This is a genomic window from Pseudoalteromonas sp. BSi20652, from assembly GCF_000239855.1.
GTDB lineage: Bacteria > Pseudomonadota > Gammaproteobacteria > Enterobacterales > Alteromonadaceae > Pseudoalteromonas.
Genome location: NZ_BADT01000041.1, coordinates 57,672 through 115,342 on the forward strand (window position 1 = coordinate 57,672; position 57,671 = coordinate 115,342).

51 protein-coding genes and 3 pseudogenes are annotated in these 57,671 nt (G+C 39.5%); 21 read left to right on the forward strand and 33 right to left on the reverse strand.

Features of this window, described 5'->3' with window-relative positions; all coding sequences use genetic code 11:
* Positions 1–61 precede the first annotated feature (61 nt).
* Complete coding sequence (locus tag P20652_RS14525) at positions 62–2,236, forward strand: S9 family peptidase (protein ID WP_008166382.1); 2,175 nt, start codon at positions 62–64, stop codon at positions 2,234–2,236.
* Positions 2,237–2,279: 43 nt separating this feature from the next.
* On the opposite strand, the gene P20652_RS14520 is transcribed toward P20652_RS14525, so the two are convergent.
* The 4 genes from P20652_RS14520 to P20652_RS14505 form a co-directional block, all read right to left on the reverse strand.
* Positions 2,280–3,767: a cell wall metabolism sensor histidine kinase WalK gene (locus tag P20652_RS14520; protein WP_008166383.1), complete on the reverse strand. Its 1,488-nt coding sequence runs from the start codon at positions 3,765–3,767 to the stop codon at positions 2,280–2,282.
* 10 nt (positions 3,768–3,777) lie between these two features.
* The gene (locus P20652_RS14515) at positions 3,778–4,503 is read right to left on the reverse strand and encodes a response regulator transcription factor (protein ID WP_008166384.1); all 726 of its coding nucleotides are present in this window, start codon (positions 4,501–4,503) and stop codon (positions 3,778–3,780) included.
* Positions 4,504–4,588: 85 nt separating this feature from the next.
* Entirely contained in the window at positions 4,589–5,311 is a 723-nt protein-coding gene (locus P20652_RS14510) for a spondin domain-containing protein (protein ID WP_008166385.1), read from the reverse strand.
* Positions 5,312–5,321: 10 nt separating this feature from the next.
* Positions 5,322–6,023, reverse strand: coding sequence for a spondin domain-containing protein (locus tag P20652_RS14505; protein WP_008166386.1), 702 nt, complete (start codon positions 6,021–6,023; stop codon positions 5,322–5,324).
* Positions 6,024–6,205: 182 nt separating this feature from the next.
* Between P20652_RS14505 and P20652_RS14500 the strand changes: the two genes are divergently transcribed.
* Together P20652_RS14500 and P20652_RS14495 are read left to right on the forward strand one after the other, a co-directional pair.
* Positions 6,206–6,571 carry a DUF4870 domain-containing protein gene (locus P20652_RS14500; RefSeq protein WP_008166387.1) on the forward strand — a complete coding sequence of 122 codons (366 nt, stop codon included), beginning with the start codon at positions 6,206–6,208 and terminating at the stop codon, positions 6,569–6,571.
* Between the two features lie 65 nt (positions 6,572–6,636).
* Positions 6,637–7,071 (forward strand): YqaA family protein, encoded by a 435-nt coding sequence (locus P20652_RS14495; protein ID WP_008166388.1) that lies wholly within the window; start codon positions 6,637–6,639, stop codon positions 7,069–7,071.
* A 23-nt stretch (positions 7,072–7,094) separates the two neighbouring features.
* Here the strand turns inward: P20652_RS14495 and folX are convergent.
* The 7 genes and pseudogenes from folX to ycaO form a co-directional block, all read right to left on the reverse strand.
* Positions 7,095–7,450: pseudogene (gene folX, locus P20652_RS17485) on the reverse strand (dihydroneopterin triphosphate 2'-epimerase).
* Between the two features lie 3 nt (positions 7,451–7,453).
* Positions 7,454–8,008 (reverse strand): GTP cyclohydrolase I FolE, encoded by a 555-nt coding sequence (gene folE, locus P20652_RS14490; RefSeq protein ID WP_007377310.1) that lies wholly within the window; start codon positions 8,006–8,008, stop codon positions 7,454–7,456.
* A gap of 24 nt (positions 8,009–8,032) precedes the next feature.
* Positions 8,033–8,752 (reverse strand): dihydromonapterin reductase, encoded by a 720-nt coding sequence (gene folM, locus P20652_RS14485; protein WP_008166390.1) that lies wholly within the window; start codon positions 8,750–8,752, stop codon positions 8,033–8,035.
* Positions 8,753–8,885: 133 nt separating this feature from the next.
* Complete coding sequence (gene nadE, locus P20652_RS14480) at positions 8,886–9,716, reverse strand: ammonia-dependent NAD(+) synthetase (protein ID WP_008166391.1); 831 nt, start codon at positions 9,714–9,716, stop codon at positions 8,886–8,888.
* 68 nt (positions 9,717–9,784) lie between these two features.
* A complete protein-coding gene (locus P20652_RS14475) occupies positions 9,785–10,414 on the reverse strand; it encodes a YceH family protein (RefSeq protein WP_008166392.1) in 630 nt (209 codons plus the stop codon).
* Between the two features lie 43 nt (positions 10,415–10,457).
* Entirely contained in the window at positions 10,458–13,817 is a 3,360-nt protein-coding gene (locus tag P20652_RS14470) for an ATP-binding protein (RefSeq protein WP_033017105.1), read from the reverse strand.
* A gap of 115 nt (positions 13,818–13,932) precedes the next feature.
* Positions 13,933–15,693: a 30S ribosomal protein S12 methylthiotransferase accessory factor YcaO gene (gene ycaO / locus P20652_RS14465; protein ID WP_008166394.1), complete on the reverse strand. Its 1,761-nt coding sequence runs from the start codon at positions 15,691–15,693 to the stop codon at positions 13,933–13,935.
* A gap of 147 nt (positions 15,694–15,840) precedes the next feature.
* Here ycaO and P20652_RS14460 point away from each other — a divergent pair, with 147 nt between their 5' ends.
* The 4 genes from P20652_RS14460 (at position 15,841) to P20652_RS14445 (ending at position 21,004) form a co-directional block, all read left to right on the forward strand.
* The gene (locus P20652_RS14460; protein WP_008166395.1) at positions 15,841–18,126 is read left to right on the forward strand and encodes a penicillin acylase family protein; all 2,286 of its coding nucleotides are present in this window, start codon (positions 15,841–15,843) and stop codon (positions 18,124–18,126) included.
* Between the two features lie 79 nt (positions 18,127–18,205).
* Positions 18,206–19,054 carry an MBL fold metallo-hydrolase gene (locus P20652_RS14455; protein WP_008166396.1) on the forward strand — a complete coding sequence of 283 codons (849 nt, stop codon included), beginning with the start codon at positions 18,206–18,208 and terminating at the stop codon, positions 19,052–19,054.
* A 100-nt stretch (positions 19,055–19,154) separates the two neighbouring features.
* Positions 19,155–20,687, forward strand: a complete 1,533-nt coding sequence (locus P20652_RS14450; protein ID WP_008166397.1) for a bifunctional GNAT family N-acetyltransferase/carbon-nitrogen hydrolase family protein — start codon at positions 19,155–19,157, stop codon at positions 20,685–20,687.
* Positions 20,687–21,004: a multidrug efflux SMR transporter gene (locus P20652_RS14445; protein WP_008166398.1), complete on the forward strand. Its 318-nt coding sequence runs from the start codon at positions 20,687–20,689 to the stop codon at positions 21,002–21,004. Before P20652_RS14450 ends, P20652_RS14445 begins: the two co-directional genes overlap by 1 nt.
* Positions 21,005–21,071: 67 nt before the next feature.
* On the opposite strand, the gene P20652_RS14440 is transcribed toward P20652_RS14445, so the two are convergent.
* Positions 21,072–21,950, reverse strand: coding sequence for a DMT family transporter (locus P20652_RS14440; protein ID WP_193371782.1), 879 nt, complete (start codon positions 21,948–21,950; stop codon positions 21,072–21,074).
* A 239-nt stretch (positions 21,951–22,189) separates the two neighbouring features.
* Here P20652_RS14440 and P20652_RS14435 point away from each other — a divergent pair, with 239 nt between their 5' ends.
* On the forward strand, positions 22,190–22,573 hold the full coding sequence (locus P20652_RS14435; RefSeq protein ID WP_008166400.1) for an MAPEG family protein: 384 nt from the start codon (positions 22,190–22,192) through the stop codon (positions 22,571–22,573).
* 74 nt (positions 22,574–22,647) lie between these two features.
* Here P20652_RS14435 and P20652_RS14430 read toward each other — a convergent pair whose 3' ends face one another.
* From P20652_RS14430 to P20652_RS14420, 3 genes are all read right to left on the reverse strand, one after another.
* Entirely contained in the window at positions 22,648–23,856 is a 1,209-nt protein-coding gene (locus P20652_RS14430) for a TonB family protein (RefSeq protein ID WP_008166401.1), read from the reverse strand.
* A 9-nt stretch (positions 23,857–23,865) separates the two neighbouring features.
* A complete protein-coding gene (locus tag P20652_RS14425; RefSeq protein WP_008166402.1) occupies positions 23,866–24,240 on the reverse strand; it encodes a BlaI/MecI/CopY family transcriptional regulator in 375 nt (124 codons plus the stop codon).
* A gap of 108 nt (positions 24,241–24,348) precedes the next feature.
* Complete coding sequence (locus P20652_RS14420; RefSeq protein ID WP_008166403.1) at positions 24,349–25,047, reverse strand: pseudouridine synthase; 699 nt, start codon at positions 25,045–25,047, stop codon at positions 24,349–24,351.
* A gap of 92 nt (positions 25,048–25,139) precedes the next feature.
* Here P20652_RS14420 and P20652_RS14415 point away from each other — a divergent pair, with 92 nt between their 5' ends.
* Entirely contained in the window at positions 25,140–25,445 is a 306-nt protein-coding gene (locus P20652_RS14415; protein WP_008166404.1) for a DUF6482 family protein, read from the forward strand.
* A 41-nt stretch (positions 25,446–25,486) separates the two neighbouring features.
* Entirely contained in the window at positions 25,487–25,894 is a 408-nt protein-coding gene (locus P20652_RS14410; protein ID WP_008166405.1) for a GNAT family N-acetyltransferase, read from the forward strand.
* 10 nt (positions 25,895–25,904) lie between these two features.
* On the opposite strand, the gene P20652_RS14405 is transcribed toward P20652_RS14410, so the two are convergent.
* The 8 genes from P20652_RS14405 to P20652_RS14370 all read right to left on the reverse strand — a co-directional run bounded on the left by P20652_RS14405 (position 25,905) and on the right by P20652_RS14370 (position 32,027).
* On the reverse strand, positions 25,905–26,261 hold the full coding sequence (locus P20652_RS14405) for a HopJ type III effector protein (RefSeq protein WP_008166406.1): 357 nt from the start codon (positions 26,259–26,261) through the stop codon (positions 25,905–25,907).
* A 21-nt stretch (positions 26,262–26,282) separates the two neighbouring features.
* Positions 26,283–27,386: a retropepsin-like aspartic protease gene (locus P20652_RS14400; protein ID WP_008166407.1), complete on the reverse strand. Its 1,104-nt coding sequence runs from the start codon at positions 27,384–27,386 to the stop codon at positions 26,283–26,285.
* A gap of 28 nt (positions 27,387–27,414) precedes the next feature.
* Positions 27,415–28,122 (reverse strand): HAD-IA family hydrolase, encoded by a 708-nt coding sequence (locus tag P20652_RS14395; protein ID WP_008166408.1) that lies wholly within the window; start codon positions 28,120–28,122, stop codon positions 27,415–27,417.
* 10 nt (positions 28,123–28,132) lie between these two features.
* Complete coding sequence (locus P20652_RS14390) at positions 28,133–29,077, reverse strand: tyrosine recombinase XerC (protein ID WP_008166409.1); 945 nt, start codon at positions 29,075–29,077, stop codon at positions 28,133–28,135.
* A 1-nt stretch (position 29,078) separates the two neighbouring features.
* Positions 29,079–29,687 carry a DUF484 family protein gene (locus tag P20652_RS14385; RefSeq protein WP_008166411.1) on the reverse strand — a complete coding sequence of 203 codons (609 nt, stop codon included), beginning with the start codon at positions 29,685–29,687 and terminating at the stop codon, positions 29,079–29,081.
* A complete protein-coding gene (gene dapF, locus P20652_RS14380) occupies positions 29,684–30,514 on the reverse strand; it encodes a diaminopimelate epimerase (RefSeq protein ID WP_033017114.1) in 831 nt (276 codons plus the stop codon). Before dapF ends, P20652_RS14385 begins: the two co-directional genes overlap by 4 nt.
* A 64-nt stretch (positions 30,515–30,578) precedes the next feature.
* A complete protein-coding gene (lysA, locus tag P20652_RS14375) occupies positions 30,579–31,832 on the reverse strand; it encodes a diaminopimelate decarboxylase (RefSeq protein ID WP_008166413.1) in 1,254 nt (417 codons plus the stop codon).
* Entirely contained in the window at positions 31,833–32,027 is a 195-nt protein-coding gene (locus P20652_RS14370; protein ID WP_008166415.1) for a lipoprotein, read from the reverse strand.
* A gap of 157 nt (positions 32,028–32,184) precedes the next feature.
* Here P20652_RS14370 and cyaY point away from each other — a divergent pair, with 157 nt between their 5' ends.
* From cyaY to add, 7 genes are all read left to right on the forward strand, one after another.
* Positions 32,185–32,508 carry an iron donor protein CyaY gene (gene cyaY / locus P20652_RS14365; RefSeq protein WP_008166417.1) on the forward strand — a complete coding sequence of 108 codons (324 nt, stop codon included), beginning with the start codon at positions 32,185–32,187 and terminating at the stop codon, positions 32,506–32,508.
* The gene (locus P20652_RS14360) at positions 32,505–33,161 is read left to right on the forward strand and encodes an alpha/beta hydrolase (RefSeq protein ID WP_008166419.1); all 657 of its coding nucleotides are present in this window, start codon (positions 32,505–32,507) and stop codon (positions 33,159–33,161) included. The genes cyaY and P20652_RS14360 overlap by 4 nt, the downstream gene beginning before the upstream one ends.
* 22 nt (positions 33,162–33,183) lie before the next feature.
* On the forward strand, positions 33,184–34,161 hold the full coding sequence (locus P20652_RS14355; protein WP_008166420.1) for a DUF2914 domain-containing protein: 978 nt from the start codon (positions 33,184–33,186) through the stop codon (positions 34,159–34,161).
* A gap of 35 nt (positions 34,162–34,196) precedes the next feature.
* A complete protein-coding gene (hemC, locus tag P20652_RS14350; protein ID WP_008166421.1) occupies positions 34,197–35,135 on the forward strand; it encodes a hydroxymethylbilane synthase in 939 nt (312 codons plus the stop codon).
* On the forward strand, positions 35,136–36,977 hold the full coding sequence (locus P20652_RS14345; RefSeq protein ID WP_008166422.1) for a uroporphyrinogen-III synthase: 1,842 nt from the start codon (positions 35,136–35,138) through the stop codon (positions 36,975–36,977).
* Positions 36,974–38,083 carry a heme biosynthesis HemY N-terminal domain-containing protein gene (locus P20652_RS14340; protein WP_008166423.1) on the forward strand — a complete coding sequence of 370 codons (1,110 nt, stop codon included), beginning with the start codon at positions 36,974–36,976 and terminating at the stop codon, positions 38,081–38,083. Before P20652_RS14345 ends, P20652_RS14340 begins: the two co-directional genes overlap by 4 nt.
* Positions 38,084–39,201: 1,118 nt before the next feature.
* Positions 39,202–40,203: an adenosine deaminase gene (add, locus tag P20652_RS14335; RefSeq protein WP_008166426.1), complete on the forward strand. Its 1,002-nt coding sequence runs from the start codon at positions 39,202–39,204 to the stop codon at positions 40,201–40,203.
* Between the two features lie 60 nt (positions 40,204–40,263).
* Here add and P20652_RS14330 read toward each other — a convergent pair whose 3' ends face one another.
* The 5 genes and pseudogenes from P20652_RS14330 to P20652_RS14310 all read right to left on the reverse strand — a co-directional run bounded on the left by P20652_RS14330 (position 40,264) and on the right by P20652_RS14310 (position 45,580).
* Positions 40,264–40,674, reverse strand: coding sequence for a CBS domain-containing protein (locus P20652_RS14330; RefSeq protein WP_008166427.1), 411 nt, complete (start codon positions 40,672–40,674; stop codon positions 40,264–40,266).
* A 167-nt stretch (positions 40,675–40,841) separates the two neighbouring features.
* Positions 40,842–41,555: an NAD(P)H-flavin reductase gene (gene fre / locus P20652_RS14325; RefSeq protein WP_008166428.1), complete on the reverse strand. Its 714-nt coding sequence runs from the start codon at positions 41,553–41,555 to the stop codon at positions 40,842–40,844.
* Between the two features lie 109 nt (positions 41,556–41,664).
* Positions 41,665–43,130: pseudogene (ubiD, locus tag P20652_RS14320) on the reverse strand (4-hydroxy-3-polyprenylbenzoate decarboxylase).
* Between the two features lie 71 nt (positions 43,131–43,201).
* Positions 43,202–45,232, reverse strand: a complete 2,031-nt coding sequence (locus P20652_RS14315) for a methyl-accepting chemotaxis protein (RefSeq protein WP_008166430.1) — start codon at positions 45,230–45,232, stop codon at positions 43,202–43,204.
* Between the two features lie 66 nt (positions 45,233–45,298).
* Positions 45,299–45,580 (reverse strand): MliC family protein, encoded by a 282-nt coding sequence (locus P20652_RS14310; protein ID WP_008166431.1) that lies wholly within the window; start codon positions 45,578–45,580, stop codon positions 45,299–45,301.
* A gap of 145 nt (positions 45,581–45,725) precedes the next feature.
* Here P20652_RS14310 and P20652_RS14305 point away from each other — a divergent pair, with 145 nt between their 5' ends.
* Positions 45,726–46,631 (forward strand): DUF808 domain-containing protein, encoded by a 906-nt coding sequence (locus P20652_RS14305; RefSeq protein ID WP_033017123.1) that lies wholly within the window; start codon positions 45,726–45,728, stop codon positions 46,629–46,631.
* Between the two features lie 44 nt (positions 46,632–46,675).
* Here P20652_RS14305 and P20652_RS14300 read toward each other — a convergent pair.
* Both P20652_RS14300 and P20652_RS14295 read right to left on the reverse strand, forming a co-directional pair.
* Positions 46,676–47,618: pseudogene (locus P20652_RS14300) on the reverse strand (tetratricopeptide repeat protein).
* A gap of 87 nt (positions 47,619–47,705) precedes the next feature.
* On the reverse strand, positions 47,706–49,106 hold the full coding sequence (locus P20652_RS14295) for a M20/M25/M40 family metallo-hydrolase (protein ID WP_008166434.1): 1,401 nt from the start codon (positions 49,104–49,106) through the stop codon (positions 47,706–47,708).
* A 478-nt stretch (positions 49,107–49,584) separates the two neighbouring features.
* Between P20652_RS14295 and dbpA the strand changes: the two genes are divergently transcribed.
* Positions 49,585–50,973 carry an ATP-dependent RNA helicase DbpA gene (dbpA, locus tag P20652_RS14290; RefSeq protein WP_007580581.1) on the forward strand — a complete coding sequence of 463 codons (1,389 nt, stop codon included), beginning with the start codon at positions 49,585–49,587 and terminating at the stop codon, positions 50,971–50,973.
* 22 nt (positions 50,974–50,995) lie between these two features.
* Here dbpA and P20652_RS14285 read toward each other — a convergent pair whose 3' ends face one another.
* Positions 50,996–51,568, reverse strand: coding sequence for a DNA-J related domain-containing protein (locus tag P20652_RS14285; protein WP_008166437.1), 573 nt, complete (start codon positions 51,566–51,568; stop codon positions 50,996–50,998).
* Between the two features lie 76 nt (positions 51,569–51,644).
* Between P20652_RS14285 and P20652_RS14280 the strand changes: the two genes are divergently transcribed.
* Positions 51,645–54,464, forward strand: coding sequence for an ATP-binding protein (locus P20652_RS14280; protein ID WP_033017118.1), 2,820 nt, complete (start codon positions 51,645–51,647; stop codon positions 54,462–54,464).
* Between the two features lie 63 nt (positions 54,465–54,527).
* On the opposite strand, the gene rho is transcribed toward P20652_RS14280, so the two are convergent.
* The gene (rho, locus tag P20652_RS14275) at positions 54,528–55,787 is read right to left on the reverse strand and encodes a transcription termination factor Rho (RefSeq protein ID WP_008166441.1); all 1,260 of its coding nucleotides are present in this window, start codon (positions 55,785–55,787) and stop codon (positions 54,528–54,530) included.
* A gap of 187 nt (positions 55,788–55,974) precedes the next feature.
* Positions 55,975–56,301, reverse strand: coding sequence for a thioredoxin TrxA (gene trxA / locus P20652_RS14270; protein WP_002960942.1), 327 nt, complete (start codon positions 56,299–56,301; stop codon positions 55,975–55,977).
* A gap of 91 nt (positions 56,302–56,392) precedes the next feature.
* On the opposite strand from trxA, the gene rhlB reads away from it, so the two are divergent.
* The gene (gene rhlB / locus P20652_RS14265; protein WP_008166443.1) at positions 56,393–57,670 is read left to right on the forward strand and encodes an ATP-dependent RNA helicase RhlB; all 1,278 of its coding nucleotides are present in this window, start codon (positions 56,393–56,395) and stop codon (positions 57,668–57,670) included.
* Position 57,671: the final 1 nt, after the last annotated feature.

The following is a 57,671-nucleotide window of genomic DNA, read 5'->3' on the forward strand; positions in this document are numbered from 1 at the left end:
CATCTCTCGTTAATTTTAGGTATATTTAACTAACAAACAAAAATAATAAGGATTTTGCCTGATGACACGTACTCCCTTTGCACTCGCTGCACTCTCGCTCGCTATTTTAAGTGGTTGTAATAAAGCCCCTGAAAATACTCAAAAAAACACTGTTCAAGTTGAGTCAGCTCAAGTAGTAACCGCGTTTGCACCTATTGCTAAAAAAGTACCCCATGAAATGACAATTCATGGCGATACACGTATCGATAATTACTATTGGCTACGTGATGACGAACGCAAAGCACCTGAGATCATTAACTACTTAGAAGCAGAAAATGCGTATTCTGAAGCTATGCTCGCACATACTAAAACACTGCAAAGTAGTTTGTTTGAAGAGCTTAAAGGGCGAATCCAAAAAGATGATGACTCTGTTCCAGTAAAAAACGGAGAGTACTATTACTCGTCGCAAACTCGCGGCGATAACGAGTACACTACTTACTTACGCAGTAGCGATTTTGCAGGCACTGATCAGGACGTTATTTTAGACGTAAATGAATTAGCTAAAGGTCATGATTATTATGCAGTGAGTGGCTTAGATGTAAGTCCAAATGGCAATTTAATGGCTTATGGCGAAGATACTGTTAGCCGTCGTATTTATAGTATAAAAATAAAAGATTTAACAACCGGTAAATTACTCGAAGACACACTTGAGGGCACTAACGGTGGCATTGTGTGGGCAAACGATAATAAAACGGTTTACTACATTAAAAAAGATTTACAAACTCTACTAGGTTATCAAGTGTATCGTCATACATTAGGTACATCGCAAGCTGATGATGAGCTAATTTACGAAGAAACTGATACCAGTTACTACATGGGTATGAGTAAAAGCAAAGATGAGTCAGAGATTTATATTTGGCACAGTAGCACGGCTGCATCAGGCGTATCTGTATTAAGTGCTGATGATACTAAGGCAATGCCTAAACGCTTAATTGAGCGCGAAGCAGGGCTTGAATATGATATTTCGAAGCTAGGGAATACTTACTATATTGTCACTAATTTAAATGCCGTAAACTTTCAGCTAATGAAAGTCGATATTGATAAAGCCGGTGATAAAGCAAATTGGCAAAGTGTGATCCCAGCGCGTGATGATATTAAACTCGAAGGCATTGATTTATTTAATGACTACTTAGTTTACCAAGAGCGTGAAATGGGCCAATCAAAATTGATTGCGCGCAATTTAAAAACAGGTAAAGAGCTACCACTTAGCTTTAACGATAGTGCGTATACAATTAACGCCTACGGTAATAACGAGCTCGATAGCAGCACGTTACGTGTTTACTACACAAGCATGACCACACCGGGTTCTTCGTACGATGTAGATTTAGCGACTGGCGATAAAACGCTTCTTAAGCAACAAGTTGTATTAGGTGATTTTGATGCTGACAATTACGCCTCAGAGCGTATTTTTGTAACCGCTCGCGACGGCGTAAAAGTACCGGTTAGTTTGGTTTATAGAAAAGAGCTATTTAAAAAAGATGGCACTAACCCGCTACTGCAATATGGTTATGGCTCGTATGGTGCAACCATGGATCCAACTTTCTCAAGCTCACGTTTGAGCTTGTTAGATCGTGGTTTTGTATTTGCAATTGCGCATGTACGTGGCTCGCAAATGCTAGGTCGTCCGTGGTACGAAGACGGCAAGCTACTCACTAAAAAGAATACGTTTAATGACTTTGTTGACGTAACTAAGTCATTGGTTTCTCAAAAGTATGGTGCAAAAGATGAAATATTTGCGTTAGGCGGCAGTGCTGGTGGCTTATTAATGGGCGCAGTAGCAAACCAAGCGCCCGAGCTTTATAAAGGCATGGTTGCTGCGGTACCGTTTGTAGATGTAGTAACAACGATGCTTGATGCGAGCATTCCGCTTACAACAAATGAATACGGCGAATGGGGTAATCCAAACGAAAAAGCGTATTACGATTACATGTTGTCTTACTCGCCATACGACCAAGTATCTAAGCAAGCATATCCTAATATGCTAGTTACGACTGGTTTGCACGATTCACAAGTTCAATACTTTGAACCGGCAAAATGGGTTGCTAAGCTACGAGACTATAAAACTGATAACAATAAGTTACTGTTTAAAATAGATATGGAAGCAGGGCACGGCGGCGCATCGGGTCGCTTTAAACGCTTAGAAGATACCGCGCTAAACTATGCATTTATGCTTGATTTAGCGGGTATTAAAAAGTAATTAATTTATATATTTAAAATAAACAAAAAATGTAAGGTGCTTTTTAAGAAAGCACCTTTTTTTGTGGCAAATTAAAGCTAAACATAGTGCCTTTACCAATTTCACTTTGTACGTGAATTTCGCTATCCATCAGTTTTAATAACCCTCTGCAAATAGCCAATCCTAAACCACCTTGCTGGCGCCCCTCTTTATTAGAATTACTTGCTTGGTAATGTGGGTCAAAAATAGCATTCAGCTCATCTTCTTTTATACCTACACCAGTGTCTGATACGTGCACAAATAGTTGATTATCGTTACTGCGTTTTACATGTACTGCAATGCTGCCGCCGCGAGGCGTATGCCTAATTGCATTATCAATTAAGTTACTTAACACGCGCTCTAATTTGGCTATATCGGCAACCACAGGAAAATCACAAATCGCGGGTTCGACCGACAAACTAATACCTTTTTTATCAACGGCTAAACTAAACTTTGCCATGCAATCGTAAATGAGCTCACCTAAATTAAAGGTTTCTTTATTTATACTTATTTCGCCATTTTCTAAGTGAGCAAGCTCAAATATTTGCTCTATGAGTAGCTTTAATTGCCCGCAATTATTAAGCGATACCTGTAAGTATTCTTGCTGCTCTTGTTTACTTAGTTGCTCGCCCGACTGGTTTAATACTTCTAAAAATCCTTGCAAGGAAGCAAGGGGTGTACGAAGGTCGTGCGATAGATGAGTCAGTAACTCTTTACGTTGTTTATCGCCTTGCTCAAGCTCTTTAAATTGCTCATTAATACGGGTAAGCATGGCTTGAATACTTCGCCCTAAACTATGCACTTCGTTACTTTTTTGTGTTGAGTAGTTACTTAGCTTGGTGTCGGTAAGGCTGTAGTTAGCGGCTTCAATATTACTAACATCGCGTGCTAAACGCTGAATTGGATTGGTAAAAAAGCGTAGCAAAATTAGCATCGCAATAAATAAAAATGAAAGTGCAGAGCCAAGCCATAAAGCGGCTAGCCATAACTTGTCATTATTTTTTACAGTGCTAAGTGAGGTGTCGTAAGCTTCGCCACCAATAATTACATATAAATAGCCTTGTAGCTTATCTTGATTAAATACTGGCGCGGCTGAAAATATTTTTTGTTGCTCTTTATTGCGAGGATTATCACCATAAATAGGTGCAGCGCTTGGGTCGTTAATCAGTCTTTTTAAAGGCGTTAAACTAATATGCGTGCGTTTAACTTTACCTGGCTTTGCTGAGTAAGTAAGAATTTTTCCGGTTTCGTCTACAAAATAAAATTCAAACGCCGGGCCTAATAACATTAAGGTATGAAAGAGGTTTTCAAGCGCTTTATAGTCATAAACTCCTTCTTTTATTAGTGGGTTATCTTGTACTAAATGTTCCGCTAACGCTAAGTGCAGATTTTGTTCAGCATGGTGTTTTGAAGTCAGTTCTAATTGCTTACTCCAGCCGTAAACAAGGGCGCAAATAAAACAAAAAATTACGACGAGCGATATAGCTAATTTTTGATACAAAGATAATTTCATAATAGGTGTCTTAATTTAGTTGGCTAGGGTTTAGTTTGTAACCAACCCCCCAAACGGTTTCGATAATAGGCGCTTGTTGGTGTTCTTCTAGCTTGGCACGTAAGCGGTTTATATGTGAATTAACCGTGTGCTCATAGCCGCTGTGTTGGTAACCCCATACTTTATCGAGTAACTGCTGACGACTAAAAACATGATTAGGATGGCGTGCAAAGTAAACGAGTAAATCAAATTCGGTGGCGGTAAGGTTAAGGGCTTGTTTGCCTAAATACACTTGGTGCGAACTAAATTCTATGTTTAGTGAGCCTACATTGAGTTTTTGTTCGCTATCAACGGGGGAGTTGTCATTGTTTTGACTAGCGAGTAGTTGTGCTCTGTGGCGTAATTGGGTTTTTACTCTGGCTTGCAATTCGCGTGCAAAAAAGGGTTTGCAAATATAATCATCAGCGCCCATTTCAAGACCAATTACTCTGTCCATATCGCTACTAAGCGCGGTGAGTAAAATTACGGAGGTAGTTGGGTAGTGTTCTTTTATTTTTCGGCATAAGCTCAAACCATCCATTAGGGGTAAGTTTATATCGAGTAGAATCAGCCCGTAGGAATGCTTAGCTATCTTTTTTAGTGCAAGTTCTGCACTTACTACATGATCAACATGTAAGTTAAGTGAAGTAAGTTGTGTGGTAATTAATTTACCTATTTCTCTGTCGTCTTCTACTACTAATATTTTTTCGTGACGCATGTATTACCTCGTAAAAAGGGGGGCATCCGTGCTCCCTTACTTCCCCATTACAAGCTGGTATATCAAGGTGATACTGATAAACGAATTACTGAGTACGGGTAATAACAACTTTTGCTAATGGGTTATCAAATTTATGCTCAGGGCTAAGCACTGAACTCGATAAGCCATCTTCATTTGTCACTACACCAGGGTGCCTTGCTACAAAATCAACATCATCACGAGTTTCATTAAAGCCTTCTCCGCCATCAGCAGGACCGGGTATCGTACCAGCTGCTTCTGTATTTGCTTCAGTACCTGCATCATAAGCAACGGTAGTGCGAGTTAAAGAGTCGCCTACAGCTAATGCAGATACATCTAAAGCACTAAGACCGGTAAATCCATCATTTGTATTCACCATCATTGTTGCCAATGATAGTTTAAGTTCAGCAAGTGAATCTGTTGTTAATGTAATTGTAGTGCTTGCACCTGGTCCAACAGGCCCTTCGCTTGATGCGTTGGCAATGGCGTTTTCTAATACAAGCAATTGGCTATTATCACCGCCTTCAGCCATTGTTTCTAATGCAACCGATGCCGCGCTACCTATTTGCCAAAGTGTGCCTTCGGTATGTGCAATAACGGCAACTGGCGATAATGGCTGACCAGCTGTTAAGTTACTCACGGTCACATCAAATGTATAACTTACAGGTGTTGGCGCAGGAGGTGTAACAACTTGTTCAGGTTCGTTACTATCGTTATCGCCACAGGCTGCAAGTGAGGCTGCAAGTGCTACAACCACGATACTTTTTTTAAGGTTATTTAAAGATGCCATGATAATGCTCCTACTTAACCGTAACGGTTAGCTTTGCTACAGGGTTTAACCATCTGTGAACTGTATTGCTTAAATCGCTATTACCTGCAGTTAAATCATCATCACCTAAATTGCCTGGGTGTATATGCACGTTAACATTGCTATCAGTGCTTGTTAAACCAGCACCACCAGTACCTGCATTACCACCAGGGGCTGCAGGAATGCCTGGTGTACCTGGTGCACCAGAACCTTCAACAACTAACTCATTATTTTGTTCTGTGCCTGCATCGTATGCATTTAAATAAACAGTGTAGGTACCCGCTTCGGTTGGTATTTTCCAGCTATCAAGGCCAACAAAGCCATCGTTAGTAGGAAGTAACATAGCGGTTACCGATAAGTAATCGTTACCATCGGTCGTCGTTAGTGTTGTCATGGTTGATGCCGATGGTGCTAATAAACCTTCAGCTGGGTTTGCAGCCATGTCGCTACCAGCTGCAGTTGCTTGCGCTACAAGTTCTGCAATATTGCCGCCTTCAGCCATTGTTTGTAATGCGGTAGAAGCTTCAGTTGCAACTTCAAAAAGCTTGTCTTCACTGTCGTGTGCTGTAACAAGTAATGGGGTGAAGTGAATACCTTGGGTTAGGTTGGTTATTGTTAGGTCTAACTCTGCAGCCATAGTTGATTGGCTAGCTGCCGCTAAAAGAGTTGCAAGTGTTAATGTTGAAGCTTTCATTTTTATTTCCTGTAAGTGATGATTCGTGGTAAGTATTGAATAATCGTCTCCAGAAACTCTCACAAACTTATCACTTTTTTATCACAGAAATTTAGGCTGTGATTTTTGTGAATAAATACGTCAGTAAATTTGTATATCTGTGTATAATTAAACCACATAATAAAAAATTAAAGGAATGTGTAATGGAAGAAAATCAACAGGTTAAAGTAGTAAATAAAGATGAACGTACGTGGGCGATGTTATGTCATTTAAGCGCATTTGCTGGATTTTTAGTGCCGTTTGGGTCAGTACTTGGGCCATTAATTATTTGGTTGATTAAAAAAGATGAAATGCAAATGGTTAATGAGCACGGTAAAAAAGCGCTGAACTTTCAAATAACCATGGCCATTGCTTACATTATTTGTTTTGTGTTGATGTTTGTTGTGATCGGTGTGATTTTATTTCCTATTGTGGCTATTTTTGCTTTTGTGATGGTGGTTTTAGCGAGTATAAAAGCGAATGAAGGCAAAGAGTTTAATTACCCACTGAGTTTAAATTTGATAAAATAAACGCCCCGTTTGTTTATAACAACCCAGCTTAATGCTGGGTTTTTACCTTTTCCTGCAAGGTTATTATGCTTTATTTCACGCTATTTGTTAGCGCATTTATATCTGCCACATTATTGCCCAGCTCATCTGAAGTGATTATGGTGGGGATGATTTCTCAAAATACAGTAAACCTTTGGCTTTTATGGTGTGTTGCAACGCTTGGTAATGTTTTAGGCAGTTGTGTTAACTATTGGTTGGGTACGCAAGTATTACGCTTTAAAGATAAAAAATGGTTTCCGGTATCACAAAGTGGGCTTGATAGCGCCCAAAAGCAATTTAATAAATACGGCGTGTTTAGTTTGTTGTTTGCTTGGTTACCTATTGTAGGCGATCCGCTAACGGTGATTGGGGGGATATTTAAGGTACGATTTAGCTTATTTTTATTATTAGTAACACTTGGCAAGGGCGCACGCTATTTAGCGGTAATTGCCCTTGCCGTGGGAATAGAAACCTTTATTTAGGCGTAACTAAAACACAATGCAGATTACTTAGTCCAATCAAGCGTTAACGATACCGAGTCGGCAAAGCGAAGTGCATGCGGTTTATCTACACGCGCTTTTGCGTAATGTACACTTGGGTGTGAATGACAAACCGCAAGAATTTCAGCTACTAACTTTTCAAGTAATAAAAAATGCCCTTGCTCAACTAAGCTAATGACTTCTTTGGTAATTACTTTGTAATTGAGTGCTTGGTCTACTTCATCGGTTTTGCATGCGTTGTCAGCGGGGTAGTGAATCTCTAAGTTAATCACTACATCCTGTTTTTTTCCCGTTCTTCAGGGTTAAAACCAATAAACGTACGCAGGCGTAAGTTAGTGACATTAATAATTGCGTTGGCCATAGGTTACCCTTTTATAAGCTGCAAAAATTCGTTACGCGTTTTAGGATCGCTTCTAAAGTTACCTAACATAACTGATGTACGCATACTTGAATTTTGTTTTTCTACACCACGCATCATCATACACATGTGTTTTGCTTCAACAATAACGCCTACGCCCTTAGCGCCAGTAACTTCTTCAACTGCTTTGGCGATTTGATGCGTTAGCTGTTCTTGAATTTGAAAACGGCGTGAAAACATGTCAACAATACGTGCAAATTTAGACAGACCTAATACTTTACCGTTTGGAATATAAGCAATATGGCAACGGCCAATAAAAGGCAGTAAATGGTGTTCACACATAGAGTAAAGTTCTATATCTTGCACTAAAACCATGTCGTCAGCGTCAGACGTAAATACCGCTTTATTCGTTATCTCGTCAAGGGTTTGACGATACCCTTGTGTTAAATATTCCATTGCTTTTGCTGCGCGTTTTGGCGTATCAAGTAAACCTTCACGATTAGCGTCTTCGCCTACAGCGGTGATGATTTTTTGGTAACTTTCTTTTAATTCATTATGCATAAATATCTCAGTTTATTAGCTTATTTACTTTAAATGACGACCGCCATCAACAGGTAAAGAACGCCCTGTGATGTAGTGGCTCTGTAGTAGTAAATCAATGCTATTGATAATTTCTTGGCATCCGGGTTCAATGCCCATTAATGATTTTTTAAGGGTTTTAGCGCGGTATTGCTCATCGTCATGTTCATTAAAAATAATGAGTGATGGAGCAACCGAGTTTACTTTTATGTTTGGCGCATATTTAGCGCTAAACGATTTAGTTAGGTTATCAAGTGCTGCTTTACTTGCTGCATAAGCTAAGTGCTTAGGGCTGCCTGTTTCAACTACATAATCAGTCAGATGAATAATATCGGCAGGTACTTTGGCACTTTGCTGATAGTTTAAAAGCAGCTCAGCGCACATTAGATTAATTAAATACGGTGTTTTGGCATGTATACGCATCATGTTATCGAACAGTGTTGCAAAGTCAGGGTTGTTAGCTTCGCAGTCCCAACTTGATGCATTGTGAACAACAGCCCGCAGCGATGTTGTGTGCTCTTTAAGCGTATTTATAAATGCACTTATACCGTCATCGGTACTAAAATCGGCATAAATACATACCGCGCCTTGTTGCTCTAATTTATCAACAGCGTTATGGCGAGTACGATAGGTAATGATAACAGCCTGCCCCTGGGCTATATAGTGCTGAGCAAGCGCTAAACCAATTCGTTGGCCTGCACCAGTAATTAAAATAGGCGATGTCATAAAATGCAGTAATCTCTTTGGCAGGTTGTTGATGGATATTAGTATGTTAATTGAAATATACGTAGTATCTTAATTGGTCGATCAAAAAAGCAATTAATCAAAATGGTGTTAATTGCTTTTTATCTACTTAATATTAATCGTAAATTGTTGGTATTGGTTGGCGCTTATGTTGCGTGCGCTGATATATAGCAATCAACGTTTGCTCAACCTCTTGCGAGACTGGTTTACCTTCTAAAAAGTCATCAATTTGCTCATAGCTTAAACCAAGAGCTTCTTCATCTGTTAAGCCTGGGCGGTCACTTTCTAAATCGGCTGTTGGTGCTTTTTCTACTAACAAAGCTGGCGCACCGAGTACAGTTGCAAGTGCACGAACTTGGCGTTTTGATAAACCAAATAAAGGCGCTAAATCGCACGCGCCGTCACCAAATTTGGTATAAAAACCAGTAATGTTTTCAGCACTATGATCGGTACCCACGACTAAGCCTTGGCAAAAACCTGCAATTTCGTACTGAGCAACCATACGTTGACGCGCTTTAACATTACCTTTAATAAAATCTATTTGAGCTTGTTCAGGTAATACTTCACCACAGCCAACTACTGCAGCTATCGCTTGCTCATGGAGTGCATCAACAGCAGGTTGCACGTTTACGGTCATACGTTTACTTGGCTGAATAAAATCAACCGCCATTTGCGCTTCATCTTCGTCGGCTTGTACACCATAAGGTAGGCGCACAGCAATAAACTGATATTTGTCAGTATCTTGCTCTTTGTTTAGCTCGTTTACGGCAAGTTGACATAAACGGCCGCAGGTTGATGAATCAACACCACCGCTAATACCCAGTACTAACGAGCGTGAATGAGCTGCTACCAAACGTGTTTTAATAAAATCAACTCGGCGAGTTATCTCAGCATTTACATCAATCGTTGGCTGAACCTTCATTTCAGCCATAATTTCGGTGCGCATTGCCAGCTCCTTATAAAATTTAATATGTGATACGCAATAAACTTATTATGTGATTTAGTTGTACTTAATTAAAGTTTTAAATGAGCTTTTATTTGGCGAAGCTCTGCTTTTAATTCTTCGACTTCTGCCAGTAAATCACTTAACTCTTTATCTTTAATTACTTCGCTTGGTAGAGCAACAAAGGTGTCGGCGGGACTATTTTGTTGTTCGCCAAATAAATGAATATATCGGCTGTCGCGCTTACCTGCTTCTCGCTCTAATTTTCTTACGTACTCGCCATCAATCAGTTTATTGAGCGCTGTTTCTACTTCATTTACGTTATTAAAATCAGCAAGCCTAGCGCTGCGGGTTTTTAATTCACCTGGGGTTTGGGCACCACGTAAAAGTAGTAGGCAAACAATGGCACGTTGTTGATCAGAAAACTGCAAATGACTAAATTGTGTGTTACAAAAACGATGGTCGTATTTATTTACGCGACCTGAAAGTCCTTCATCTATTGTGACCAAGCGCATTTCTATTAGTTCGTCGAGTGCGTTTTGCACATCAGTTTCACAAAGATCAAGTACAGGATCGCGACTAGATTTTTGGTTGCACGCATTCATTAGCCCGTTTAACGACAAAGGATAATGCTCTGGCGTTGTGCTTTGTTTTTCTAATAAGCAACCAAGAATACGTTGTTGATTTGCTGATAACTGCATAAATAATCTCAAACTAGTAAGCGTATTTTATTAGCTTACACCTTTATTGAGTGCCAAGCCATTGTTGAAGCTTTGGTTGTAATGCTGCTAAATCCAGTGGCTTACTTAAATAATCATTCATGCCGGATGCTAAACACTTCTCCTTATCGCCTTGCATGGCATTTGCAGTCAAAGCAATAATAGTAATATTTTGATTGTGATTACCTGCTTTACCTTCTCTAATTGCTTGTGTAGCCTGATAGCCATCCATTTCAGGCATTTGGCAATCCATTAAAATAAGTTGGTATGGCCTGCCTTTTTTTTCATTTAGCTTGTTAATTGCTTCAAGTCCATTTTCGGCTATATCAAAGATTATTCCTGCTTGTTTTAATAAAGCAGAGGCAACAATTTGGTTAATTTTATTATCCTCAACTAATAAAAGCGTTGGCTCAGTAGAGTCAGCGGTTACTGCTTTAGTTAGCTTGTTTTGTAGCTGCGCTTGATTTTGCTGTTGCTCAATGTATTTATCGTTAGTGAGTGAGTCAAATAAATCAGAAGGTGTAAGTGGTTTGAAAATCATGCAGTCGACCTCCATACCTATTTTAGACTCCTCTGGTGAATAACTCATTGGTGCCATAATCACTAATTTACAGGTGTGCATTTTTATAAAGTTTTTAAGAGTCGTTATATTTGCCAGAGGTGCTTTTTCAAAAAAGTAGTAATCAACTAAAATCGCCACAGGAGGGATAGTTACATCATTTAGGTAATGACTAACGTCAAGATAGTTATTTATACAATTAACCTCTGCGCCCCATACAGTGAGTTGCTTGTTAGCTATATTTGCATTTAATGAGCATTTATCAATAATCAAAATACGTTTGTTTTTAATTAAATGACTAGGTAAATCTTGTTCTTTACTGAGGCGTGGTTGTATTTGTATTGTGAATGAAAACGTACTTCCTTCTTCAGGCACGCTGTTTACACTTACTTCACCGTTCATAAGTTCACATAGCTGTTTAACTATCGCAAGACCCAACCCTGTGCCACCAAATTGACGGGTAGTTGATGTATCTGCTTGTGTGAATGAATCAAATAACAGCGCTTGTTTTTTTGAGTCAATGCCAATGCCTGTATCAATAACCGAACATTGTAAAAAAGAGCCATCCGTTGTTTCATCGATTCTTGCAGTAATAATAACTTCACCGTTAATAGTAAATTTAACAGCGTTACCAATTAAATTACTTAAAATTTGGCGTAGTCTATTAGGATCGCTAATTATCTCACTAATTGTAATTTGAGTGGCGTCTAAAATAAGCTTGGTATTATTTTGTTCTACTGTTAAAGCAAATGATTCAACGACTTCCCCTAATAATCTTGGGAGGTTAAATTGTACTTTTTCAATGTCGAGTTTACCCGCTTCAATTTTTGAAAAATCTAAAATATCGTTAATAATATTAAGCAGTGATTGGGCAGATGATTGGGCCAATTCTATATGGTGTTCTTGTTGTTTATCGAGTTTAGTTTGTTTTAAAATGCTAAGCATGCCGAGTACACCATTCATTGGTGTTCTAATTTCATGACTCATACTTGCCAAAAATTCACTTTTAGCTTCAACTGCTTGCTCTGCTACATTTTTAGCGGTAACGAGTTGTTGTTCTGTTTCAATGCGTTTTTGGCTTGAGTGTAAACTACCAATAAGTGCAGCGACGGCAATTAAAAAGCTTTCTTCGTTACGCGACCAATGCTTAGGCGATTGGCTATGCTCGGCGCATACAATACCAAGCGCTCCGCTACCAGCAGGAATAACTACGCATAACATGGATCGAATATCTAAAGGTAGTAAGTAATACGCTTTTAGAGGAGTCAAAATAGGGTTTTCTAGTGTATCAGGGACATTAAGTACAGCTTGATGGTCAATGGTATCGAAAAACTCTTTAGTATTTTTTCTTAGCCAACTTAATTCTGTTTTATCGTTTAATAAGTGCTGATTGTGTACTGCAAATGGATTTAGCTGGCTCTTGTCTTCATTAAAAAACCGTATACTGGCTCGTTTAACATCAAATGCTTGGCAAATTGCTTGTGTGATTACGTCTTTAGATTGGCTTAGTTGCCCGTTTAATACGAGCTTATTAACCGTCAGCGATGCTAATATTTCATTATGTAGCGCTATTTTATTGTTTTCTAATTCAATTTTTTTACGAGTATCAATGTTTTGTAATGATCCAAAAATACGAATGCTACGCCCGTTTTTACGCTCTACTTCACCATGAGCAAGCACCCATATAGTTTCTTTTTTAGCGTTAATAACTTCAAGTTCAACTTCGTAACTTTCACCAAGCTTTATTGCTCGCTCAATCACACTAGCTATTTTTTGTCGACTTTCACCTTCTTTAAAATAGTTTAAATCACTAGGCCACTCAGGTTGTGTATCAAGTGAATATTTAAATATTTTTTTGGTCACGTCAGACCAATATACTTGTTTGGTTTCTAGGTTAAATGACCATGCGCCTATTTGAGCTAAGTCGCTCATTGCCTCAAGCATATTTTCGTTTCGTTGTTGTCGATTAAGCATTTTTAGAAAAAATAAAAATGCCCATATTAACAATCCACAAATAATGACTATTGCTAAGCGAAGAGGCAATATAGCTGAGTTTGGCGGGTTCCAACCTGCTTTAGGGACCACGTATAACTGCCAATTTCCGCCTTGAAAACTTAAACTGAACTCAAGAGGTGTTTGCTCTATTATATTTTGATTACCATAAAAAAACTCTCCTTTTTTGCCCAGGCCATTTCGCCCTTGTATAGCAACTAAATATTCTTTACTAAGGTCGTATATACCTGAATTTTTATAGATTTTTTCAATATCGAGGACAACTGACAATAAACCCCAAAACTCATGTTTAGGAGGGGTATATACAGGAACTCTTGCTATTAACGCTTCTCCACCCTGAACTAACGTTAGTGGTCCTGCCATAATAATCGAGTTTGTATCACGCGCTTTAAGCGCATCTGCGCGCTGATTTTTATTATTTAAAAAGTTAAGGCCAATTGCTTTTTCGTTTCCTTTTAAAGGATAAGTCATTTGAATGACCATATTAGGAGCGCCACCAATATTACGAAGCTCTTTTGAGGTATCAAACAGAGGGGCTGCAATGTGTGCAAAGCGCTCTTGTTTTAAATCAGGCTCTGCGGCTACGGCTACGCCTAAACCTCGAACTAACTGTATGTTAGAAACTAAAATGGATTCAAGTTGAGTACGATAAGTACTGACCTCAGATAGGATTTGGAGACGATGGGCGTCTTTAACACGGTTATAATTAATGCGCTCAAGCACTATTCCAACGAGCACTGTTAGTATAAACGACAACCAAAAGGTTCGCTTAAAATTATGAGCACTCGTTTTTTTATTATTAGATGGTGGCATTAGCTACAACGTGGCGTTAATTTAGGCAAAATTAACTATAACTAATTTATTACTCGAATGAAAACGGCGCTTATGCATAAGCGCCGTTTATTTTTACAATGAGTGATTAAAAAAATTATGAATCGCTAACTTCACGTGCCCAATGATTTTGTTTTGCCACATGTAGCTTACGGTAACCATCAAGAAGTGCTGCATGTTTTTTAAAGCCTTCAAGCGATAAACCTGGAAAAGTTAAGCCGTTAAATTGTTTTTCACTTTCGGCAATTTCTATAGCAAGCGTAACGTTATTAGCACCAAACATAAGGCCTAACGCATCTTGATAATCGGCATATTCGCGCTCGTCATCGTATTTTATTTCAAGAATCGCTTTTAGGCATCGGAAGTGGCGCATTGCATCTTCGTTTACTTGACCTGTATGAAGTATCCAATCAACCCAATCAATCGCTTCTTCGCTGCCTGCGGCTAAGCATAGGTGCGCTTTAAGCTCACCAATACGTAGCGTATGCCAAGGTGTATCAGCATCTGTTGCAAGGCCAATAAACTCTGCAGCGCGGATAATATCGCTGTGACCTGCTTCTTCTAAGCTGTCGTAAATGTCCATCCATTGCTCTGCATCGTACTGATCAAGGGATAAGAATGTTTCGCGGAACTTAGCGCCTTCGTTGTTGTTGCGCCAAATAAGCTCATCAACAGGGTAAATGTCTGACATACCCGGTACTAAAATACGACATGCGTATACGTTTAGGTGCGTGTAATCCATGATATAGATATCATGATCCATGCTGTGAATTAGGTCAGTACAGAAGTTATATTCTTGCTCTGTTGTGCCGCTAAAGTCCCAGTGTACAAAGTCAAAGTCAGGTTTTGCACGGAAAAAATCATGTGAAATCAAACCGCTTGAGTCAATAAAGTGCAGTTCAATGTTCTCCGGTGTTGCCACTTCATCGTTATCAAAAGTTGCAGGTTGGAATACATCTAGCTGATCAAGACGACGACCTTGTAGTAACTCAGTTACTGTACGTTCAAGCGCGACTTCAAATGATGGATGAGCACCAAAAGAAGCAAACACAGAGCCATCAGTTGGGTTAATAAGCGTTACGCTCATTACTGGATAAATCCCCCCAAGCGATGCATCGGCAATACGTAAATGAAAGCCATGGCTGCGAAGTTCTTCACACGCTTCATGAATTTTAGGGTATTGCTTTACAACATCTTCAGGCACGATTGGTAAGCAAATGCCTTCGGCGATGATGCGGTTTTTAATAGCGCGTTCAAATACTTCTGATAAACCTTGTACGCGAGCTTCAAACTTGGTGTTACCTGCGCTCATACCGTTAGATACAAAAATATTACCAATAACATTTACCGGAATGTACACATCTTGATTATCGCGTTGGCGAGTGTACGGCAGGGTACAAATACCACGATCAATATTGCCTGAGTTAAAATCAAAAAGGTGTGATGCGTTAAGTTCGCGCTCTGGATCAAAGTAATCCCATAAGCTTTCATCCATAATACCTTGTGGTACTTCGTCGCCCTCTACTTCAAACCATTTTTCACTTGGGTAATGCGTAAACTCGCCATTGGCAAATTCTTCACCTAGATAAAAGTCTGCAAAAAAGTAATTACAGCTTAAACGTTCAAAATATTCACCGAGTGCTGAGGCAATAGAGGCTTTGTCTGTTGCGCCTTTACCATTGGTAAACATAACACCGCAGTCACTGTCTTTTATATGAACCGAATAACAGTTAGCTACAGGGTTAAGCCAAAGCGCTTCTTCAACATTAATGTTTAGGGCTTCAAGCTTGTTTTGCATGGTAGAGATTGACGATTCTAGGTCGCGGTCTTTACCTTTGATAAATGTTTTTTCAGTCATATTGATCTCAACTAGTTCTGCACGATGTGTGGAGCTGACATTATCGTGGATTTTGATGTTTATTTCATCCTTTGCGAGCAAGATCATGATTATTTAATAAAACTGTGGTTATTATATAGGCAACGCAAAGGGTGAAAGGGCAACTCAATGTATAAACTAATCAAACGTTTGTTGTTATTAATTGTGATATTAGGGCTGGCAAGTACCGCCGTTGTTTATGGTGTACTTAGTTTAAGTTTACCTGCCCTTGATGGAAACGGACGTAGTAACGCGGTAGCAGAGCCTGTAAAAATTTCGCGCGATGCACTAGGGCAAGCCGTGATAAATGCTAATAGCCGAAACGACGCTGCCTATGGTTTAGGTTATGCGCATGGGCAAGACCGATTTTTTCAAATGGATTTACTAAGACGTAATGCCGCAGGCGAGCTAAGTGAGTTATTTGGAGAAGCCGCGCTGGGGCTCGATAAAAAAATGCGTTTTCATCAATTACGTAAACGCAGCCACGCTATTTTACAAACCTTACCTAAGACCGATAAGCAATTACTTAAGAGTTACGCTCAAGGTGTAAACGAAGGCTTAGCGCAAGTAGGGTATTCAAGCTTTGAATATTTACTAACAGGTGCAATACAAAAACCATGGCAAAGTGAAGATAGCCTACTTGTGATATTTAGCATGTATCTTGATTTACAAAGCGCTACATTTGAGCGTGACCAAGCACTTATTCAAATTGAGCAAGCGTACACAAAGCAAATGGTTGATTTTTTAACGCAACCAAGTAAGTACCAAGCCGCACTTGATGGCAGTAAACTAGCACCTTATAACGGCGGCATACCTACTTTGCCAATTCAAACACAACAGACAGTTAAAAGCATTGAAGCCAACCAAGAGCGCGGCAGTAACAACTGGGCAGTTACAGGAGCGTTGACTAAAACAGGCGCTGGTATGGTGTCGGATGATATGCATTTATCGATGGCAGTGCCTGTAATTTGGTACAGAGCACAATTAAATTACATGCACAGTGGTGAGCAGACTCAGGTGACCGGTGTATCGCTGCCCGGAGCGCCTGCCATTGTGGTTGGCACTAACAATAATGTTGCATGGGGGTTTACTAACGGTTATTTAGATACAGCCGATTGGATTGCATTAAACGATGATAGTAAAACATGGCAAGTTGATGAACCTATTGCATTACCCGATGGGGAGATCGAAAACTACTCATTAATACTCAGCGAATATGGCCCTGTAAAATACATTAACGAAAAACCTTATGCATTGAGCTGGGCTGCACATCAGCCTTACGCCGTTAATATGCAACTATTAAAGTTAGAGCAAGCCAAAACAGTTGATGATGCACTTACTGTAGCAAGCGATGTGGGAATACCTGTGCAAAACCTAATGGTGGTAGATAGCCAAGGTAGCGCAGCATGGAAAAATATGGGTGGTATACCGGCGCGTAAAACGCCAAGTGAGCTTGGCGTAAATGCCGATGACTACTCAGTGCTTTGGCAGCAAACCGAATTAGAACGCCCGTTTGTTAAAAACCCACAAAGCGGGCGATTATGGACTGGTAACTCTCGCGTGGTATCGGCTGAAGATAATACCCGTTTTGGTAATGGTGGTTATGCACTCGGCGCGCGTTCGAGTCAAATTCGCGACAGATTATTTGAAAAACAAACATTTGCAGAGAGCGACTTTTACGCACTACAGCTCGATAACCAAGCTCGCTTTTTAATGCCTTGGCATGCTTTGCTATTAAAGCAATTAAAAGCCAATACAGCTAAAAATCAGCAATATATAACAGCGCTTGAAAACTGGCAGCAATGTGCGTGTCCAACCTCTATAGGGTATACCTTAGTTAAGCGTTACCGCGATGAAGTGATTAATATTTTATTTAGTAATATTGAAAGCCAATTAAATAAACAACAAGGCACGCTTAAATATGTAAAGCGAGATTTAGAGCCCGCAGTGTGGCAGCTTATTAACAACAAACCCGACACATGGATAAACCCACAATTTAAAAATTGGGATGCACAATTACGTGGCGCATTTAACCAAACTATTACTAAGCTTACTGAGCAGTTTGGCAATAATGTGCAAGGCTGGCAGTGGGGTAAGGTCAACGAGTTAGTAATAGAGCATCCGTTTGCAAAGCAAATGCCGCTGCTTGCTAAATTGTTAAATATGCCAACAGCAGCGGGTTTTGGAGATAGCTTCATGCCAGCAGTACAAAGGCGTAGTTTTGGTGCATCACAGCGTTTTATTGCGCAACCAGGGCATTTAGAACATGCGATTTTAGCTATTCCGGGTGGTCAATCGGGTCACCCTTTATCTGAATTTTATAGGGCGGGTTTTGATGACTACGTAGAGGGTAATCATACGCCTTTATTGCCGCAAACGCTTATGCATCAAATAGTGATAAAACCTATTAAATAATGATTAAGTTATATAAGAGTGAGCTTAAATAGTGATAAAAACGTTCTATATTAATTACTTTATACAACAGAGAACTAAAATGAAAAAAATACTACCCGCATTAATAACAGGTTTATTACTGAGTACAGCAGCGCAAGCAGATGATGGTCCAGTAACAGCACAAAAATTAAGTGATCATGTATACGTACTATTTGGGCAAGGCGGTAATATTGCTGCAAGTGTAGGTGATGATGGCATTTATATTATTGATGATCAGTTTGCCAAACTATCAGATGATATTAAAAAAACGATTAGCGATTTAAAACCAGGCAGCGCAGAGTTTGTTATTAATACGCATCATCATGGCGATCATACCGGTGGCAACGAAAATTTTGCTAAAGCGGGGGCGCACGTTATAGCCCACGACAATGTACACAAACGTTTAGAAGAGCAGCACGGCGAGGGGTCAGACTTTTTACCGCGCATTAGTTTTGGTCACGATTTAAAACTACATTTTAATAACGAACACGCCCATGTAGTGCATTACGAACATGCGCACACCGATGGCGACTCGGTTATCTTTTTTAGTAACGACAACATAGTACACATGGGCGACATTTATTTTAACTTTGGCAGCTTACCGTTTGTTGATGTAGATAGTGGTGGTAGCGTTGATGGTATTTTAGCTGCAGTAGATGATGTGGTTAAACAAATTGACGATAAAACACAAGTAATACCAGGACATGGCAAGGTAAGCGACCGTTCAGGACTTATAGCGTATGGTAAGCTAGTGCAAAGCGCGAAAGATATCATGCTAAAAGCAATGCAAAATGATGCGAGCTTAGAGCAAGTGCTTAAGGCTGACCCATTGGCTGAGCTGAATCTTAAATACGCAGGCTGGTTGCCAAAAGAGAAAGTAACTACGCTTTTTTATCGCAGCTTAAAGTAGTACATCTAAAGTAAAAAACATGATACAAAGCTGAGTGTATTCTTGATTTAATCGAGCGTACATTCGGCTTTTATTTTTCTTATGCCCAAAGGAGTTGTGTATGTCGGCAGAAAAAACCCATCTTGAAATTTGTAACTTAACCAGAGAGCAATATCCGCAAATCAAAACCTTGATGGATCAAGCGTATCCCGATTTAGGCGGTGCGTGGCCAAGTCATACCATTTTTAGATTAATAGACCAATTTCCTGAAGGGCAAATAGGTATTGTAGATGATGGTGTGCTGGTGGGCTTAGCATTAAGCGTGCAAGTTGATTACACACGTTTTTCAAACCCGCATACATACGAAGACATCGCAGATGGTCATGACCGCGTATTTAGCGATACCGATGGGGACGCGCTATACGGCTTAGATGTTGCTATTAGTGAAAGTCACAGAGGCATGCGTTTAGGTCGTCGCCTTTATGATGCCCGTAAAGAACTGTGCCGCCAATATAACCTACGCGCTATTTTAGCGGGTGGGCGTATTCCGCGTTATTACAATCACAGCAGTGAAATGACGCCAATGGAGTACATTGCAAAAGTAGATCAGAGGGAGCTGTACGATCCTATTTTAAGCTTTCAGTTGTCTAATGATTTTCAGGTAAAGCGTTTACTTAAAAAGTATTTACCGGAGGATCAAGAGTCAGTAGGTTACGCCACTTTACTTGAGTGGAATAACATTATGTATGAACCAACCGACACGGTACTCGAGTCAACTAAATCAATTGTGCGCGTAGGTGCTGTGCAATGGCAAATGCGTTGTGTTGAATCGGTTGAAGAAATGCTAAAGCAGGTTGAATACTTTGTAGATACCGTATCTGACTACAAAAGTGATTTTATTCTATTCCCTGAATTTTTTAACGCGCCACTAATGGGATTAGGAAATCAAAGCAACCAAACCGAAGCGATTCGTTATTTAGCTGAATACACCGAAACGTTTAAGAATGCCATGTCGCGTATGGCAATAGAATACAACGCCAATATTATTACCGGCTCTATGCCGCTTGCCGAAGACGATAAAATTTATAACGTGAGTTATTTATGCCACCGCAGCGGTAAAATAGACGAGCAACGTAAAATACATATTACTCCGCATGAACAAAACGATTGGGTTATTCAAGGCGGCGACAAAATTGCTGTATTTGATACTGATGCAGGGCGTGTAGGTATTCAAATTTGTTATGACGTAGAGTTTCCGGAGCTTTCACGCATATTGGCCAAACAAGGGCTAGATATTTTGTTCGTCCCATTTTGGACCGACACTAAAAACAGCTACTTACGTGTTCGCCATTGTGCACAAGCGCGTGCAATAGAAAACGAATGTTATGTGGTTATTGCAGGTTCAGTGGGTAATTTACCACAAGTAGAAAGCCTTGATGTGCAGTACTCACAATCGGCTGTGTTAACGCCATCGGACTTTTCGTTCCCGCACGATGCAACACTTAACGAAGCTACGCCAAACACCGAAATGCTATTATTTAGCGACCTTGATATGGATAAGCTAAAAATTCTTCACAGTGAAGGCACAGTACGTAACTTAAAAGATCGCCGCGAAGATTTATACGAGGTTATTGTGAAAAAGAGAGATGTTTAATGGCGTGGATGTACTTAATTATTGCTGGGTTACTTGAAATTGGCTGGCCGATTGGCTTAAAAATTTCGCAAAACGCTGATACACGCTGGCAAGGCATCGCAATAGCGGTGGCATTTTTAGTCGCTAGTGGTTTTATGTTGTGGCTTGCACAAAGGCAAATATCAATGGGTACTTCATACGCCGTGTGGACAGGTATTGGCGCCGCCGGTACGTTTTTAGTGGGTATATTGTTTTATAACGATGCCGCTACGTTTGGTCGTATTGCGGGAGTATTAATGATTATTAGCGGTGTGATAACACTTAAAATAAGCTCTTAGAATCAGTTCTTAAAGCTATAAAAAATTATAACAGCGCAGGTATAAAAGCCTGCGCTTTTTTATGCTCTTAACTTGGCAACATGACCAAAATAGCGGCAATGGCTATGAGTATTAAGCCTGCAGTATCTTGTTTTTTAAGTGGCTGCTTTAACCAAAGTACGGCAATTAGCATGGTAAAAAATACTTCAACCTGTCCAAGTGTTTTAACGTAAGCAACGTGCTGTAAGCTCATTGCACTAAACCAGCCAATAGAACCGACACAACTAAAAACACTAATTGCGGCTGTAGTACCTTTGTATTGCCACAGTTTACTAAGTGTTTGCGGCTCTTTTAATAATAAATAACCCAGTAGTATTAGCGTTTGTAAGCTAATTACAAACAGCAAAACCCAAGCGGCTGAGTGTGGAAATAATAATCCTGAGTTTAAGCTCGCTTCACGTACCCACAGTGAGGTAAGTGCAAAGCAAGTACCACAAGCAAGGCCTAGTAATGCGGTTTTAGCATTAAAGTGTTTAACGCTTGTTATGCCGCTGAGTAGCAATACGGCAATAGCGCCAAAAAACACACCAAGCCAACCGAGTAAAGAAAGTGCCGAGCCAAAAAATAATACACCTAAAATGGCTGCTACTAACGCCTCGCTTTTGGCAAGCCCAGCACCTACGGCGTAATTATTCATTTTAAATAACTTAACCATTAAACCAGTGGCAAGTATTTGCATAACACTTGCACCTATAATAAATCCCCAAAAGGCATTATTAAACGTAGGCATAGCGGTATCTTGATATTGATACAAACCATATAAATAGACGGCAGCAATAGGGCCTGCAATAATAAAGCGGGAGAGGGTTACGCCAGCAACACTCACATCGTTGCTTAATTTACTTTGCAGGGCATTACGCCATGCTTGCATAAAGGCGGCTAAAAAAGTGAAAAATATCCAGGTCATGGTCGTCATCGTTAAAATGTAAGGCAGTAAAGTTAACAAGCTTTGTGAAGTAAAGCGATGCATTAACCACGATGTTGAATATTCATCATCTGCGACATTATGTCGCACGGGTTTGAGGATATATTTAGCTATAGTAAGCCTGATGTTATTGTTAGCCGCCAGCGTTTGTCATAAAACGTATCTGGCGGCTTTTTTATTGCGCTTATGCTAAATTATCCGAAACATCAAAAGGATAAATTATGACAACATTAGTTGTATGTGCATTACTTGCGGTATTAATGCCTTACTTTGCAAAAGTGCCGGTTGCTATAGCAATGGCAAAATTAGGTCGATACGACAATAAACACCCAAGGGCGCAACAAACAAAACTAACTGGCTTTGGTGCACGGGCGCTCGCTGCTCATCAAAACTGTTTTGAATCGCTTGCTGTTTTTGCTGTCGCTATTGCAGTTGTACTGGGCACTAACTCTGTAGGTGCAATGACAGAAATGTTAGCGGTTACGCATATTGTGTCGCGTATTTTGTATTGCGTATTTTACTATATGAACCTAGATATAATTCGCTCATTAGTGTGGTTTATTGGTTTGGGTACGGCCATTGCCATGATTGTGGTGAGTTTGTAACTTTATAGCGTAAAACCACAAAGCAAGCAGCCTAAAAGGGCGCTTGCTTTGTAGTCTTGAACAGCTCGGTTGCGTTAATGCGATACTTTAATTCGCTCAATTAAATCGGTAGGCGCCACTTCACTATTAATCGCAAAATCTAGTTGCACAAGTACATCTTCAAAACCTGAATCTGATGCTTTATATTTCCATTTTGCTAACGCCTCTTTCGCTGATTTATCAAAAACATCTTTAGGTTTAGATTGAATAACACTAATGTTTTTTGTTTTACCGTTTGCTGCAATATCGTATTTTAATACAACAGAGCCGCTGATCCCTTGTTGAGCTGCTTGTATTGGGTAAGCAGGTTCAATGCGTATTGTTGGTGAAATGTGATCCTCTTTAGTCATTGCCTCTGGTTGCTTTGCAATTGCTAAGCCGCTTAGCATGCTTGCGGCTACAAGTAATAAGCCACCTTTAGCAAACTTTGAACGCTCCCCGCTGTGTTTTATATTAATTAGTCGTTGTAACATGGTTTTTTTATCTCCGTAGTGTGAATAAGCCATAAGTCCTGTGGGCGCATTTGCCGCGCAGTTTATTAAGGCTTTGCTATATAAAATATGTTGTTGAGTGGTTTTATTGGCAAGTACCCGTTCATCACAAGTCAGCTCTTGTAGTCGGCGTATGCTTGCGTAACAAAACCAAGCTAGTGGGTTAAACCACAGTAAAATAGTAGGCAGTAATATAAGTGCGTTTGTTAAGTTGTCTTTGCGTTTAATGTGTACGTTTTCGTGCTCTAAAATAAGCGCTAATGTGGCTTTATCAAACTGGGTATTGTAGTTACTCGGTAATACCAGCTTGCTGTTTAAAATACCGACCACCATTGGCGTGGCTACATGTTGACTGGTGTAGGTTTTAACACTAGTGGCAAGAGTGCCTTCAAATTGGATTAACTCAGTTAACTGCAGGCTTTTAACAAAACGGGTATGCGTAATAAAACTAGCCATTAATAACCCTGCGGTAATAATTACATACATGAGTGCCCAGCTAATACCCATTTCATGTGTAAAAGGCTGGTTAGGGGTGATTAAGTAATGGCTAATATTACTATTTTGCAGTGGTTTAACCGCATTTGGTAAATTAGCAATCACCAATGCTGCAGGTAATAGCCATGCTAATTTATATACAAACCGCGAGCCAAGGGCTTTTAAACCAAATCGTTCGAGTAAAATAAATCCACAAAACAAAATACTTAATAGTAGTTGTTGCTCAATTAACCAATTAAACCCAGTTTGAATAACCATGTTAATTCCTTACTTTTGGTTTTTTTCCCAATCATCTATGACTTTTTTAAGCTCGTTTATATCTTGCTGAGAAAGCTGCTCCGATTTAGCAAAACCACTAACAAGTGGCGCAATACGTCCACTAAAAAAGCGCTCAATAAAGTTTTGGCTTTCTTTTAGGGTGTAGTCGGCACGATCCATACACGGCATATAAATATATTGGCGACCTTCTTTTTCAAATGTAAGTGCGCCTTTTTTTACTAGTCGACCTAGTAGGGTTTTAATGGTTTTTTCGTGCCATTGCTTATCGTCGCTTAAGCGCTCAATTATTTGACTCGCGGTGGCGGGGTAGTTAATCCAAAGTGCGTCGAGCACGTCAAACTCTGCTTTTGATAACTCAATCATGCTATTGCCTACAAATGTAATCTTTAATTATAGACTACGCTTGTAATCTATAATTGCAAGTTTATTTTTTAACTTTTTAGGATGTTAATTAAGCTAAGAGGTAGGGTGTCAGGTGTGGGCTTTTAAAATATCGTTTTTATTAATTTGTATATACTGCCCTTCACAAAGGTTTAAATCCTCAAGTACAAGGTCACTAAATTGCGCTCTATATAAATCAATAACTTTGTATCCGCAGTAATGCGCCATTTTACGTATTTGCCTGTTTAGCCCTTGCTTTAAAACAATACTAAACTGATTGCTGGCTATTTTATTTACTTCACAAGGCAGGGTTATGTGTTTATCAACGGGTACGCCTGCTGCCATTTTTTTACAAAAAGCATCGTCTAAAGGCTTATTTACGGTGACTAAATAATGTTTAGGCTGGTGGAAGTCAGGATGTATTAGTTGATTACAAAAATCCCCATCGTTGGTCAAAATAAGTAAACCACGAGAGTCTTTATCAAGGCGACCAATAGGGTAAACACGGGTAAGTGTGGGCAAATGGTGAATAAGACTTGCTGAGTCATCAATATTTAATTTGCAGTCAATACCGACTGGTTTGTGGTATGCAAAATAAACTAAATCGGCAGCACCTTCAATCTCTTGCCCATTAACTATTACAGTGTCTTGCTCATCCACGTGATCTATATGATTCGCTGGGCGATTATTTACAGTCACAACACCTTCATCAATTAAACGCGATGCCTGTTTACGAGAACAAATACCTGCATGGGCAATATATTTAGCGAGTCGGGTTTTTGTGCTCATAACGTGTGATGCCAGCGGCTAATAAAAATTTGATCGCGATTATAGCAAAGGTGCGTATCTATAAAGTTACTTTTTATAAAAAGGCGATTGTTATGGGCATGAAATTTTCTGAGCTAAAAAAACACGAACCATTACAAAAGGTTGTGGCGCACTCACTTGAAATGGCGCTCTACCAGGTGTCAGTTATTATAAATAATGTAGAGTATTATATCACCGAAGAAAATGGCGAATTTGTAAAAGCACTAAGCCCGCTGCATATTCAAAAACGTTTTGAAAAAATAGCCTACGCCGAAATGGTGCTTCGACATACTAGCGCCTATGATGAAATGTGTGGCCAGCCCGAAAAAACAGGTAGTAATTTACTAGAAGTTCCTTATGGAAAAAATAACCTGTTTTGATGGTGCGAGTTTGTTAATATTTGCTTTTTAAGAAGCGTAATATGTACAAATTACAAGCAGATCACTCCGACGCATTAAGCTCTATGCTACGTAGTAAAGTAGTTGAATTTAACGCCCAGCATTTTGATGCGCAAAGGCTGCCATTAGGCTATAAATTTACTGATGAGCAGGGTGAGCTTGTTGCCGGTACTAGTGGGTGTGTGTTTGGAAATTGGCTGATGATTAGTTGGCTTTGGTGTAGTGATAGTGCGCGAGGTAAAGGGCTTGCAGATAAATTGCTAACGGCACTTGAACAAGCTGCTATTGAACTAGGAGCAACAACTGCTCAGCTCGATACGCTTGATTTTCAGGCAAAGCCATTTTACGAAAAACGTGGATATAGTGTTAAGTATCAACTTAATAATTACCCACGCTCAGGTACGCGTTACTTTATGGAAAAGCCACTTTAATTTTTGCGGGCTATTTTTCTTTTAGTGGCTCGCCTTCAAAGGTAATACCTAAAAAAGGCGTTGCCTCTGGTGCTAACATAAAGGTGCGAATGTTCATGTGATCATCCCCTTTAGGGTTTTGCAACACGTCCTCTCGGTAAAACTTACCAAAGCAATCTAAGGTATTTTGTTTACTTAAATCGTTTAATTTAGCAAATGCAAAAATTTTACACGAACCATTGTTCTCACTTGCAGCGCTAAGTAATCCATGGTTATTAAAGCCACTTGCAGTAAAGTCGTAGTTTGCTTCAATCACAGCCATTGTATCGGTAAATTGAATGCTTTTTGGATTTTCAGCAAGTGCTTTTAAATAGTTATTTAGTATCATGTGTTACCTTTGGATTTTTAATTATTTAGCGCTCAACTCTAGCTCATCTGTCTGCTGATTTATATTGAATTTAAATCGCGATAAAAAGTTCATCCCTAGCAAACCTTGCCCACGGGAGTTTTCAATGCTCAACACTTCAAAACCATAAATAATTTGCGAGCCCACTTTAAACGATTCAATTTGATAACGCTTTACAACAATTTGACCATTAGCTGTATTTACTGTTACATCGCCTAAATATAAAGGTTGTGGCGAAATTTGCTCAATTATACTTGTAGGGAGCGAGGTTATGCTTGCGCCTGTATCAATCATTAGTTCGGTCGATAGATTGTTATTTATTTCGGTGTTTATTAAGTAATGCGCGCCGTAAGGCGTTAAAGCAACGAAATCGTCTTGCGATTGTGCTTTATTGATCATAGCTTGCAGCGTTTGCACTTGGCTTTTCAGATTGTGCTGGTTTGGCATTCGATCAAGGGTTGCTTGTGCGCTAATTAAATCGCCTAGCTGATAGTAGGCGTACGTAAGCGAATATAAAAACTGTGCGTTATCGCTTTTATAATCAAGCCAAATTTGTGTTTGCTCAATAATAGCTTGCCAATTTTGTTGCTCAGTTAGTGTGTGTAATTCGTTTTGAGTGAGCGTATTTAAACGTGTATTTGCGTTGTTTTGCTGATGAGCTGGTTGTAATGCGTTAAGTTCAAATAAGGCAATAATGGCGTTTTGTGTTTGTTCACTATTTATTAAATACTCAACCTGCAAATTAAGTAATTCTACGTTATAAGGGCTGTTATTTAATAGTGCATTGAGAAATGATTCGCTGAGTAATAAATTGCTATTTAGCCATGTTTTAAGCTGCATCAGCCACGATGAATAAAGGTTTTTTGCGATTTCAGGATTGCTGTTTTTGAGTTGTTGATAGCTACTGAGTGCGGCTTCAAATTGGTGTTGTTTAAATTGCTGCTTTGCCGTATTTAATAACGTATTTTGTTGTTTAGGCGATATGCTTTGCTGGGCACTTTGTGTTTTTTGTACTTTAGTTAACACAGGCTGCGGCCACAATAAATAAGCGTTAAGGCTAAGTGAGCCAATTAATAGCAAGGTGATTAGCTTGGTATAGTGGCTCATTGTGACCTCTTATTTAATGCAATTGGTATTATTTAATAAAGTGCGTTAAGGCATGAACATTGGCTATTTCAATATCAGCCAGCCCTTTATAGGCGTAATTGGCGCCTTGGTCGTTTAACCATACCGATTGGCAACCGGCATTATTTGCGCCTTGTACATCGGTATCTAGGCTATCGCCAATATGTAAAATTTCGCTTTTGGCAACGTTTAAATGTGTGGCTGCTTTATCAAACAAGGTGCTATGAGGTTTTGCTTTACCGTGCATACCCGCTTGTAGTACGAGTTCAAATTTATCGTGTAAATTAAAGCGTTCAATTTCAACGTTACCGTTAGTAATTGCAACAAGCGTAAAGTGTTTGGCTAGGTTATCTAGTAAGTTAAGTACGTCATCGCTTACGACTATGTTGCTGCGCGCATCGGCAAAGGCGTTATAGGCGGCATTTGCATGGTGCTCTACTTCATCTGCGCTAAAACCAAGTTTAGAAAGCGCTAAACGTAGGGTGTGTTTGCGCCATTTAGTTACATCATCCGCGAGATCTGGGTTTTGTATTACGGCAAGTTCTCGGCACAGTTGCCAGTACTTTGGACCTTGCTCTTGATAGCCCGGTAGCGCGTTTAAATAATTTTGTTGGGCTTTAACGGCTGCTTTTATAATAGGGTGATTGCTGTATAGCGTGTCGTCTAAATCAAAGCTCATGACAGAAAATGGCTTAATAGCACGATTAAATCGGATCATTTTTATTTACCTAATCAGTTCGTTTTTTTGCGCGAGGGTGAGTGTTGTCGTACACCTTGGCTAAATGTTGAAAGTCTAAATGCGTATACACTTGTGTTGCCGACAAACTGCTGTGCCCTAGTAATTCTTGCACGGCGCGTAAATCACCAGATGATTCTAAAATATGTGACGCAAACGAGTGGCGCAGCTTATGCGGATGAACCTGCGAGCTAATACCTTGTTTTATTCCCCACTCTTGCATGCGTAGGCGCACTTGGCGAATTGAAATACGATTTTTTTGGCTACTTAAAAATACAGCTATTTCATCGGGCTTTGCAAACTGAGGGCGTATTGTGAGCCATTTTTTTAATGCATCTAACGCTTTTTTGCCCACCGGAATTAATCGCTCTTTATTGCCTTTACCACGCACTAAAATTTCGCCATTGGCAGCGCTAATATCTTGCATGTTAGCGCCAACTAACTCGCTTATACGCAGCCCTGATGAATACATAAGCTCCATCATTGCTTTATCTCTAATTGCGAGAGGTTCGTCGTCGGGTATTTCGAGCAAGCGTGCCATTTGATCTACATCGAGATTTTTAGGTAGGGGCCTTGCAAACTTAGGGCCTTTTATACCTATTGCCGGATTATGGTAGTGCGATTGCTCGGCAATATTTTTTGCTTTTAAAAACTTATACAAGCTACGAATACAACTGAGCTTTAAGCTAATTGTACGGCCACTTAATTGTTTTGAGCGTAGTGCCATGCTGTAGCGGCGAATATGCTCGCCTTGTACGCCAAACCAGTCATCACATAGTTTGCTAAAATAAAGAGCTGCAAAGCCAAGTTGGCTTACGTATTGATTAACTGTGTGCGCTGAATATTGTTTTTCAAACTTTAAATAATCGCTAAATAGCGTTATGGGTGTACGCCAGTGGTCGCTTAGCGCGGTAATATTAGGCGCATCGTCACTCATGCTAGTTTTTTAACCGCAGGTGTAATGCGTTTATAAAGTCGAGCACAAACAGGTTATCTTGCGCGGGCTCAAAATGGTTTACGTTACTGCTACCAAACGCCAAAATAGCGATAGGGTGTTTGGTGTCGCCAATTAAATAAATAGCGACAGATTGTGTATCTTCACTAAATAATTGTTCGCGTTCTTGTTTATTAATTCGCCCTAAATAATGCCCCGAATGGCTAAGGCGATGCGCAATAAGCTCGTCGTACTCGGGATTATATTTTACTAATTCGCAGTCGTTAACATCTTCACTTGAGCAGATTATATTACGTAGATTATTTGCAAGAGTGTCAAAATCGTCATGATTCCAAAGCTGGCGATGGCATTGGCTAAACAATCGATATACGAGCTCGTTTTGAGTTGCATGCTTGCTCATAGCATCTATTTGGCTTTTTAAAAGCGTGTTGTGCTCGCGTAATTGACGTTGCTGAATATGTACTAGTGACGTTGCACCTTGAGCTTGCTGTTGCAGCTCAAGTTGTGTGAGTAGCTCCGGGTGCTGAACCAAAAAATCAGGATGTTGATGTAAGTAATCAATAACCTGTTCTTTACTACTTAGCTCGCTCATAGCGCTACTTGCCCGTCGAACACATGCTCTGCGGGGCCAGTCATGCGTACTGGGTGACCTTCGCCACTCCAACGTACTTGTAAGCTACCGCCTGGTAAATCTACTTGAACGGTTGTTGATAACTTATTTTGTAGATGACCAATCACCATTGCTGCACACGCACCTGTGCCACAGGCTAGGGTTTCGTTAACGCCGCGCTCCCACACTCTTAATTTAATGTGTTCTTGCGATACAACTTGCATAAAGCCAATGTTCGCTTTTTGTGGAAAACGTTCGTGGTTTTCAAGTAATGGACCCAATATATCAACTTGCGCGGTGGTTACGTCGTCAACTTCTAGCACGCAATGCGGGTTACCCATAGATACCGCGCCACTAAATACAGTGTGTTCTTCGGTTCTAATAATATAAGTAAGCTCACGCTTGCTCGCTTTTAAAGGGATTTTACTTGGCTCAAAATTTGGATGACCCATGTTAACCGTTACTTGACCGTCTTTTTCTATGTAGAGCGTTAAGTTGCCCGACTTGGTCGACACAGTAATTTTATGCTTGTTAGTAAGGCCCTTCATACGTACAAAGCGGGCAAAACAGCGTGCGCCGTTACCGCATTGTTCTACTTCGGTACCATCGGCATTAAATATTCGATAATGAAAGTCGAGATCAGGAGAGTATGGCGCTTCAACCATTAGCAATTGGTCAAAGCCAATGCCAAAATGGCGATCTGCCAGTTTTTTGATTTGATCTCGCGACAAAAAAACATTTTGTGTAATGTTATCAATCACAACAAAGTCGTTGCCTAAGCCGTGCATTTTGGAAAAATTAACTAACATAGCGCTCTAATTCGGTTTTGCTCTGTGCTAATCATGCCACAGAGCAGCTAGTAGACAAAAACGTTTATGGTAAAACTTTCTCACCTTGGAAAAGGCTTTCAATAGTTTCGCGTTCGCGAATAAGGTGATGCTGCTGACCATCTACCATAATTTCTGCAACACGCGGGCGCGAGTTGTAGTTTGAGCTCATGGTAAAGCCATATGCACCGGCACTTCTTTGTGCGAGTAAGTCGCCTTGTTTAAGCGCTAGTTTACGATCTTTTCCTAAAAAGTCGCCGGTTTCGCATACCGGACCCACAATATCAAAGTTGTGAGTCGGTGTTTCGTCGTCGCGAACTGATACCGGAATGATTTTTTGCCACGCTTGATAAAGCGCAGGGCGAAGCATGTCGTTCATACCTGCATCTACAATGGCAAAAAATTTGTCTTGGTTTTGTTTAATAAATTCAACTTGAGTAACTAAAATACCTGCGTTAGCTGCAATAGCGCGCCCTGGTTCAAAAATAAGTTCAAGATGTTTATAGTTAGCTAATCGCTCGGTTACTTGCGCTGCATATTCACTTGGGTGTGGTGGTTGCTCGTTGTTGTATGGTACGCCTAATCCACCACCAATATCTAAGTGAGTTAGTTCAATACCATTTGTTTTTAGCTCATCAATAAGCGCTATTAGTTTATCAAGAGCTTCTAAAAAGGGTCTTACTTCAGTTAATTGAGAGCCAATATGGCAATCAACACCAATAATTTTTAAACCAGGTAAAGCCGCTGCTTGTTGATAAACACTCACTGCAGTTTTAATATCAATACCAAATTTATTTTCTTTTAAACCAGTAGAAATATACGGATGTGTTTTTGCATCTATGTCGGGGTTTACGCGAATAGAAATAGGTGCTTCTAGGTTAAGCTCGCAAGCGACTTCAGAAATACGCTCAAGCTCGGAGGCTGATTCAACATTAAAGCATTTAATCCCCAGCTTTAATGCATATGCTATTTCGTCTGCTGTTTTAGCTACACCCGAAAAAACCACTTTAGAGGCATCGCCTCCGGCTTTAATTACACGCGCCAGTTCGCCTTTGGATACAATATCGAAACCCGATCCTAGGCGCGCTAATATATTTAGAACGGCAATATTAGAGTTTGCTTTAACAGCGTAACACACCAAGCTTTTATGATTTTTAGTGGCGTTATCAAATGCTAAGTAATGGCGCTCAAAGGTAGCGCGCGAGTAAACATAACACGGCGTACCGTATTGCTGCGCTATACTTGCCACACTGACGTCTTCGGCAAATAATTGGTTGTTTTTGTAGTTAAAATAATCCATTTATTGCTCCTGCTTTATTTGTGTATTTACTTGCTCAGCATTAGTGGCTGGTTTAGCTGTATTTTGAGGTTGGTTTTGCTCTGTTTGTTGCTCTGGTAAATATAACGGACCGCTTTGTCCGCAGCCAGCTAAGGCGCTTAACAGTACAGTGCTTATTAATAGTTTTTTTAATTGTAAGGTATGTGTCGCTTTCATTAGATTAATACGGTTGCTGGCTTTATAATCGCAGAGTAACAGAATATCTAAAAAATGCAGCTATTCGCGGATGATTTTATTCCTGTTACACTAGCTGCATACTTTTAAAGCTAAAACGTACCCAATATTAGGCGGCTCGCCTGCAAAGGAAATAACAATGACTGAACACGAATATCACCAATTAGCCGAAGCCCTTATGTTCACTATTGAAGAGCAGGTTGATGATTGCGAAGCTGATTTAGATTACGAATCGGCACAAGGGATTTTAGAAATTATTTTTCCTGATAAAAGTAAAATAGTGATCAACAAGCAAGCACCGCTTCATCAAGTATGGGTTGCGACTAAGTTTAACGGACATCATTTTGAAATGCGTGATGGGCTATGGATTGATAACCGCTCTGGTGCAGAATTTTGGGCGTTTATAAATGAAGCCTCAACTCGCCAAGCAGGCCAAGAAGTTGAGTGGCAATCAACATTATGAGTTTAGAATTTGTAGAATACCCAGCCCAGAGTGAGCACAAAGCAACGGTTATTTGGTTACATGGTTTAGGTGATTCTGGGGATGGTTTTGCGCCCGTAGCTCCGCAGCTTAATTTACCAAGTGAACTGGGTATACGCTTTATTTTTCCACATGCACCAGTGCAACCGGTCACCATAAATGGTGGTATGGAAATGCGCTCTTGGTACGATATTAAGTCTATAGAATTAGATAAGCGTGCCGATGAGCTGGGCGTAAGAGAGTCGGCTGCAAAGGTAGAAGAGTTAATTAATAAAGAAATTGCTAATGGCATACCCGCTAATAAAATTATCTTAGCTGGTTTTTCTCAAGGTGGTGTTGTGTCTCTGCATTTAGCGCCGCGCTTTGAGCAAAAGCTTGGGGGGGTTATGGCGCTTTCTACTTATATGTGTGTGCCGCAAAAGTTTGCTGATGAAGCAAAACATACCGACTTAAACGTATTTATGGCGCACGGTAGCCAAGATAACGTTGTACCGCACGGTGCGGGCAGAAACGCGTTTGAAGTGTTAACTGCACATAACATGGATGTAAGCTGGCAAGAATATCCAATGGCTCATCAAGTTTGCGCAGAAGAATTGCAAGCTATTCGCCAATGGTTAATTGCTCGTTTAAGCTAATATTGGAGCCGCTGAGGTTAATATGAGTCAAAAAATAGTTATTAAAGCAAATGTTAAACGCGAACTACAAGAGAGTGTACCAATGGTAAGCTACGAGTGGAATTGGCGTCGTATTGTGAGTATTGCTATGTTGGTATTAATGACCTCTGCTGCTGTTATTTATGGGCTAACGAGCGCAGTCAATGCTGAGCAGGGTAAACACCCAAATGAGCAAGAGCACTTTTTAAGTTTTGACGATAGCGCTGAAGATTTTACAAGCAATGATTTAATGAGTGTTGAACCTGGGCAATCAGCAAACAATATCCCTAATGAGCCTGCAAAGATAATGCAATCGAGTATTGAACCATTGTTAGCTGTGCAAGATGAGGCCCAACAAAACATCTCTAGTAATACACCTGTAGAAGCTGACCTTGTAGATAATAACCCGGTTTTATTAGCTAACAACGATGTTATTACCGATCAAAGTGAAAGTATTAATATAGAGTTAAATTCAAACCTTGATAATGATGTGCAAGAAGAAACCGCAGAAGCTCAAAATATAGCCGGGCCTGCTAATCAGAGTGACTTACTTTTAGAGTTAGAAAGTGATGATGGCGTATTAACTGACACTGACGGTTTTTCGCCTACGGCACAGGTTGCAAGTGTGGCATTAGGTGCGCAAATAGACACGGGTAAAATAAGCCGTGCAGTACTCACTCGTAAAGTAAGTAAGCGCGAGCCCACGAATGTATTTGCTGCTGATATTAGATTAAGCCAGTTTGATGAAGGGTTATCGTTTTTTAGCGAGCTTAAAAATCTTCAAGGCCAGCAAGTTAAGCATGTTTGGTCGTTTGAAGGTGAAACGATGGCGGAAATTACACTGAATGTTACCTCGCCTCGCTACAGAACGTACTCAACAAAAAATATCATGAATACACAAACAGGCCATTGGCGTGTTGATGTAGTTGATGAGCAAGGCAATTTAATTGCCCAAAAAGAATTTAGAATTTTAGCTGACTAAATCTAGCTAAACGCAGTAATTAATTGGATACCCCTATGACAGAAAAAACAAAATTAGTACGCATCGCAACGCGCAAAAGCGCTTTAGCACTTTGGCAGGCCGAATTTGTAAAAGCAGAGCTTGAGCGTTTTCATCCAGATGTGCGCGTAGAATTAGTCCCAATGTCGACACAAGGGGATATAATTTTAGATACGCCATTGGCTAAAATTGGTGGTAAAGGCTTATTTGTTAAAGAGCTAGAGCAAGCCATGTTAGATGGACGAGCTGATATTGCCGTGCATTCTATGAAGGACGTGCCAGTAGAGTTCCCAGAAGGGTTAGAGCTGTATACCATTTGTGAGCGTGAAGATCCGCGTGATGCGTTTGTATCAAACCATTTTGCTAATTTAGACGAGCTACCACAGGGTGCTATTGTAGGTACTTCGAGCTTGCGCCGTCAGTGCCAAATTAAAGCACTTCGTCCTGACTTAGATATTCGTGATTTGCGCGGTAATGTAAATACGCGTTTAGGTAAATTAGATGACGGCCAATACGATGCGATTATTTTAGCGGCTGCAGGGCTTATTCGTTTAGAAATGGAGTCGCGTATTGCTGACTACATTGAGCCAGAAGTGTCATTACCGGCAAATGGTCAAGGTGCTGTAGGTATTGAATGTCGTATAGATGATGAAGTAACAAAAGCATTACTTGCACCACTTGAGCATACCCAAACACGTATTCGCGTAAATGCAGAGCGTTCAATGAACCGCCATTTAGAAGGTGGTTGCCAAGTTCCTATTGGTGCTTATGCATTAGTTGATGGCGAGCGTGTACATTTGCGTGGTTTAGTGGGTGCTGTTGATGGCAGCGAAATTTTACGTGACGAAGTAACAGGTCATGTAAATGACGCAGAAAAACTAGGTATTGAGCTTGCTAAAAAATTACTGGCTCAAGGCGCAGACAAAATATTAGCTGAAGTTTACAGAGACGCATAAATGACACATATTCTGATAACTCGGCCCGAAGGAAAAGGCGCAGCCCTTGCACAGCAATTAGAGCAAGCGGGTTATCAGGCGTCTTTATTTCCGGTATTAAAAATAACGCATTTAACACCCTCCAGCACTGAACTTAGTCCGCTGTTAAATGCAGATAAAATAATATTTATATCGCAAGATGCAGTCAGTGCACTTTCGCAATTAAAACCTGATATAAATACCAAAGCGCAGTTTTATGCGGTTGGACAACAAACAGCCGACATTATATATGAGCAATTTGGTGTGCGCGCAGCAGTACCAAAGCAGTATGATTCGGAAGGGTTACTTGCGCTCAAATCACTCGCCGAGGTTGATGGCAGTAATATAGTGCTAGTTAAGGGGCAAGGTGGCCGCCCTGAGTTAGCTAAAACGCTCAAAGAGCGCGGTGCTTTTTTAAATAATTGTGTTGTGTACAAACGTGAACCCACAGAGAGTATTACCCCTAACTGGACAGACCACTGGAAAAGCCAGAATGTACACGGTATAGTCATAACAAGTAATGCAGCAGTTGATGCTATATTTAAAAGCCTTACTGCACACCAACTACAATGGTTACAACAGTGCCGATTTTATGTTGCAAGCGAGCGGATAGCCGCTTATTTAAAGTTGCAACAGGTAAGTTCGGCTAATATACACATTGCAGCAGGGGCTAGCGATAATGCTATGTTTACCTGCATAAATCAGCAAGGTAGCAACATGAGCGAACAGTCAAAGCCAGTAACGGCAGAAAAAGCCACACCAACAATAGCTAACACGGCCTCAGCTAAATCAGCTAAGCAAGAGCCAGCAGCCGCTAAAAATACGACAGAAAAAAACAAACAAAAGGTTAGCAAAGTCGCAGTGCTTGCACTTCTTATTTCGCTAATTGTGGCCTCTGGGGTTGGATACGAGTTTTATCAAAAATTAAATGCGGGTAAGGCGCAAAACCTAGCCGTTAATGAGTTAAGCGAGCAAAATAAGTTACTCGCCCAAGAGCTGCAAGCACTTAAATCGGCGCAATCTAATTTGCAGCAAGCGCTGTTTAATAGTGAGAAAAAAGTAGCCGCAACCCTAAGTGAAAGTGCAGTTCAAAATCAGCAAGAGCTAAAAGCAGCCTTGCAAAAAGCGCAGCAACAAGGCTCGTCTTTAAACCCACAAGAAGTAACCAGCTTACAGCGTATGGCTGAATTTAAACTATGGGCTGAAAAAGATTACCAAGGCACTAGTGCTGTTTTAAAGCGCTTAGATGCATTACTTAGCGAACACCCAGGAACAGTTGAAGTTCGCCAAGCTATTATGCAAGACATACAAACACTTGATAGCCTTAAACCTGTTGCAACAGAGGCTATTTATTTACAGCTAAACAGTGTACTAAGCAGTATTGACGACTTAGTTTTTAATGCGGTTAATTTACCTGAAGAAGTTACCGAAGTAGATGAAAATGCATTAAGTGAAGACATAAATGATTGGCAGCAGAATCTGAGTAATAGCTGGAATAAGATTGTGGATAGCTTTATTACTATTCGCCAGCACGAAGGTGTTTCCATTGAGCCATTACTTACAGATCAAGAGCGCCATTTAATAAATCAGCGAATCAAGCTTAATATAACTCAGGCGCAAGATGCACTTATGAGTAAGCAGGCGAGTATTTTCTTTAGCGCCTTAAGTGAAGCAAAACGTTTAGTTGGTGAGTACTTTAAGCAAGACGATGATACAACTAAAACGGTACTTAAAGCGTTGTCTAAACTTGAAAAAGAGCAGCTTAACTTTAATCCAAAAGTAACCTTAAACAGTACACAAAAGGTTAAGGAGTGGGCGCAATGATAGGGCTAATTATTTTAATTGTAGCTATTGTTGTTGTACTAGCGGTTACTCCATTTGTGCTAGATGAAAAAGGTTATGTACTTATTTCATTTAACAATACGACGATAGAAGGCACGATAGTATCGTTTTGTATAATGGCAGTCATTACCGCTGTTGTTTTATATTTAACATACAAGCTAATCCGCTACTTATTATCGATTTATCATAATACTAAACATGGCTTTTTTGCACGTAGCCAAGAGCGCAAACAAGCAGCTATTGAGCAGGCTCTGTGGAGTGCTATTAACGATGATTATGAGCATATAGAGCAAGCTCTATCGGGTAATAGCGTACCAGATAAGTTTGAGGATATTCGCTTAGCATTACTTGCAAAAGCAGCGCTTGCTAATAATCAAACAGATAAAGCACTTGAGCGTTTATTTGAAATAAGCCCAGAGCATCAATTAAAAGTAGCAAAGCTATGGTTGGCAAGTGGTGACAGTAGCGCGATTGAATCACAAATGCGTATTAGTGCAGAAGCTAAAAAAGCCACCGCACTTGAGTTAAAACTTTATGCAGAAGTATTAGTACAGCAACAACACTTTAGTGCGCTGGAAGACTTTTTGCCGCGTTTACTGCGCAAAAAAGCACTTACTGATGCACAGTGGACGCAGTTATTTAGTGCTTATTTTAATGCGTTAGATACAGACAAACTAAGTGAAAAATATAAGCAGCTACCTAAAAAACTGCAAGTTCATGCCCACACCGCATATTTAATGCAAATGGCGCAAGCAGGTCAATTGGCTGTTATTGAAAGTGACTTAATTAAGATGGTTAAGCACAATGAGCAGCACTTAGAGCTTGCCAATATATTAAGTAAAGCAAGAGGAGCCGATGCGCCTAAGTTGCAAGTTAACATACAAGAACGCCTTAAAAAGGATGATTCAAATAATTCACTATTACTTGCGCTAGCTTGCCTTGCTAATGCTAAAGGTGATTATGACTTAGCAGCTAGAATTTTTGATAAAGCACTGAATAGTGAAAATAAAAAACAGTTCTCTGAACAAGCTGTGTTGAGTTATAAAAATAGTGCACAAGCAGAAAAGGCGCTCGTTTTATATCAATAAATGACTACACTATAACTACTTAGCATTTTTTGTAGTTCAGGAGCACAAGCATTGAGAAAGTTTTTAATATTAAACCTTAGCTTGGCTTGTGCTTACTTCTTTACTGGGTATTTTAGCAACTCACTTCTTTGTAGATAGCTATGCGGTCGCCTCTTGGCCGTCCTCAGGAATTGCTTTAGCGAGTTTTTGATTTGGGGACGTAAGTCATTTATTGGCCTTATTATTGGTGCTTGCTGTACTAACTTAATTCACCTTTATAACACCGTAGATATTCTTCATTTTAATATGCTTTTATAAGCTTTGACTTGTCGTCAAATTATAGTAAATGTTGTTAAGGCGCCGCTGGATTGCCCCTCTTTAAAGCACAGTACACAGGGCTTAATAATAGCGGGGCCAATATGCTGTGTTATTGCTGCAGGCTTAGGGTTGAGCATTTGCAGAAAACTGGTTGAATTAATGGCAGGTGCAATTGATTTAGTTATGAAGGTAAAGGCTCTACATTTACCTTTAGTTTGCCGCTAATATCGCCTTACCAAAGGCAGAGAAAATTCAGCAGTAATACAACGAAATAGATGTAAGTACCTTATCATTTACAGACTATAAGTTACTTTTAGAAGAAGATAACCCGCTTCATCAACATGTTGCCAGTGCCATTTTAAAAACGAAAGGATATATTGCCGACATTGCTAATGATGGTTTTGAGGCCATAAAAAGCCAACCCAAAATAGTTACGATATTATTCTTATAGATATTATTCTTATAGATATTACTCTTATAGATATTTCGATGCCAAAAATGCATAGCCTGCAAGCAACAAAAGTAATTTTTTGTGATTTAGGGTTAATTAATTTACCCATAATGGGAGTATCGGCGAACGCCCATGACGATGACGTTAAAAGACATTAGCCTCTGCAATGAATCGTTGTATTATCAAACCTATTTACGCAAATATGCTTTTTAAAACTCTTTAGCATTATTTATCAAATAAATAAGTAATGTTATTTTTTGAACAAAAAGCAGACATATGACCGCTTAAACTTACCGCAAATCATATAGACTTGAAAAATAACTGTATCTGCGTATCATGCGCGCAAATTTAACTAAACTGGGTTGCTATTATGATCAATAGAAAATTACCTTTGCTAGATATTCACCGTCATTTAGATGGTAATGTACGTGCGCAAACCATATTAGAACTTGGTCGTCAGTTTAATATAGAGTTACCTGCAGATAACGTTGAGGCATTAATTCCTCATGTTCAAGTTATTGATCCTGAGCCAAACCTTATGGCTTTTTTACAAAAGTTAGATTGGGGCGTCACCGTACTTGGCGATTACGATGCGTGTAGACGTATAGCGATTGAAAACATTGAAGATGCACAAGCACAAGGTCTTGATTATGTAGAGCTTCGATTTAGCCCTTATTACATGGCACAAAGCCAAGGTTTACACCCAGAAGGGGTTGTAGAGGCTGTTGTTGATGGTATTAAATCAGCAACAAAGGGTGCAAATATTAAAGCTAACTTGATTGGTATTTTATCGCGTACTTATGGCGTGAAAACGTGTCAAAAAGAGCTTGATGCATTACTCGCATTTAAAAATGATTTAGTCGCTGTTGACTTAGCTGGTGATGAGATTGGTTTTCCGGGCGAGTTGTTTGTAGAGCACTTTAAACAAGTACGAAATGCGTACTTAGCTTCGACTATTCATGCTGGAGAAGCACTTGGTGCCCCAAGTATTTGGCAAGCAATTAACGAGCTCGGCGCAAGCCGAATAGGGCATGGCGTAAAGGCAATTGAAGATCCAAAACTAATGGATTACTTACGTGATAACCGTATTGGTATTGAGTCGTGCTTAACAAGTAATATTCAAACCAGTACAGTAAACGATTTAGCTAAGCACCCACTTAAACAGTTTTTAGATCACGGTATTTTAGCGTGTATTAATACTGATGACCCTGCGGTTGAAGGTATTGAAATTGAGTACGAATATACCGTTGCAGCACCTAAGGCTGGCTTATCTCAAGCTGATATGGAAAAAGCCCAAAAAAATGCATTAGAAATAGCATTTTTAAGCGATGGCGATAAGAAAGAACTTTTAGCAATCGTTAGCGCACGTTAATTTAAGAGCATTAAAAATGCCGCTTTATATAAGCGGCATTTTGTTATCTATAATTTTAATTCAGTGTGTTTGGCAACTTATGTAATTATCGTAAAGTGCTTTAAGTACATCTGCTCGGCTGATCATGCCGATTACTTTAACACCCTCTACAACAGGGTAGTTTTTTGGTTTACCCGGCTGCATCTGCTGTGCAAGCTCAATAATGTTGGTATCGCCGCTAATGGTCACTACCTCTGTTTGCATAAGTTGCGATACTTTAACCATCCCATCACAAAAATAACTGCTTTGCGTAAGTGGTTTTAATAGTTCTTGCTCAGATATAAATCCGACTAGGCATTTATCTTTATCAAATACGGGTGCGCCAAGTAGTTTAAATTTTTGTAGTTCTGCTATAGCTGTTGTCATTTCTGTATCTGGTGTGATATTTGGCAACTTGCGTTGCATAAAGTCTTTTACTTTTGTATTTAGCATTTGGGTCTCTCCCGCTGATGTTCTATACAAAGTATGGTTTATAGATAGGGATTTAGGAAATTGTTTATATTGATGGAGTTGATAGTTTTTAACTATTAAATATGTGTTGTTGTAAAAATAAAGGCACCCTAAAGTGCCTTTGAATTGAATACTGTGTATTTAGAGGCTTATTTTATAAATGCAAAAGCGTCGGCATACATGTTTTCGCGAATTGCACCATGAGTAATAAAGTCATCACGCACGATACCTATCATGTCAAAACGACCGGCCATGTAAATATCGTATGGTTCAAGTGATACAATATCTTGCATTACCGCTTTATGTACATAGCCAGTATGGCCCTGCCAATTAGCAGATGGATTTTCTACTACAGGAATAAACTCAAAGTTTTTGTGGCTATTGGCCCATGTTTGCATTTCTGTATGTGCATACAAAGCGGACTCTTCTTTTACACCCCAGTAAAACAATACAGGACGGTCGCACTTAATTTCAGCTAAGTGATCAGCCATTGATTTTGCGTATGAAAAACCAGTACCACCGGCAAGTAAAATAATAGGGCGCTCACACTGCAGGCGCAACTGTGAAATACCCAAGCCAGCTTCAATGTCTACTAACTGCCCAGTGGTATGGGCGTTTCGTAAATGTTCCAGCGATTGCATTGCATACGAATCGGCACCTGACGCGCCAATATGCAGTTCTATTGCATCGCACTGTGAAGGGCGACTAGCTATAGAAAAAGCACGTTTGTCTTTTTCGCCCAGCACGAGTTGCATGTATTGGCCAGCTTCAAAGGTCACAGGTTGTTGTGGCTTTAAAATTACTTTGTGAACAAATTCTGTAAGTGGGCTGATAGCTACAACTTCAGCTTTTAATGTTTGCATTTTTTACCTTTTAGCAGCGCTTTAAACAGCAGATACGCAATCGAATGACTCGATTCTAGCATATCTGCAGGGTTATTTTATAGCCTGTTATGTACTTACATATAAACACTTAAAGAATATTAAGGCTTTCCCAAATATCATCTACGCGGTCTTTGGTGTCTTTATCCATAACAATAGGCTCGCCCCATTCACGGGTGGTTTCGCCAGGCCATTTATTTGTAGCATCCATTCCCATTTTTGAACCAAGGCCAGAGACTGGCGATGCAAAATCGAGATAATCAATGGGTGTGTTTTCAATTAATGTCGTATCGCGAGCAGGATCCATTCGAGTTGTTATAGCCCAAATAACATCTTCCCAATCGCGGGCATTAATATCGTCATCGCATACAATTACAAACTTGGTATACATAAACTGACGCAAGAACGACCACACTCCCATCATCACACGCTTGGCATGACCAGGGTATTGTTTTTTCATTGTTACAATCGCCATACGGTACGAGCACCCTTCAGGCGGAAGGTAAAAGTCGACAATTTCAGGAAATTGCTTTTGTAATATCGGCACAAACACTTCATTAAGTGCTACACCTAAAATAGCAGGTTCATCAGGCGGTCTGCCGGTGAATGTGCTGTGATAAATAGGGTCTTTACGATGGGTTATGTGAGTCACCGTCATAACTGGAAAGTCATCTACTTCATTATAGTAACCAGTATGATCGCCATAAGGGCCTTCTGGCGCCATTTCACCTGGCATAATGTAACCTTCAAGGATTATTTCTGCACTTGCAGGGACTTGTAGATCATTTGAAATGGATTTTACAACTTCGGTTCTGCTACCACGTAATAAACCCGCAAATGCATATTCGCTTAACGTGTCAGGGACCGGCGTTACAGCGCCGAGTATTGTGGCCGGGTCGGCACCTAATGCGACTGAAACTGGGTAAGGTTGCCCTGGGTTTTCTTTACACCATTCTTGAAAATCAAGCGCGCCACCACGATGAGATAACCAGCGCATAATTATTTTATTTTTACTTAATAGTTGTTGGCGATAAATACCTAAATTTTGGCGCTTTTTATAAGGCCCTTTAGTAACTGTAAGGCCCCAAGTAATTAATGGGGCTGCATCACCTGGCCAGCAATGCTGAATAGGTAATTTAGTTAAATCTACATCATCACCTTCTAAAATTACTTGTTGGCAGGGCGCTTTTTTAACTTCTTTTGCTGGCATATTAAGCACTTGCTTAAAAATAGGTATAGCGCCTAAAGCTTCTTTAATACCCTTTGGTGGCTCCGGCTCTTTTAAAAAAGCGAGCAGCTTACCTACTTCACGTAATTCGCTAACCTCTGTTTGGCCCATACCCATTGCTACGCGTTTTGGTGTGCCAAATAAGTTAGTGAGCACTGGCATATCGTAGCCTTTTGGGTTTTCGAATAATAACGCAGGACCTTTGGCACGCAATGTGCGATCAGATATTTCGGTCATTTCAAGATACGGGTCGATTTCTTGGGTGATGCGTTTAAGTTCGCCTTTTTTTCAAGCAAATCGATAAAATCACGTAGATCTTTATATTTCATTGTGGGCCGCTATTAAGCAAAAGAGTTAAAGTATTATACCCATTTCATGCAAGGCAAGTCATTACTTGCACTTAAAACTTAAAGCGCGCTACGGCACTTGTTAAAGAGTGTGCAAGTTGGTTTACGTCTTCACTTTCGCTTGCTAGGGTCGTCGCATTATTGGCATTTAGGGTTGCTTGTTCAGTTACCTTCGCCATTATTTTTTGAATGTCGTTACTATTAGTCAGTTGCTCATGTGATGCATGTGCAATTTGTTCACTCATCTGGTTAACAGATAGCAACGTGATTTTAATACGCTCAATAGCTTTATTTAGTTCAGTACTGTTTTCAACACATTGTTTAGCTTGTTGTTGGCTATCAGTAATTTGATTTTGAGTTGACTGAGTGTGTTGTTGCAAGGTTTGGATCATGGTGTTTATTTCACTCGTTGAGCTTTGCGTGCGCGCCGCTAAAGAACGAACCTCATCAGCAACAACAGCAAATCCACGTCCGTTTTCACCTGCTCGCGCGGCTTCAATTGCGGCATTAAGGGCTAATAAGTTAGTTTGCTCAGCAATACTACTAATGGTTTCAACAATAGCTTCGATAAGTTGAGTGTACTGCGAAAGTGCTTCAGTACTGGTAACTGCTTTATCGAGGCGCTGCAATAGATTTTCTATGCTTAGGCTATTTTGATTAGCAATTTTATTCACATCATTAGCAAGTTGTGAGGCGTTGGTTATCTCGTTTGACGTGTTATCTGCTTGCTCATAAACAGCTTGTGAGTTAGTCAGCATACTGTGTGCAAGTGATGTGGCTTGTGCGCTTCGCGCTAACTGTTGTTGTGCTACAACAGTCATTTGCTGGCCTTTTTCACTGGTTTTAATCGCTGAGCGATCTAATTCATGGGCGTTATTACTGATAGCACCTATTAAATGAGTAAGATCGTCACTGAGTTTATTAATGTTATTAAGTAAAGTACCAAATTCATCTTTACTGCGCGGATGGCTACGTTTCGATAAGTCACCGGAAGCAATACGGGCTAGATCACGATTTACTTTTTTAAGTGGTTTTAGCATTGCGCGGGTTGTAAAAATAGAAATGGCAATTATCAAGACGACTAAAATAAGAGTAATAACAACAACAGAACTAATGCCTGTATTTATTGCAGCCTTTGCATTCGTTTGTAAGGTATTAAAGCGCTCCTCAGCCAGTTTGCTAAGCTCTATAAGCTGACTTTCAGTTGTTATAAATTGTTGTTGAAAGAGTGCAAAGTTTTTAGCCGCGGCATTGGAATTTTCAAGAGCTTTATTTTGTTGAGCGTAAATTCCGGTGTCACCGTTAAGCAGTTCTCTTAATTGATTAAATTTGGCAGTTAGGGCTTGGGCATTAAACGCGTTATCAAAGGGTAGCGCTTGTTGCTCTAAATAAGTGAAATTTGGCTGAATGTTATCAAGTAAAAACAGCGTGTCTTGCTGGTGATTATCTAAGTCACTAATACTTTTAGTTTGAGTAATGCTTTTTATGTTGTTGCTTAAATTAAACAATAAGTCGTCTATACGGGTCGCTGTTCCAAACATAGCATTAAGTAAGGCTTGCTGTTTTGCAGGAATGTCTAAAAGCTCTATATCCAGCAAATTAGAACTTAAATCATAAAGTTGCTCATTAAAAGTCGTTGATAAATCAATGGTGGAGCTTTGCGCTATAAATTTGCGTTCTTTTGCACTAAACATTGCGGCGCTTATTTTATTAAGCTCTGCAAAGCCTTCATTGGTACTAATGAGTAAATTTTGCATTGTTGTTTGTTGGTCTAATTGAGCGTTTAACGCATTAAGCAAAGTGCTAAATTGTTGCTGCTCTGTTTGTGCTTGATTTTGATTTTGTTTAAGTAAATCAAGCTTTATTTGGCTATAGGCTAAAGCATTAAACTTAGTTAAGGACAGTAATGAAAGTCTTAAATCTTTGCTAAATTGTTGTACAGGAACAGCTAGTTTTTCTATTCTAGTGTTATTAACGCTGATCTTGTTTAATGAGTAATAAAAAAACACGCTACTGGTTAGCACCAATAAACCAATGGCTGTAAAGGCTAAAATTATTTTATGTTTGATCGCAATTGAACGCATAACTTCATCACACTATTAAGTCTTTAAATAGTGTAGCATTATTGTAATTTGGTGGTTAGCTTTATGTTAATTTTTGATGCATTGACGCTTTTTTCCAGCAATAATTAGCATGGCTTTATTTTCCTTTCCCCAAAACAATACCTCTTCACTTATATATTTATTTCCTGATGCACTTTTTTCGTGATTAAGGGTGTAAGCCTTATTGTTAAAGATAAGTTCGGCTTCTGAATTATTGGTGATATTAAGTTTTGTGTTTATTCCTTCACAATTATAGGTGGTCGTGCCTGGTAATTCACCGCATGCGGCTAAGTTTAGTAAACTAGCGATTATCGCTAAATGTACTTTCATTTTTCCTCCTATCTTTTTTAAAAGTTAGTTAAACCATAGGGCAAAATTTTAATCTAACGCAAGAATAACAAAGCAAAATTAACCTTTGGTGAAAGCAGTGCTTTACGTTATGTTTATAGCAATATTTTTTGAGCTTGGAAGCTTTATGGCTGGTACTAACCTTTTAACGTTATTAGACGACATAACCACTTTACTTGATGACATTGCAACGATGAGTAAAGTGGCAACAAAAAAAACAGCGGGAGTACTAGGCGATGACTTAGCACTCAATGCACAGCAATTGACAGGTGTTGCTGCAGAGCGTGAGTTACCCGTTGTTTGGGCTGTGGCAAAGGGCTCATTTTTGAATAAAGCGATTCTCGTACCCGCTGCATTATTAATTAGCGTGTGGCTACCCTGGTTAATAACACCGCTGTTAATGATGGGTGGTTTGTTTTTGTGTTTTGAAGGCGCTGAAAAAGTATTTGCTAAATTTTTACCTCATCATGATGAAGTCATTGATGAAGATGAAAAATTAGATCTAGTTGAGTATGAAAAACAAAAGATAAAAGGCGCAATAAGAACTGACTTTATTCTTTCTGCTGAAATTATTGTTATTACTTTAGGCACGGTTGCGGGTGCGACGTTACTTAATCAAGCGTTAGTACTTTGTGTTATCGCAATTATAATAACCATTGGTGTTTATGGCCTGGTTGCTGGCATTGTGAAATTAGATGATGCGGGGTTGTATTTACTTAATCAATCAAAGGTATCTGCTAATAAATTTAAAGAGTTATTAGGTAAAGGTCTGTTAGCCGCTGCACCTAGGCTTATGCAGTTTTTAGCACTTGCCGGTACAATTGCGATGTTTTTAGTGGGCGGTGGTATTTTAGTGCATGGTATTGAGTTACTCCATCACACGCAGGTCGATGTAATAAGTTACGCTCAGTCTATTGCTGGCGGCACAGGTGAGGTATTAGCGCCACTTTTATTTGATGGTTTGCTAGGTGTTATTGCTGGCTTAGTGGTTGTGCTAATACACCTGTGTTATACAAAGTTATTTAAAAAATAATTTATAGCTGGCGTACTTGTTGCGCCAGCTATATTGAAATTCACTCATTCACAGTTAGCTATTTTACAAAGAGACTCTAATTCAAATTGTGCTTTAGTATTTTTTTGCTCAATCGCTTTTTTTATACCAATAAATAGCCTGTTGATAATTTTGAGTTATTCCTTCTCCATCACGATACATCTGCGCTAAATTTAACTGCCCCCATTGAGACCCTGCCTCCGCGGCTAGTTTAAAGCTATCAAATGCTTCAATAAATAATCCATCTTTAAAATAAATGATGCCTTGTTGATTGTTTTTATCGAGCTTTAAGCCTTTATATAGTGGCTTAGGTTTTGGGGGAAACATCACAAACCCGCCATAGAGACTGTTGGCATAAGGGCGCAGTACGTCGTAAATAGTTTCGTCGTTATACAAACGCTTTACTTCATCAATAGGGAGGGTGATTGTTTTAGTGGAAAAGTAATTGTCTTGAATTAATTGGCTCGTGCGCATTGCCAAAGTAATGCTGTTGTTACGTTTATAGCTGTAGTTGCTTACCTGAAAGGTAATAAACTGCTTATCAAAATTTAATACCTGAGCAATTTTTAAATTAGTTAGGGTCCATGGTTCGTGTGTAAATTTGTCGGCATGTATTAAGTAGGTGTCGTACATTTTTGGGCTATTTAAATATGATTGCTTTTGAATCTCGGTATCAAGGTGTTGCTGGTAAAAAAACGAAATAATCCAAAGCAATAAAAACACACCAATAAAGTATTTAGGTAGGCTTAGTTTTTCTATTAGCGGTAGTCGCCTTACTTTTACAGGTTCGCTTTTCCCGCATTGATAGCATTCGCGTTTGTAATTTAATTTTAAGGCAAGCATAGGTAAAATACTAAATCGTAAATAGAGACTTTGATTCACTAAATGGTAAGCATCGCTTTGGCAGTTGGGGCAGCGCGTTGTTTGTGCAAAATGTGGAAATGATTCACTCGTATTGAAAAGCAACATAAAGCACGCTCCTTATTTTAATTAACTAAAGGTAAAACAAGAAGCGTATTAGTTAAAGCTACAAACTGTAAGTAAGTATGTCTGTTATTACTTATTTTGAGCTTTAGGCTTGATAGTGGTTTTTGCATCGGCAGCCATTATAGCAAATACAGCATATGCAGCGGTATTTTGACGCAGCTTAGCAGGTGTTACTTTATCAAGCGTATCGTCAGCTGTATGGTGGTAGTCAAAGTAATCTGTGCCATCTTGAGCAAGTTCAAATATAGGCGCTGACGTTGCTGCTTTAAGTGGAATTAGATCAGGTCCACCTTTCGCTTCATTTTTACCAATATGCTCAATATTTAATGGCGCAAGTTCTTTTGCTATAGCGCGTACTACAGGCAGTGACTCTGCACTTACATTTGATTCAAAAGCATATACAACATCGGCGCCAAAGTCAGACTCAGCAGCTGCAACAATATTGCTTAGCTCGTTTTTATGCTCTGCAAAGTAAGCTTTAGCACCCCAAAGCCCAAGTTCTTCAGCGGCAAAAAGTACGACGCGAATACTGCGCTTAGGACGTTTTACATCGCTAATATGTTTAGCTGCCGCCATTGTTAATGCAACGCCTGCGCCATCATCTAATGCACCAGTACCTAAATCCCAAGAATCTAAATGCGCGCCAATAAGTACGTATTGCTCAGGGTTTTCGGTACCATTAAATTGGCCAATAACGTTATAACCTGTACCTTCACCTAGATTTTCGGTTTGCACGTTAATATTTACCGACACGTCTTTGCCTAAAGCAATGAGCCGTGCAATCTGATCGGCATCTGGGTTAGCAATGGTTACGTTAGGTATTTTTGTAACACCTTCTTTGTAGTAACTACCACCTGTGTGTGCAAAACGATGATGTCCGGTACTTACCGAACGCATCATGTAGGCAACAGCCCCTTTTTTTGACGCTTCTATAGCGCCAGTACCACGTGCTTTTACAGCAGGTCCGTAACCATTGCCGTCAATATGGCGGTTCATACGGTAATTAATATACGCAATTTTACCTTTTAAACTGTTTGCTGGTGCGGCTTTTAATTCATCAAGCGTTTCAAATAATACAACAGGCGCGGTGATCCCATCTTTTGGTGTGCTTATACTGTTACCTAATGCAGTTAAGTGCAGTGGTTGCTCGCTTGGCGTTAGTATTTTTCCGCTTTCACTATAACGGCGCCATTCAGGAAATGTGGCTTTTTCTAACCATACCTTATCAAAGCCCAGTTCATTAAATTTGGCTTTAGCCCATGCAACGGCTTTTTTATCGTTTTCTGTACCAGGAAGGCGCGGGCCCACTTCCGTTGTTAATGACTCTAATAGTTTATAGCTTAAATCACTATTAAGAGCTGAGGTGCGCACTTCGTTTACTTGTTGTAATTGCTTTTGTGTAAATTCAGCATTGCTAGCATTTGCAGTCATACTGCTGGTAAGCAGCAGCGCGGTAATCAATTTTTTCATTTTGGTAGACCTTTTAAATAATTAACGCCATTAGAGCATGTAATAAACACGATAAAAAATAGATGAGATGAATAGGCTTTGTTGCAGGTCTAATAAAGTATAGATATAAAAAAACCTGTGTAAATTTATAAGAGCTATACAAAACTGTTACTTAAACAGTCCTCACGAGGTAGCTTGTTCATCTAGAATGTCATATAGCTCCCTACTTTTATTTTTGCGGATAATAGAGTTTGCATAGGCATTTATTGTAATGCTTGTTGATACTGCGTTGTAAAAATAATTCAGTTTCATTGGTTGTTGCAAGTGAGCGATGTAAAAAATCGGGTTATGAATGAAATCTACTATTATTTTAAATCCCCCTCATTGACACGTTTTATAATGTGTTTGTTAATGGTTGCCAATTACGAATTCTGCTATCATTAGCAGCATATTTAGTGGAGCTTTACTCCACGTTATTTTTATTGCTATGGAATTTACTGTGACTTCAACTGCTTTTTCATCTTTGGCTTTACCAGCTGGACTCGTTGATAATTTATCAACACTTGGCTATGCCCACATGACACCTGTACAAGCGCAAAGTTTGCCGCCAGTACTTGCTGGTAAAGACATCATTGCTCAGGCAAAAACTGGTTCAGGTAAAACTGCTGCGTTTAGCTTGGGTGTATTGGCTAAATTAAACGTAAAACGCTTTCGTATTCAATCTTTAGTGTTGTGTCCTACTCGTGAGCTTGCCGAGCAGGTTGCGGTTGAAATGCGTAAATTAGCGCGCGGTATTCATAATATTAAAATATTGACGTTGTGTGGTGGTGTATCAATTGGCCCTCAAATAGGTTCGCTTGAACATGGCGCGCACATTATTGTTGGCACACCAGGGCGTGTTGATGATCATATTCGTAAAGGTACACTACGTTTAGACGATGTTGAAACATTGGTACTTGATGAAGCCGATCAAATGCTTGATATGGGTTTTCAAGACACACTTGATGCAATTATTGAGCGTATTCCACAAAATCGCCAAACATTGTTATTTAGTGCAACATTCCCAAGAGCTATTGAAGCAATTGCTAAGCGTGTACTTAAAAATCCAGAAATGGTGAAAGTAGAAGAAGAGCAAGCCAAAAGCACAATAAAGCAGTACTTCTACAAAATGGACAATAATAAGCAGCGCTACCCTACACTTAAATTATTGCTACTTAAATTTACGCCACAAAGTTGTGTTGTGTTTTGTAATACCAAAGTAGAAACTCAACAAGTGTGTGATGATTTAGCCGACGAAGGCTTTAGTGCCGTCTCGCTACACGGCGATTTAGAACAACGCGATCGTGAACGAACGTTAATTCACTTTTCAAATAAAAGTGCTTCAATACTGGTTGCAACCGATGTTGCTGCACGAGGTTTAGATATTGATGACATGGATATGGTTATTAACTACCATTTAGCACATGATACGCAAACCCATGTGCATCGTGTTGGTCGTACAGGTCGAGCTGGTAAAAAGGGCATTGCATGTTCTATTTACGGTGAAGCCGAAGCGTTTAAAATTGCACAAATTGGCGAGCATTATGAGCGTGATATTACCCCTGAGCAAATGCCGCCATTTAATTTATTAGACAAGCCGCCGTACCGACCTGAAATGGTTACTTTGATGATTGATTCAGGTAAGAAGCAAAAAGTACGCGCAGGCGATATTTTAGGTGCTTTAACGGGTAAAGATGGGGTTGCAGGTCGTCAGGTAGGTAAAATTAACGTACTTGATAACGTCGCGTTTGTTGCTGTTGAGCGTAACTCATTAAAACCTGCGCTTCGTAAATTAACCGAAGGCAATATTAAAGGGCGTAAAATACGCGCACGTCGCCTTACTCGTTAATTTAAACTGCTAAATTAATATATTAACGAGCAGCTACCTTTAGCTGCTCGTATTGTGATTTTATTTTTTTAAACTTAACTTCACAACCATTTGGTTTATCTGGGTGCATTTGTAATGCAAGTTGTCTCCAGCGCTTTTGAACGTTTTTAAGAGTGAAATCTTCAGGTAACTTCCATTCTAAAGCCAACGCTTTAAATTCATTTTCATTTAATGCCTGTTGTGGTGATGTCGTTTTAAACTGACGCCAAAAGCTATTTAGAAGCTCATCAATCTGCTCTTCACTTGTATCGTAATTATGCCAATCTAAATAATAATCTCGCAAATTTACGCTTGTTGTTACTAAGCTATTATCTCCTTTTTCTAAAAGCTCGATATGCAGAGCTGAAATGAGTAAACTCTGAGGGCGTAATTGTGCCTGCAGTTGGTACAGTGCATTCATAATTAAAAAGTTACGTTTAAATAAATCACGTTCAGGACTTTTATCGAGAGTGGTTATTGCGCCGCGGTTTGTCAGTTCTGCTGATAAAGTATGAACTTGCCAAATCTGCTTTGTTAGTATTAGCTCAAAAATCTCATCAATCAGTGGGTTAAGCATTGTTTACGCCCTAGTATTTAGTGTATCTTCAGTACAGATTACATTGTTATACGTAACAATTTGAAGGATTAAAATTATGCATGGCAAGCTCAAGTGCCTCTTATTCATTGTATGCAGTTTGTTCTATTTGCCAAGTTATGCTCAACACTCAGAACCAACATTAGAAGAGTTTAAGCAAAAACAGCAATGGGATGCAAAGCTTGAATTAGGTAACGCCTTACTTAATAACCAACGCATTACAGCCCAAAATCGTACTGTGATATATGCAGGCCTTGCCGATACAGCACTGTCGAGCGGCCAGTTTAGCGATGCCTTTAATTACTTTAAATTATTAGAGCAAGAAACTTCTGGATCACTTCTCCCTAGCGAGCACTTTCGTGCAATTAAAATGCAAGGCGTTGCACTTTTTTATCAGGGCTTATTTAAGCAAGCAATAACTCAATACACCCGTGCACTTGATATTGCAAAAATTAATAACCAACCATTAGAGCAAGCAAACTTATTGAATAATATTGGTTTGGTTTATTTCAATATGCATAAATTGGTAGCAACGCTTGATTACTATTTAAAAGCAAAAGAGATTTACGAAAAAGTAGGTAGTGAACAAGATAAAAGCGATATTTTACTTAACATAGCCGGCGTGTATACACGCTTATCTCGTTATGAAAATGCAATGAGCATTTATCAAGACGTGTTAAAAATTTTTCGCAAGTTAGATGATAATTTGGGTATTGCTTTGGTGCATAACAATATGGGAGTGGTTTATTTTGAAAGCAACCAGCTAGATTTAGCGATGCACTACTACCAATTAGCAACCCGTTATTACCTATCCGTCAACAATGTGAATAAGTTAGCGACTCAGTACACTAACCTTGCAAACGTCAATATTATTCTTAATAAAGTGGAATTAGCGTATGAGCAAGCGCAATTAGCGATAGAGTACTCACTTAAAATTGATAACAAAAACTTAGAACTCACTGCACTGCAAACTCTTGCAAAAGTTCAACTTGTTAGGGGGATGTTAGATGAGGCAAAAACGAATATTGAACGCGTTTTTGAATTACTTAAAGAGCATAGTAATGATCGTATTATGCGAGATGGGCTTGGCACTCACGCTTTGATTGAAGCGAGCAGGGGGAACTACGAGAATGCAATGCAGTTGCATGAAAAGTACAATAACGAACTACGCAAATTAAGAAGTGACTCTATTGTTAAAGCCTTAGCTGTGCTAGAAAAACAATTTAAAGCCACACAATTAAATCAAGAAATTAAAGAGCTGAAACAAGACCGTAAATTACAAGAACTAAAAATGCATCAGCGCTCGCAGTTAACGGTATTTATTTTTGTGCTGTTATTTTTAGTCATAGTGACAGGGGTTGCATTATACCGACGCGGCGCAGAAAAACGGGCAAAACAATATTTAGCTGAACAAGTGGCGCAACGCACAGCAGAACTTCAAGGTGTTGCTCAAGAGCTTAGAGCAGCTAATGATGTTAAAAGTCAATTTTTAGCTAATGTTAGTCATGAGATCAGAACACCACTAACGGCTATTTTAGGGCAAACAGATGCTTTAATTAACGAATTATATGAGCCCGAGTCACTTCAAGATGAATTAAGAGTAATTCAGCGCCATAGCGACCATTTAAAAAGCTTAATAAACGACGTACTCGATTTAAGTAAAATTGAAGCTAATAGGTTAGAGTTAAATATTTTGTGCTTTGATATTGTAGAGCTTGTAAATGACGTACATGCAATGTTTATCACCCAAGCAAAAGCAAAAAATCTACGCCTTATTTTAGACAATCAAGTGGGTAATGAGTTTTACACTAAGCTAGATTTAATACGCGTAAAACAGATTCTTATAAACTTATGTGCTAATGCTATTAAGTTTACTCACGCTGGCCAAATCATTATTGCTTTAAATAAGAGTGAGCAAGGGCTAGTGATTATTGTAAAAGATACCGGTATTGGTATGAGCTCTAGACAGTTAAAGCTTATTTTTGAATGCTTTAGCCAAGCAGATAACAGCATTAGCCGTCGCTTTGGGGGGACAGGGTTAGGCCTTAGCTTATCGCAACAATTAGCCGCGATGATGGGCGGTTATATCAGTGTACAAAGCGAATACAAAAAGGGCAGTCAGTTCTCGTTCTTTTTACCGTGCGCAGAAGTAAATAAATCGCAAAGCCTGATAGAAACTCAAAATGCTCCAAAGGTAAATAAGCAATTGGCAGGGCGTGTTGTACTTGCAGAAGATCAGCCTGATAATCGTAGGTTAATAAGCCGCTATTTACGCTCAATGGGACTCGAGGTTATTGCCGTTGAAAACGGTGAGCAAGCGGTAGAGCAGTGCTTAAAAGAGTATCCTGATTTAGTGCTACTCGATATTCAAATGCCAGTGATGGACGGGCGTTCTGCTTTTCAGCTATTAAAACAATGTGGTTTTGAGCGACCTATTTTTGCTTTAACAGCAAATGCTATGAGTCATGAAGTGGATGGTTATTTAGAGTTAGGGTTTACTGGTTACTTAGGTAAACCGATAGACAAAGAGTCGTTTTATAAAGCGCTCTCTAGTCACCTATATAGTGCAGAAGATCAGCCAACTACAAAGCAAAATGAAGTTGATATGAGCGATCTTGTGATTAGTTTCAAACAGAGCTTTGCTTTGGAGAGTGAAACGATTACTCAGCATTTTATAAGCGAAGATTTAGATGCGCTACAAAAAGATAGCCATCGTATTTTAGGCGCTGCACAAATGTTTGGTTTAGATGAAATTGCGCAATCGGCTAAAAATTTAGACAGAGTACTTCTACGTAGAAGCCAAAAAAGCAGTGCAAATGACTTTAAAGCGCTCGTTGATACGTTGCAGAGTGTACTTAAAAAGTATAATGAAAGTTAAACTGTATTTAATCCAGACACAAAAAAAGCGCCTTAGGCGCTTTTTTTATTCAGCTAAAACGCTTTATTGGCGTCTCATCGAATCAAAAAATTCATCATTGGTTTTGCTCATCGATAGTTTATCGATTAAGAATTCCATTGCATCAATTTCTGACATGTCATGAACAATTTTACGTAAAATCCAAAGCTTTTGAAGCTCATCTGGTTTTGTTAGTAATTCTTCACGACGAGTGCCTGAACGATTAAAGTCGATAGCTGGGAATACACGTCTTTCCGCAATTTTACGGTTAAGGTGAAGTTCCATGTTACCAGTACCTTTAAACTCTTCGTAGATAACTTCATCCATTTTAGAGCCGGTATCGATAAGCGCTGTAGCTATGATTGTTAAGCTACCACCTTCCTCAACGTTACGTGCAGCACCAAAGAAGCGCTTAGGTTTGTGTAATGCGTTAGCGTCAACACCACCAGTAAGTACTTTACCTGATGAAGGAATAACGGTGTTATAAGCACGTGCTAAACGAGTGATTGAATCCAATAAGATAACAACATCTTTTTTATGCTCAACTAAACGTTTTGCTTTTTCGATAACCATTTCGGCTACTTGTACGTGACGAGAAGCGGGTTCATCAAATGTTGATGCTATAACTTCACCTTTAACTAGGCGTTGCATCTCTGTTACTTCTTCCGGACGCTCATCAATTAGTAATACCATTAATGTTGCATCTGGATGATTGTGTGTAATTGATTGTGCAATATTTTGCAGTAGCATTGTTTTACCCGCTTTTGGCGGTGCTACTAATAAACCACGTTGACCACGGCCAATTGGTGAGGCTAAATCAAGTACACGGGCTGTAATATCTTCTTTACTGCCGTTACCACGTTCCATACGAAAACGTTCGTTAGCATGTAACGGCGTTAAGTTTTCGAAAAGAATTTTAGTACGAGAGTTTTCAGGTTTATCAAAATTGACTTCATTTACCTTAAGTAAAGCAAAATAACGTTCGCCATCTTTTGGCGGACGAATTAGACCTGAGATTGAATCGCCAGTACGCATGCTGAAACGGCGAATTTGGCTAGGTGAAACATAAATGTCATCTGGGCCAGCTAAGTAAGAGGCTTCTGATGATCTTAAAAAGCCGAAACCATCTTGTAAAATCTCTAATACACCACCACCGAAGATATTCTCTCCGCCTTTGGCATGGGATTTAAGGATGGCAAAAATGATATCTTGTTTTCTTAATCGGGCTACGTTTTCGAGCCCCATGGACTCAGCTAAGTTTACAAGCTCTTTTATAGACTTGTCTTTTAATTCGCGTAAATGCATATTGGTGGGTTCTTTATTACAGTTGTCATACTCAAAATCGCTTTGATCGTTGAGTGAGGTTTGTTGAATATAACTAAGGATTAGTTGTCTCTATAAACTAGCAGTTCACTGGCAAAGCGTCCAGTCTTTATACAAAATAAATTTAAAAAAGGGCAAAAAGCCCTTTTTTTATAGTTCTAGCTTACAGTTAGATGTTGTTTTCTAAAAACTCGATAAGTTGAGTTTTTGAAAGAGCACCTACTTTCGTTGCAGCTACTTGGCCATCTTTAAAAAGAAGTAAAGTAGGAATACCACGAATACCAAATTTTGGCGGTGTGCCAGCATTTTGGTCGATGTTTAATTTAGCAACAGTAACTCGACTGTCGTATTCATCAGCAACTTCGTGAAGAATAGGGGCAATCATTTTACACGGGCCACACCATTCAGCCCAGAAATCTACTAGTACTGGTTTGTCTGATTGTAATACGTCAGCTTCAAAGCTATCGTCAGTAATTTGGATTATTTTCTCGCTCATTGCGCTCTCCGATTTAGTTAGGCGAAATATTTAGTGCGTATTTAAACACTCTTGTTTCTTATTGCAAGTTTAAACGTTATGCTTAAACGCTATGACTAAGACACATTTAACCGATAAAAAGTTTTCAGACTTTGCTATCGCACCGGAAGTGGTTGCCGGTTTAACCGAGAATGGGTTTGAATATTGCACACCTATTCAAGCAAAATGCCTACCTTTTATTTGTGATGGACGCGATATCGCGGGCCAAGCTCAAACTGGTACAGGCAAAACGTTGGCGTTTTTAACTGCCACGTGCCATCGGTTATTACAATCTAGCAAAGCACCTAGTAAACATCCAAGAGCCCTGATCATGGCCCCGACTCGGGAGCTTGCGATTCAGATACACAAAGATGCTAAAATTTTAGCGCCGCACTGTAATCTTAACTTAGGTTTAGTATATGGTGGCGAAGATTACGAAAAACAACGTGCACAACTAGAAAAAGGCGTTGATATTTTAATTGGTACTACAGGTCGCCTAATTGATCTGTATAAGCAAGGCTGTTACACCCTTAATGAAATTGAGGTAGTCGTGCTTGACGAAGCTGATCGTATGTTCGATTTAGGTTTCATCAAAGATATTCGTTATATGTTCGATCGTATGCCAGATACATCAAAGCGTTTAAACTTATTATTTTCTGCCACATTATCGTATCGCGTACAAGAATTAGCTTTTGAGCACATGACAAACCCAGAGCATGTTCAAATTGAACCTGACGTTAAAACGGGTAAACGTATTCAAGAAGAGCTATTTCATCCTTCGCAAGAAGATAAAATTAAGCTGTTGTTAACCTTAATTGAAGAAGAATGGCCAGAAAAAGCAATCGTGTTTGCAAATACCAAGCACAGTTGTGAAACAGTATATGCTTGGCTTAAGTCAGACGGTCATCGTGTAGGTATGCTTACTGGTGATGTTAACCAGAAAAAACGCCAAACTATATTAGCGCAGTTCAGCAAAGGTGACTTAGACTTTTTAGTTGCAACCGATGTTGCAGCGCGTGGCCTTCATATTCCAGAAGTAAGTCATGTGTTTAACTTTGATTTACCTGACGATTGTGAAGATTATGTACACCGTATTGGTCGTACTGCTCGTGCGGGTGCATCAGGTCATGCAATTAGTTTTGCGTGTGAACAATACGCATATAACCTGCATGAAATTGAAGAATATATAGAACATAGCATTCCTTTATCACATTATGATAAAACAGCTTTGCTAGATGATTTAACTCAGCCTATTATTCAAAGAAAGCGCAACTATTCAAATGGTCCACGTAACCGTAGTAATAACAACGGACGTCGCCCAAATAATAGTTACCAAAAAGGACGGTCGTAAG

Coding starts and splice junctions, on each gene's coding strand:
- P20652_RS14510 (WP_008166385.1), bottom strand. CDS start 5,311: ATGGCATCTTTAAATAACCTTAAAAAAAGTATCGTGGTTGTAGCACTT.
- P20652_RS14310 (WP_008166431.1), bottom strand. CDS start 45,580: ATGAAAGTACATTTAGCGATAATCGCTAGTTTACTAAACTTAGCCGCA.
- P20652_RS14285 (WP_008166437.1), bottom strand. CDS start 51,568: ATGCTTAACCCACTGATTGATGAGATTTTTGAGCTAATACTAACAAAG.
- P20652_RS14450 (WP_008166397.1), top strand. CDS start 19,155: ATGTCGGCAGAAAAAACCCATCTTGAAATTTGTAACTTAACCAGAGAG.
- P20652_RS14470 (WP_033017105.1), bottom strand. CDS start 13,817: ATGCCACCATCTAATAATAAAAAAACGAGTGCTCATAATTTTAAGCGA.
- P20652_RS14415 (WP_008166404.1), top strand. CDS start 25,140: ATGGGCATGAAATTTTCTGAGCTAAAAAAACACGAACCATTACAAAAG.
- P20652_RS14475 (WP_008166392.1), bottom strand. CDS start 10,414: ATGCAGTTATCAGCAAATCAACAACGTATTCTTGGTTGCTTATTAGAA.
- P20652_RS14330 (WP_008166427.1), bottom strand. CDS start 40,674: ATGCTAAATACAAAAGTAAAAGACTTTATGCAACGCAAGTTGCCAAAT.
- P20652_RS14360 (WP_008166419.1), top strand. CDS start 32,505: ATGAGTTTAGAATTTGTAGAATACCCAGCCCAGAGTGAGCACAAAGCA.
- cyaY (WP_008166417.1), top strand. CDS start 32,185: ATGACTGAACACGAATATCACCAATTAGCCGAAGCCCTTATGTTCACT.
- P20652_RS14435 (WP_008166400.1), top strand. CDS start 22,190: ATGACAACATTAGTTGTATGTGCATTACTTGCGGTATTAATGCCTTAC.
- P20652_RS14525 (WP_008166382.1), top strand. CDS start 62: ATGACACGTACTCCCTTTGCACTCGCTGCACTCTCGCTCGCTATTTTA.
- P20652_RS14295 (WP_008166434.1), bottom strand. CDS start 49,106: ATGAAAAAATTGATTACCGCGCTGCTGCTTACCAGCAGTATGACTGCA.
- P20652_RS14315 (WP_008166430.1), bottom strand. CDS start 45,232: ATGCGTTCAATTGCGATCAAACATAAAATAATTTTAGCCTTTACAGCC.
- P20652_RS14280 (WP_033017118.1), top strand. CDS start 51,645: ATGCATGGCAAGCTCAAGTGCCTCTTATTCATTGTATGCAGTTTGTTC.
- P20652_RS14520 (WP_008166383.1), bottom strand. CDS start 3,767: ATGAAATTATCTTTGTATCAAAAATTAGCTATATCGCTCGTCGTAATT.
- folE (WP_007377310.1), bottom strand. CDS start 8,008: ATGCATAATGAATTAAAAGAAAGTTACCAAAAAATCATCACCGCTGTA.
- P20652_RS14400 (WP_008166407.1), bottom strand. CDS start 27,386: ATGAGCCACTATACCAAGCTAATCACCTTGCTATTAATTGGCTCACTT.
- trxA (WP_002960942.1), bottom strand. CDS start 56,301: ATGAGCGAGAAAATAATCCAAATTACTGACGATAGCTTTGAAGCTGAC.
- nadE (WP_008166391.1), bottom strand. CDS start 9,716: ATGCGCACCGAAATTATGGCTGAAATGAAGGTTCAGCCAACGATTGAT.
- P20652_RS14495 (WP_008166388.1), top strand. CDS start 6,637: ATGCTTTATTTCACGCTATTTGTTAGCGCATTTATATCTGCCACATTA.
- folM (WP_008166390.1), bottom strand. CDS start 8,752: ATGACATCGCCTATTTTAATTACTGGTGCAGGCCAACGAATTGGTTTA.
- fre (WP_008166428.1), bottom strand. CDS start 41,555: ATGCAAACATTAAAAGCTGAAGTTGTAGCTATCAGCCCACTTACAGAA.
- dapF (WP_033017114.1), bottom strand. CDS start 30,514: ATGTTAGTTAATTTTTCCAAAATGCACGGCTTAGGCAACGACTTTGTT.
- P20652_RS14500 (WP_008166387.1), top strand. CDS start 6,206: ATGGAAGAAAATCAACAGGTTAAAGTAGTAAATAAAGATGAACGTACG.
- P20652_RS14385 (WP_008166411.1), bottom strand. CDS start 29,687: ATGAGCGAGCTAAGTAGTAAAGAACAGGTTATTGATTACTTACATCAA.
- P20652_RS14340 (WP_008166423.1), top strand. CDS start 36,974: ATGATAGGGCTAATTATTTTAATTGTAGCTATTGTTGTTGTACTAGCG.
- P20652_RS14370 (WP_008166415.1), bottom strand. CDS start 32,027: ATGAAAGCGACACATACCTTACAATTAAAAAAACTATTAATAAGCACT.
- ycaO (WP_008166394.1), bottom strand. CDS start 15,693: ATGACTGAAAAAACATTTATCAAAGGTAAAGACCGCGACCTAGAATCG.
- P20652_RS14460 (WP_008166395.1), top strand. CDS start 15,841: ATGTATAAACTAATCAAACGTTTGTTGTTATTAATTGTGATATTAGGG.
- P20652_RS14505 (WP_008166386.1), bottom strand. CDS start 6,023: ATGAAAGCTTCAACATTAACACTTGCAACTCTTTTAGCGGCAGCTAGC.
- P20652_RS14355 (WP_008166420.1), top strand. CDS start 33,184: ATGAGTCAAAAAATAGTTATTAAAGCAAATGTTAAACGCGAACTACAA.
- P20652_RS14445 (WP_008166398.1), top strand. CDS start 20,687: ATGGCGTGGATGTACTTAATTATTGCTGGGTTACTTGAAATTGGCTGG.
- P20652_RS14405 (WP_008166406.1), bottom strand. CDS start 26,261: ATGATACTAAATAACTATTTAAAAGCACTTGCTGAAAATCCAAAAAGC.
- P20652_RS14305 (WP_033017123.1), top strand. CDS start 45,726: ATGGCTGGTACTAACCTTTTAACGTTATTAGACGACATAACCACTTTA.
- rho (WP_008166441.1), bottom strand. CDS start 55,787: ATGCATTTACGCGAATTAAAAGACAAGTCTATAAAAGAGCTTGTAAAC.
- P20652_RS14455 (WP_008166396.1), top strand. CDS start 18,206: ATGAAAAAAATACTACCCGCATTAATAACAGGTTTATTACTGAGTACA.
- P20652_RS14390 (WP_008166409.1), bottom strand. CDS start 29,077: ATGAGTGACGATGCGCCTAATATTACCGCGCTAAGCGACCACTGGCGT.
- P20652_RS14395 (WP_008166408.1), bottom strand. CDS start 28,122: ATGATCCGATTTAATCGTGCTATTAAGCCATTTTCTGTCATGAGCTTT.
- rhlB (WP_008166443.1), top strand. CDS start 56,393: ATGACTAAGACACATTTAACCGATAAAAAGTTTTCAGACTTTGCTATC.
- P20652_RS14420 (WP_008166403.1), bottom strand. CDS start 25,047: ATGAGCACAAAAACCCGACTCGCTAAATATATTGCCCATGCAGGTATT.
- P20652_RS14430 (WP_008166401.1), bottom strand. CDS start 23,856: ATGGTTATTCAAACTGGGTTTAATTGGTTAATTGAGCAACAACTACTA.
- P20652_RS14440 (WP_193371782.1), bottom strand. CDS start 21,950: ATGACCTGGATATTTTTCACTTTTTTAGCCGCCTTTATGCAAGCATGG.
- lysA (WP_008166413.1), bottom strand. CDS start 31,832: ATGGATTATTTTAACTACAAAAACAACCAATTATTTGCCGAAGACGTC.
- P20652_RS14345 (WP_008166422.1), top strand. CDS start 35,136: ATGACACATATTCTGATAACTCGGCCCGAAGGAAAAGGCGCAGCCCTT.
- add (WP_008166426.1), top strand. CDS start 39,202: ATGATCAATAGAAAATTACCTTTGCTAGATATTCACCGTCATTTAGAT.
- P20652_RS14410 (WP_008166405.1), top strand. CDS start 25,487: ATGTACAAATTACAAGCAGATCACTCCGACGCATTAAGCTCTATGCTA.
- P20652_RS14515 (WP_008166384.1), bottom strand. CDS start 4,503: ATGCGTCACGAAAAAATATTAGTAGTAGAAGACGACAGAGAAATAGGT.
- hemC (WP_008166421.1), top strand. CDS start 34,197: ATGACAGAAAAAACAAAATTAGTACGCATCGCAACGCGCAAAAGCGCT.
- P20652_RS14425 (WP_008166402.1), bottom strand. CDS start 24,240: ATGATTGAGTTATCAAAAGCAGAGTTTGACGTGCTCGACGCACTTTGG.